This is a genomic window from Nonomuraea sp. NPDC059007 (assembly GCF_042740555.1).
Classification (GTDB): domain Bacteria; phylum Actinomycetota; class Actinomycetes; order Streptosporangiales; family Streptosporangiaceae; genus Nonomuraea.
Genome location: NZ_JBHYJD010000050.1, coordinates 1 through 57,294, shown reverse-complemented (window position 1 = coordinate 57,294; position 57,294 = coordinate 1). Strand labels below are relative to the sequence as shown.

Annotated in this window: 49 protein-coding genes (1 of these 49 only partly in view); 30 read left to right on the top strand and 19 right to left on the bottom strand. The window is 71.2% G+C overall.

All coding sequences use genetic code 11. The annotated features are described in order from the left end of the window. A protein-coding gene (locus ACFWY5_RS47365; protein WP_379638819.1) for an FAD-dependent oxidoreductase crosses the window boundary here: on the bottom strand, window positions 1-1,579 show its 5' portion. It extends 779 nt beyond the left edge of the window; 1,579 of the gene's 2,358 nt are visible here — the first part of the coding sequence; the start codon lies at window positions 1,577-1,579; its stop codon lies beyond the left edge, outside the window. A gap of 22 nt (window positions 1,580-1,601) precedes the next feature. Beyond that, a complete protein-coding gene (locus ACFWY5_RS47360; RefSeq protein WP_379618443.1) occupies window positions 1,602-2,348 on the bottom strand; it encodes a GntR family transcriptional regulator in 747 nt (248 codons plus the stop codon). Window positions 2,349-2,461: 113 nt separating this feature from the next. Here ACFWY5_RS47360 and ACFWY5_RS47355 point away from each other — a divergent pair, with 113 nt between their 5' ends. From ACFWY5_RS47355 to ACFWY5_RS47345, 3 genes are read left to right on the top strand one after another with little or no spacing between them, the layout of a single operon-like run. Continuing rightward, window positions 2,462-3,049, top strand: a complete 588-nt coding sequence (locus ACFWY5_RS47355; protein WP_379638818.1) for a hypothetical protein — start codon at window positions 2,462-2,464, stop codon at window positions 3,047-3,049. A 21-nt stretch (window positions 3,050-3,070) separates the two neighbouring features. Continuing rightward, window positions 3,071-3,418: a YybH family protein gene (locus ACFWY5_RS47350; RefSeq protein ID WP_379618439.1), complete on the top strand. Its 348-nt coding sequence runs from the start codon at window positions 3,071-3,073 to the stop codon at window positions 3,416-3,418. Window positions 3,419-3,457: 39 nt separating this feature from the next. Then, the gene (locus tag ACFWY5_RS47345; RefSeq protein WP_379618437.1) at window positions 3,458-3,670 is read left to right on the top strand and encodes a hypothetical protein; all 213 of its coding nucleotides are present in this window, start codon (window positions 3,458-3,460) and stop codon (window positions 3,668-3,670) included. A gap of 61 nt (window positions 3,671-3,731) precedes the next feature. Here the strand turns inward: ACFWY5_RS47345 and ACFWY5_RS47340 are convergent, their stop codons facing one another. After that, complete coding sequence (locus ACFWY5_RS47340; protein ID WP_379638817.1) at window positions 3,732-4,322, bottom strand: TetR/AcrR family transcriptional regulator; 591 nt, start codon at window positions 4,320-4,322, stop codon at window positions 3,732-3,734. 65 nt (window positions 4,323-4,387) lie between these two features. Here ACFWY5_RS47340 and ACFWY5_RS47335 point away from each other — a divergent pair, with 65 nt between their 5' ends. The 8 genes from ACFWY5_RS47335 (at window position 4,388) to ACFWY5_RS47300 (ending at window position 12,534) form a co-directional block, all read left to right on the top strand. After that, entirely contained in the window at window positions 4,388-5,644 is a 1,257-nt protein-coding gene (locus ACFWY5_RS47335) for an FAD-dependent oxidoreductase (RefSeq protein ID WP_379638816.1), read from the top strand. A gap of 43 nt (window positions 5,645-5,687) precedes the next feature. Continuing rightward, window positions 5,688-6,248 (top strand): RNA polymerase sigma factor, encoded by a 561-nt coding sequence (locus ACFWY5_RS47330; RefSeq protein WP_379638815.1) that lies wholly within the window; start codon window positions 5,688-5,690, stop codon window positions 6,246-6,248. After that, on the top strand, window positions 6,241-7,218 hold the full coding sequence (locus ACFWY5_RS47325; protein WP_379638813.1) for a CU044_5270 family protein: 978 nt from the start codon (window positions 6,241-6,243) through the stop codon (window positions 7,216-7,218). The genes ACFWY5_RS47330 and ACFWY5_RS47325 overlap by 8 nt, the downstream gene beginning before the upstream one ends. Window positions 7,219-7,262: 44 nt before the next feature. Beyond that, entirely contained in the window at window positions 7,263-8,393 is a 1,131-nt protein-coding gene (locus ACFWY5_RS47320) for an amidohydrolase family protein (protein WP_379638812.1), read from the top strand. Between the two features lie 174 nt (window positions 8,394-8,567). Continuing rightward, window positions 8,568-9,731: a low temperature requirement protein A gene (locus ACFWY5_RS47315; RefSeq protein ID WP_379638811.1), complete on the top strand. Its 1,164-nt coding sequence runs from the start codon at window positions 8,568-8,570 to the stop codon at window positions 9,729-9,731. A 78-nt stretch (window positions 9,732-9,809) separates the two neighbouring features. Further along, window positions 9,810-10,139, top strand: coding sequence for a YciI family protein (locus ACFWY5_RS47310; RefSeq protein ID WP_379618424.1), 330 nt, complete (start codon window positions 9,810-9,812; stop codon window positions 10,137-10,139). Further along, window positions 10,139-11,347 (top strand): RNA polymerase sigma factor, encoded by a 1,209-nt coding sequence (locus ACFWY5_RS47305; protein WP_379638810.1) that lies wholly within the window; start codon window positions 10,139-10,141, stop codon window positions 11,345-11,347. The genes ACFWY5_RS47310 and ACFWY5_RS47305 overlap by 1 nt, the downstream gene beginning before the upstream one ends. A gap of 155 nt (window positions 11,348-11,502) precedes the next feature. Beyond that, window positions 11,503-12,534: a fatty acid desaturase family protein gene (locus ACFWY5_RS47300; protein WP_379618420.1), complete on the top strand. Its 1,032-nt coding sequence runs from the start codon at window positions 11,503-11,505 to the stop codon at window positions 12,532-12,534. 355 nt (window positions 12,535-12,889) lie between these two features. Here the strand turns inward: ACFWY5_RS47300 and ACFWY5_RS47295 are convergent, their stop codons facing one another. After that, the gene (locus tag ACFWY5_RS47295; protein WP_379618418.1) at window positions 12,890-13,108 is read right to left on the bottom strand and encodes a hypothetical protein; all 219 of its coding nucleotides are present in this window, start codon (window positions 13,106-13,108) and stop codon (window positions 12,890-12,892) included. 46 nt (window positions 13,109-13,154) lie between these two features. Here ACFWY5_RS47295 and ACFWY5_RS47290 point away from each other — a divergent pair, with 46 nt between their 5' ends. The 5 genes from ACFWY5_RS47290 to ACFWY5_RS47270 all read left to right on the top strand — a co-directional run bounded on the left by ACFWY5_RS47290 (window position 13,155) and on the right by ACFWY5_RS47270 (window position 17,508). Continuing rightward, window positions 13,155-14,348, top strand: a complete 1,194-nt coding sequence (locus ACFWY5_RS47290) for a sensor histidine kinase (RefSeq protein ID WP_379638809.1) — start codon at window positions 13,155-13,157, stop codon at window positions 14,346-14,348. Beyond that, window positions 14,345-15,013 (top strand): response regulator, encoded by a 669-nt coding sequence (locus ACFWY5_RS47285; protein WP_379618414.1) that lies wholly within the window; start codon window positions 14,345-14,347, stop codon window positions 15,011-15,013. The genes ACFWY5_RS47290 and ACFWY5_RS47285 overlap by 4 nt, the downstream gene beginning before the upstream one ends. Before the next feature lie 98 nt (window positions 15,014-15,111). Further along, window positions 15,112-16,365, top strand: a complete 1,254-nt coding sequence (locus tag ACFWY5_RS47280; protein ID WP_379638808.1) for a cytochrome ubiquinol oxidase subunit I — start codon at window positions 15,112-15,114, stop codon at window positions 16,363-16,365. 12 nt (window positions 16,366-16,377) lie between these two features. After that, window positions 16,378-17,115 (top strand): cytochrome d ubiquinol oxidase subunit II, encoded by a 738-nt coding sequence (locus tag ACFWY5_RS47275; protein ID WP_379638807.1) that lies wholly within the window; start codon window positions 16,378-16,380, stop codon window positions 17,113-17,115. 3 nt (window positions 17,116-17,118) lie between these two features. Further along, window positions 17,119-17,508 (top strand): VOC family protein, encoded by a 390-nt coding sequence (locus tag ACFWY5_RS47270; RefSeq protein ID WP_379618408.1) that lies wholly within the window; start codon window positions 17,119-17,121, stop codon window positions 17,506-17,508. A 53-nt stretch (window positions 17,509-17,561) separates the two neighbouring features. On the opposite strand, the gene ACFWY5_RS47265 is transcribed toward ACFWY5_RS47270, so the two are convergent. After that, entirely contained in the window at window positions 17,562-18,065 is a 504-nt protein-coding gene (locus ACFWY5_RS47265) for a hypothetical protein (RefSeq protein ID WP_379638806.1), read from the bottom strand. A gap of 48 nt (window positions 18,066-18,113) precedes the next feature. Next, on the bottom strand, window positions 18,114-19,775 hold the full coding sequence (locus tag ACFWY5_RS47260) for an alpha-amylase family protein (RefSeq protein ID WP_379638805.1): 1,662 nt from the start codon (window positions 19,773-19,775) through the stop codon (window positions 18,114-18,116). Between the two features lie 37 nt (window positions 19,776-19,812). Between ACFWY5_RS47260 and ACFWY5_RS47255 the strand changes: the two genes are divergently transcribed. Further along, complete coding sequence (locus tag ACFWY5_RS47255; RefSeq protein WP_379618402.1) at window positions 19,813-20,154, top strand: hypothetical protein; 342 nt, start codon at window positions 19,813-19,815, stop codon at window positions 20,152-20,154. A 64-nt stretch (window positions 20,155-20,218) separates the two neighbouring features. Continuing rightward, window positions 20,219-22,468, top strand: coding sequence for a protein translocase subunit SecD (gene secD, locus ACFWY5_RS47250; protein WP_379618400.1), 2,250 nt, complete (start codon window positions 20,219-20,221; stop codon window positions 22,466-22,468). Here the strand turns inward: secD and ACFWY5_RS47245 are convergent. Together ACFWY5_RS47245 and ACFWY5_RS47240 are read right to left on the bottom strand one after the other, a co-directional pair. Continuing rightward, on the bottom strand, window positions 22,465-24,723 hold the full coding sequence (locus ACFWY5_RS47245) for a family 78 glycoside hydrolase catalytic domain (RefSeq protein WP_379638804.1): 2,259 nt from the start codon (window positions 24,721-24,723) through the stop codon (window positions 22,465-22,467). The two genes, secD and ACFWY5_RS47245, sit on opposite strands and share 4 nt — an antisense overlap. Further along, entirely contained in the window at window positions 24,704-26,044 is a 1,341-nt protein-coding gene (locus tag ACFWY5_RS47240) for an MFS transporter (protein ID WP_379638803.1), read from the bottom strand. The genes ACFWY5_RS47245 and ACFWY5_RS47240 overlap by 20 nt, the downstream gene beginning before the upstream one ends. A 60-nt stretch (window positions 26,045-26,104) precedes the next feature. Between ACFWY5_RS47240 and ACFWY5_RS47235 the strand changes: the two genes are divergently transcribed. Then, window positions 26,105-27,250 carry a PucR family transcriptional regulator gene (locus ACFWY5_RS47235; protein ID WP_379638802.1) on the top strand — a complete coding sequence of 382 codons (1,146 nt, stop codon included), beginning with the start codon at window positions 26,105-26,107 and terminating at the stop codon, window positions 27,248-27,250. A gap of 98 nt (window positions 27,251-27,348) precedes the next feature. Here ACFWY5_RS47235 and ACFWY5_RS47230 read toward each other — a convergent pair whose 3' ends face one another. Further along, entirely contained in the window at window positions 27,349-28,119 is a 771-nt protein-coding gene (locus ACFWY5_RS47230; RefSeq protein WP_379618392.1) for a tyrosine-protein phosphatase, read from the bottom strand. 358 nt (window positions 28,120-28,477) lie between these two features. On the opposite strand from ACFWY5_RS47230, the gene ACFWY5_RS47225 reads away from it, so the two are divergent. Further along, window positions 28,478-28,678: an EF-hand domain-containing protein gene (locus tag ACFWY5_RS47225; protein WP_379618390.1), complete on the top strand. Its 201-nt coding sequence runs from the start codon at window positions 28,478-28,480 to the stop codon at window positions 28,676-28,678. Between the two features lie 63 nt (window positions 28,679-28,741). Continuing rightward, entirely contained in the window at window positions 28,742-29,908 is a 1,167-nt protein-coding gene (locus ACFWY5_RS47220; RefSeq protein WP_379618388.1) for a helix-turn-helix domain-containing protein, read from the top strand. Here the strand turns inward: ACFWY5_RS47220 and ccrA are convergent. Together ccrA and ACFWY5_RS47210 are read right to left on the bottom strand one after the other, a co-directional pair. Continuing rightward, on the bottom strand, window positions 29,874-31,199 hold the full coding sequence (gene ccrA, locus ACFWY5_RS47215; protein WP_379638801.1) for a crotonyl-CoA carboxylase/reductase: 1,326 nt from the start codon (window positions 31,197-31,199) through the stop codon (window positions 29,874-29,876). The genes ACFWY5_RS47220 and ccrA overlap by 35 nt on opposite strands. Then, window positions 31,196-36,808 carry an SDR family NAD(P)-dependent oxidoreductase gene (locus ACFWY5_RS47210; protein ID WP_379638800.1) on the bottom strand — a complete coding sequence of 1,871 codons (5,613 nt, stop codon included), beginning with the start codon at window positions 36,806-36,808 and terminating at the stop codon, window positions 31,196-31,198. The genes ccrA and ACFWY5_RS47210 overlap by 4 nt, the downstream gene beginning before the upstream one ends. A gap of 188 nt (window positions 36,809-36,996) precedes the next feature. Here ACFWY5_RS47210 and ACFWY5_RS47205 point away from each other — a divergent pair, with 188 nt between their 5' ends. Beyond that, window positions 36,997-38,094, top strand: coding sequence for an alpha/beta hydrolase (locus ACFWY5_RS47205; protein ID WP_379638799.1), 1,098 nt, complete (start codon window positions 36,997-36,999; stop codon window positions 38,092-38,094). A 20-nt stretch (window positions 38,095-38,114) separates the two neighbouring features. Here ACFWY5_RS47205 and ACFWY5_RS47200 read toward each other — a convergent pair whose 3' ends face one another. From ACFWY5_RS47200 to ACFWY5_RS47175, 6 genes are all read right to left on the bottom strand, one after another. Then, window positions 38,115-38,969, bottom strand: a complete 855-nt coding sequence (locus ACFWY5_RS47200) for a hypothetical protein (protein ID WP_379618380.1) — start codon at window positions 38,967-38,969, stop codon at window positions 38,115-38,117. A gap of 146 nt (window positions 38,970-39,115) precedes the next feature. Continuing rightward, window positions 39,116-40,402, bottom strand: coding sequence for a hypothetical protein (locus tag ACFWY5_RS47195; protein WP_379618378.1), 1,287 nt, complete (start codon window positions 40,400-40,402; stop codon window positions 39,116-39,118). A gap of 51 nt (window positions 40,403-40,453) precedes the next feature. Next, a complete protein-coding gene (locus ACFWY5_RS47190; RefSeq protein WP_379638798.1) occupies window positions 40,454-41,683 on the bottom strand; it encodes a glycosyltransferase in 1,230 nt (409 codons plus the stop codon). A 22-nt stretch (window positions 41,684-41,705) separates the two neighbouring features. After that, window positions 41,706-43,184 (bottom strand): MFS transporter, encoded by a 1,479-nt coding sequence (locus ACFWY5_RS47185; protein WP_379638797.1) that lies wholly within the window; start codon window positions 43,182-43,184, stop codon window positions 41,706-41,708. Then, window positions 43,181-46,006, bottom strand: coding sequence for an MMPL family transporter (locus ACFWY5_RS47180; protein WP_379638796.1), 2,826 nt, complete (start codon window positions 46,004-46,006; stop codon window positions 43,181-43,183). The genes ACFWY5_RS47185 and ACFWY5_RS47180 overlap by 4 nt, the downstream gene beginning before the upstream one ends. Beyond that, window positions 45,999-47,621 carry a fatty acyl-AMP ligase gene (locus tag ACFWY5_RS47175; RefSeq protein WP_379618370.1) on the bottom strand — a complete coding sequence of 541 codons (1,623 nt, stop codon included), beginning with the start codon at window positions 47,619-47,621 and terminating at the stop codon, window positions 45,999-46,001. The genes ACFWY5_RS47180 and ACFWY5_RS47175 overlap by 8 nt, the downstream gene beginning before the upstream one ends. A 116-nt stretch (window positions 47,622-47,737) precedes the next feature. Here ACFWY5_RS47175 and ACFWY5_RS47170 point away from each other — a divergent pair, with 116 nt between their 5' ends. Then, on the top strand, window positions 47,738-48,976 hold the full coding sequence (locus ACFWY5_RS47170) for an MFS transporter (protein ID WP_379638795.1): 1,239 nt from the start codon (window positions 47,738-47,740) through the stop codon (window positions 48,974-48,976). A gap of 513 nt (window positions 48,977-49,489) precedes the next feature. On the opposite strand, the gene ACFWY5_RS47165 is transcribed toward ACFWY5_RS47170, so the two are convergent. Both ACFWY5_RS47165 and ACFWY5_RS47160 read right to left on the bottom strand, forming a co-directional pair. After that, window positions 49,490-50,596, bottom strand: coding sequence for an NAD(P)/FAD-dependent oxidoreductase (locus tag ACFWY5_RS47165; RefSeq protein ID WP_379618366.1), 1,107 nt, complete (start codon window positions 50,594-50,596; stop codon window positions 49,490-49,492). A gap of 41 nt (window positions 50,597-50,637) precedes the next feature. Beyond that, entirely contained in the window at window positions 50,638-51,267 is a 630-nt protein-coding gene (locus ACFWY5_RS47160; protein WP_379618364.1) for a hypothetical protein, read from the bottom strand. Window positions 51,268-51,357: 90 nt separating this feature from the next. Here ACFWY5_RS47160 and ACFWY5_RS47155 point away from each other — a divergent pair, with 90 nt between their 5' ends. The 7 genes from ACFWY5_RS47155 to ACFWY5_RS47125 form a co-directional block, all read left to right on the top strand. Next, a complete protein-coding gene (locus ACFWY5_RS47155) occupies window positions 51,358-51,987 on the top strand; it encodes an IclR family transcriptional regulator (RefSeq protein ID WP_379618362.1) in 630 nt (209 codons plus the stop codon). A gap of 77 nt (window positions 51,988-52,064) precedes the next feature. Beyond that, window positions 52,065-53,225, top strand: a complete 1,161-nt coding sequence (locus ACFWY5_RS47150) for a homogentisate 1,2-dioxygenase (RefSeq protein WP_379638794.1) — start codon at window positions 52,065-52,067, stop codon at window positions 53,223-53,225. Then, window positions 53,186-53,977, top strand: a complete 792-nt coding sequence (locus ACFWY5_RS47145) for a hypothetical protein (protein ID WP_379618358.1) — start codon at window positions 53,186-53,188, stop codon at window positions 53,975-53,977. Before ACFWY5_RS47150 ends, ACFWY5_RS47145 begins: the two co-directional genes overlap by 40 nt. Then, window positions 53,964-55,076, top strand: a complete 1,113-nt coding sequence (gene fahA, locus ACFWY5_RS47140; protein ID WP_379618356.1) for a fumarylacetoacetase — start codon at window positions 53,964-53,966, stop codon at window positions 55,074-55,076. Before ACFWY5_RS47145 ends, fahA begins: the two co-directional genes overlap by 14 nt. Window positions 55,077-55,149: 73 nt before the next feature. Further along, window positions 55,150-56,343: an Ig-like domain-containing protein gene (locus tag ACFWY5_RS47135; protein ID WP_379638793.1), complete on the top strand. Its 1,194-nt coding sequence runs from the start codon at window positions 55,150-55,152 to the stop codon at window positions 56,341-56,343. A 54-nt stretch (window positions 56,344-56,397) separates the two neighbouring features. Beyond that, the gene (locus ACFWY5_RS47130; protein WP_379618352.1) at window positions 56,398-56,829 is read left to right on the top strand and encodes an NfeD family protein; all 432 of its coding nucleotides are present in this window, start codon (window positions 56,398-56,400) and stop codon (window positions 56,827-56,829) included. 4 nt (window positions 56,830-56,833) lie between these two features. Continuing rightward, the coding region (locus ACFWY5_RS47125) for an SPFH domain-containing protein (protein WP_379638792.1) at window positions 56,834-57,294 on the top strand (461 nt) is incomplete at its 3' end.

The window sequence follows — 57,294 nt, the reverse complement described above, 5'->3', positions numbered from 1 at the left end:
AGCGGTCACCGGCGAGCCGCGTGACGGTGACGTCGGCCTCGATGCCCCCGCGGACGTTGAGCAGCTGGGTGTGGACGACCTTCCCGGCCGGGACGTCCATGTCGGCTCCGGCCAGCTTCTGGAGGAGCGGCAGCGCCCCAGGTCCGGAAATTTCGTACTTCGAGAGTGAGCTCATGTCCACGATGCCGACACCCTCGCGGACCGCCCGGTGCTCGGCCGCCACGTACGGCCACGCCTCCGTCCGCCCGAATCCCGGCGTCTCCGGCGGACCGAAGTAGCCGGGCCGCTCGTACCCGGCCGTGGCCCCATAGACGGCCCCGCGTTCGAGCAGCCTGTCGTAGAGCGGGCTACGCCGTTGACCGCGCGCCGCCCGCGCCTGGTGCCCCGGGTAGCCGACGGCGTAGTAGCGGGCGTACGCCTCGACCGCTCTTTCGCGCAGCGCGCCGTACACCGTGTGCGCCCGCCCGAACCGCCGCACGTCGAACGGCCAGAGGTCCATCCCCGGGTCGCCGTCCACGATCCAGTTGGCCATCGCGAGCCCGGCCCCTCCCGAGGCGGCGATGCCGGAGGAGAAGCCGCAGCAGTGGAAGAGGTTGTCGAGCTCGCCGGTGAGCCCCATGATCGGCTCGGCGTCCGGCGAGAACGGGATCGGCCCGTTGATCATCGACTGGACGCCGAGCTCACGCAGGCACGGCACGCGCGCCATCGCCGCCTCCCCCAGCGGCTCGAACCGCTCGAAGTCGGCCGGCAGCAGCTCCGGCCCGAAGTCGCGGGGCACGGGGAACGGCCGGGTGCCGTCCTCCCAGCCGCCGACGGCCAGCGCTGAGGCCTCGGGCTTGATGTAGTAGCGCCCGTCGGGGTCGCGGAACGTCGGCAGGCCGGCGGGGACGTGTTCGGACTTGGCGGTGACCAGGTACTGGTGCTCCAGGGCGCACACCGGCACCGCGGAACCGGCCATCGCCGCGGTCTCTGCGCCCCACATGCCGGTGGCGTTGACCACCACGTCGGCCTCGATCCGGTCCTGCTCGGTGACGACCGCGACGATCCTGCGGCCGCTGCGTTCGAGGGCGGTGACCCGGCAGTTCTGGACGAACCTCACCCCGGCCGCGCGGGCGCGCCGGGCGTAGACGTGGGTGAGCTGGCTCGGGTCCACGTATCCGTCGGAGGGGATCCAGATGGCGCCGGCGATCCCGGCCGGGTCCAGCAGCGGGAAGAGCTCGGCGGCCTCGCGCGGGGAGATCAGGTGCGCGTCGAAGCCGAAGCCCTTGCTCGCGGTGGCGGCGCGCTTGAGTTCCTGCCACCGGTCTTCGGTGGCGGCGACCCTGACGCTGCCGACGCCGTGCCATCCGGCCTCGTCGCCGAAGTCCCGGTAGAGCTCGGCGCCGTGGCGCATCAGCCGGGTGAGGTTGCCGGAGCCGCGCAACTGGCCGACGAGGCCGGCGGCGTGCCAGGTGGTGCCGTGGGTCAGGCCGAGCCGTTCGATCACGATGACGTCGGTCCTGCCGCGCAGGGCCAGGTGGTAGGCGATGCCGCAGCCGATCACGCCGCCGCCGATGATCACGATCTCGTGGTGGGTCACGGCGTCAGACGCTAATGGTTGCCTACCTTTCGGACAATCCCCACACCACCATGCGTGTTCTATCGCCGCGATAGACATCCCTGCCGAACTCCACCGGCCGGTCGGCGTCGTCGTAGGCGATCCGCTCGATGTACATCAGCGGGGCGCCCTCCTCGACGTCCAGCGCCGCCGTCTCCTCCGGGCCGGCCAGGATCGGCTCCAGGTACTCCACCGCCCGGACCGGCGTGTGCCCGTAGACCGCTCTGAGCAGCTCGTATATGGAGCCGTCGAGGGGGTGGTCGAGCAGGCCGGGGAACAGGGCCGGCGCGTAGTAGGTGTGCTCCAGGGCGACCGGGCGGTCGTCGGCCAGCCGTACGCGGACGATCTCGTGGACCGGCTCGCCCGGCTCGACGCCGAGGGCGGCGGCGATGGCCGGGCTGGCCGAGCGGCCCCGGGCCGACAGCACCCGGGCCGCGGGCTTCATGTCCTGCTCGCGCAGTTCGTCGGCGAGACCCGAGTAGCGCGACAGGTTGCGCCGCACCTTGGGCTCGGCCACGAACGTGCCCCCACCCCTTCCCACGGTACGCACCACGTGGCCGTGCCGCTGCAGTTCCCGCAGGGCCTGGCGCAGGGTGTCACGGCTGACGCCGATCTCCCTGGCCAGGTCACGTTCGGCCGGCAGCCGGTCGCCGGGGCTGAGCCGGCCCTGGGCGACGGCGGCCACCACGGCGTCGGCGATCTGCATGTAGAGGGCGCCGCCGTCCTCGTCGAGGTCTATCCGCCCGAGCATCCGACCAGGATAGCCAAAGGACCGTACCTTAAGGAGAATCCCCCGTGCGAGGGAGGGGCGAGATCGCTCGCACCGGCGATCATTTCCGGGGCGCGAAATCCCAGGATTGAGGCATGAACCTGCGCACCGCGTACCTCGCCACCCCGCTCCTCGTCCTCGCCTACGGCGTCATCCGCATCCTGGACGGCCTCGACGGCTCACGGGGCCCCGGGATCGCCTGGACGACCGGCCACCTGGCCTTCATCGCCGCCCTCGCCCTCTTTATCCCGATTTTTCTGGACATGAGGCGCAGGCTGGGCGGCGGCGTCCTGCCCACCGTCACCGTCGTCGCCGGGATCGCCGGCATCGCCTGCGCCATGGCCCAGTTCGTCATCGACGTCGTCGTCGGCTTCATGGCCGCCGACAACGCCGGGATGGGCGTGCTGTTCGACCGGGTCCAGGAGGTGCCCGGCGTCGACCTGCTGGTCTACCAGGGCGGGCCGTTCCTCTTCTACATCGCCCAGTTCGTGCTGGTCACCCACCTGGCCGTCGTCAAGCAGGTCAAGTACTGGACCCCCGTGCTGGTCATGCTCGACTTCATGCTGCCCCTGATGAACAAGGACCTCATGCCGCTCGGCGCCCTGTGCCTGCTGGTGTCGTTCATCCCCCTGGCCCGCACCGCCGCCACGCCGGTCCAGGGCCGCCACATCCTCGCGGCCTGAGGCGGTCTACCCTGGTGGGACATGAACCTCGAACAGTGGATCGCCGACTATGTCCGGGCGTGGAACACCAACGACCCGGCCGGCATAGCCGCGCTCTACACCGAGGACGCGTCCTACTACACCGAGCCCCACGCACAGCCATGGCACGGCCGCGACGCGATCGTGGCCGGCTGGCTCGCCAACCAGGACGAGCCCGGCCAGACCTCCTTCACCTGGCAACCGCTGACGGTGACCGGAGACCTGGCGATCGTGCAGGGCACGACGGTGTATCCGGACCGGACGTTCAGCAATCTCTGGGTGATCAGATTCGGCCAGGACGGCCGATGCCGGGAATTCACCGAATGGTGGATGGAACACCACCCCAGATGATGCAATGAGCCTCTGCCGCCACCATGCCGAGGAGCCCCGTTGACTGACAACCTCGACCTCGCCGCCAGTGCCCAGGAACTCGCCGACAACGCGCCCGCCGGTTCGGTGAGCCGCGCGGCGGCCTCGTCCGTGGCCATCACGCTGGCCACGACCCGCGACACGAACCACGCCAGGAACACTCTCGACGGCCTCGCCCCCGCAGAGGTACGGCAGGCCGCCCTGGACCTCTTCGAACGCCTCGTCACCAGATAGCCCCCGCCGGTCACCCCGGGAACAGGGGGCTCCCGGGGACCGACGCACCGAAGGCGGAGGATCAGGACCCGAGTCGTCCGACGATCAGTGCGACCTGCTCGGCGTAACGCTCCCCGAACTCCGCGGAGGCCGGGTCGAGCCCGGTGGCCGCCTGGACGAGTTGCGGAAAGGACACCCCCGCGGCCGCCATGGCGAAGCAGGCCACCAGCAACATCCCCGGATCCATGTCCCCGGGAAACTCCCCCTCGCCCTGCCGCCTGCCCAGCTCGGCCACGTCGCGCCGTATGTTCTCGACGAAGGCGGGATCGGCCGGGACCCCCTCGGTGAGCCCCGCCCAGACCATGAGCTTCCCCATCTCGCGATGGGCGGAGTTGGCCCTGGCATACCCGGCGACGAGCGTCGCCAGCGAAGCCGCCTGATCGGCGAACGCGCTCTCCTCCGCCTGCCACCGCCCGGCGAGTTCCTTGTAGAGCCCCTCCTTCCCCCCGAAGTAGTACGAGATCAGCTGCTTGTTGACTCCGGCGCGCGCGGCGATCTCACTCACCCTGGCCCCGGCGAACCCCTTGGCCGCGAACTCCGTCACGGCCGCGTCGAGGATGCGCGCCCTGGTGCGCTCGGGGTCGCGCTGCTTCTCCTCCGGTGCACGTCTCATGCACCGCACACTATCATCCATCCGTTTGGTTGACAGAATCATCCGTATGGATGATAGTGAGGATCATGACGACGAAGAAGCACGTGGCGATCATCGGCGGCGGCATCGGCGGGCTCTGCCTGGCCCAAGGGCTGCACAAGGCCGGAGTCCGGGTCACCGTCTACGAACGGGACCACACACCCGCCGCCCGCCTGCAGGGCTACCGGGTGCACATCGACCCGCACGGCGCCCGCGCCCTGCGCGACTGCCTGCCTCCCGAGCTGTGGCGGGCCTTCCTCGACACCACCGGCACCAGCGGCCAGGACTTCGGCTTCCTGACCGAGCGACTCGACGTGCTGGCGCTGATCGAGACGCCCAAGGCCGCCGACCCCGCCGACGACCACCACTCGGTCAGCCGCATCACGCTCCGGCAGGTCCTGCTGGCGGGCCTGGAGGACGTGGTGCGCTTCGGCAAGTCCTACCAGCGCTACGAACGGCTGCCGGACGGCCGGGTCCGCCTGCACTTCGCCGACGGCGACACCGACGTGGCCGACATCGTGGTCGCGGCCGACGGCGGCAACTCACGGGTGCGCAAGCAGTACCTCCCGCACGCCGAACGCGTCGACACCGGCATCACCACGGTCGCCGGAAAGTTCCCGCTGACCGACGAGACCCGCGGCCTGCTCGCCCGCCGGCTCACCGACGGCCCGAACAACGTCATCCCGCCCCGGGGCATCGGCCTGTTCTGCGCCCCGCACGACCTCGACGGCACCGCCCCCGCCGAGGGCATCGGCGCCACCGAGCAGGACGGCGTGCTCATGGACAACGCCGCGAGCTACATCCTGTGGGCTGTCGGCGCCGCCGAAGGCCGCTTCCCCGCCGACGTCGCCGATCTGCCGGGCACGGAGCTCCGGGCCGCGGTCAGCGACATGATCTCCGGCTGGCACCCCGACCTGCGCACCATGGTCGAACGTTCCCACCCCGACACCGTCTCCCTGCTGCCGATCCGCACCTCGATCCCGATCGAGGCCTGGCCGGCGAGCAACATCACCCTGCTCGGCGACGCCATCCACAGCATGACCCCGATGCGCGGCATCGGCGCCAACACCGCGCTGCGCGACGCCCGCCTGCTCTGCCTGGCGCTGACCGCCGACGGCGACGAGATCGCCGCCATCGCCGCCTACGAGGAGCAGATGCGCGGGTACGGCTTCGCCGCCGTCCGCGACTCCCTCAGGGCCGCCAAGCAGTTCGTGGGTGACAACCGGCTGGCCAGGACGGGATTCAAGACCTTCCTGCGCACGGTCCAGCGCTTCCCCTCGCTGAAGTCACGCGTATTCTCCTGATCCCGGAAGGGAAAGCGTTCCCGCACATCGGGTGATATCCAGCATGGCAGCCACTCACGTCGAAAAACCTCCCGAGGCGTCACTCGACGACTTCGACGCGGTCTTCGACACCTACTTCCCCGAGATACACCGCTACGTGGCCCAGCGGCTCGGCCCCGACCACGCCGACGACGTGGTCGCCGAGACCTTCCTGACCGCCTTCCGCAAGCGGGCCCGCTTCGACCCGGGCCGGGCGGCCCTGCGCTCCTGGCTGTACGGCATCGCCACCAACCTGGTCGGCAAGCACCGCCGTACCGAAGTCAGAGCCCTTCGCGCCATGAACCGTCACGGCGCCGCACCCGACTCCCCGGGCCATGAGGAGCGCGTGACCGCCTCGGTCAGCGCCCAGAGCCTGCGGCCCGCGCTCGCGGCGGCCATCGCCGCGCTCGGCAGGGGCGAGCGCGACGTGCTGCTGCTGGTCGCGCTGGCCGGGCTCACCCACCAGGAGGTCGCCGACGCGCTCGGCGTCTCCTACGGCACGGTCGGCTCGCGGCTGAGCCGTGCCCGCACCAAGCTCCGCGCCGTGCTGGGCGGCGCCAACCCGATGGAGAGCGACCATGGATGACCTGACGCGGGTGCGCGAACTGTACGGCGAGCCGCCCCGCGACCCGTTCGCCAAGGCCAGGGTGGCCGCGCGCCTGCGGGCGGGGGCCCGGCGCAGGCTTCCCTGGAAGCTCGGGCTGGCGGCGCTCGCGGTCGCCACCGGCGCGGTCGTCGTGGCACCGGGCATGCTGCCCGCCGAACCGGGCAAGGCGCCGACGGTACTGGGACAGCCGGTGCTGCTGGCCGCCGCCGCGCAGGCGGAGAAGGCGCCCGACGGCCGGTTCTGGCACGTCAAGCAGAAGTTCACGATGCGCTGGGCCAAGGAGTACGGCAAGCCGGGCAGCCGCTACCGCCTGGAGGTCACGAACATCTCCGAGACCTGGACCGACAAGAAGGGACAGAGCTGGCACGGCTCCGTCATGCTGCCCGTCCGGCCGACGAATGAGGCGGCGTGGAAGGAGAACGGCTCCCCGACCTCGTGGGGCTTCCCGAAGCCGGGCGAGCCCAGGCTGGTGAAGGGCAAGGGCCCGCGGACGTTCTACGTGGCGAGCGGCGAGGCGACCTATGCCGAGCTGGCGAAGATTCCCACCGACCCGGAGCAGCTCACCGCGTGGGTGAACAAGCGTTTCCTCGCCTACGCCGGCCGGCCACCCACGAACAGCACCCGCGTCGAGTCCGGCACCACCGCGTCCATGCTGGTGTCGCTGCTGTACGAGGTCCCGGTCTCGCCGGACGTCCGCGCCGCCGCCTACCGTGCGCTGGCCGACATGCCCGAGGTGAAGATCGTGGAAGGCGTCGATAGCCAGGGGACCGCGATCGACTTCCTCCTGCAGGAAGGCCAGCCCACCCAGGTCCGGGTGATCATCGACCCGGAGACCTCCATGGTGAAGTCGCACCAGGTCATCGGCATGCCGGGCAAGGGCGACCGGATCGAGACCGTGCTCGCCTCCGGCTGGACCGACGAGAAGCCGGCGCCGCCGACGGTTGAGTAAGGGGTACTCAGGTCAGGCGGCGTGCGCGGTGCCATGGTGGGGGCATGTTCACCATGCGGGCACGCCGCCTGTTCGACGGCCAGGACCTGTACGAAGACCGGGTGGTCACCATCCACGACGGCCGGATCGCCGCGGTCTCCAGCCCCGGGCCCGCCGACCAGGACCTCGGCACGGCCACGCTGCTGCCCGGGTTGATCGACTGCCACGTCCACCTGGCCTTCGACGCCAGCGAGGACCCCGTCGCGCACCTCGACCGGCCGGACCTGGCCGCCCGCATGCGCCAGGCCGCCCATCAGCACCTGGCCGCCGGCGTCACGACCGTGCGCGACCTCGGCGACCGCGACTACCTGGCGCTCGGCCTCGGCCTGACCACCACGGAAGGCCCGGAGATCCTGGCCTCCGGCCCGCCCATCACCACCTCGGGCGGCCACTGCTGGTGGCTCGGCGGCCAGGCCGACGGCGAGGCGGCGGTCCGCGCCGCCGTACGGGAGCGGGCCGCGCGCGGCGCTCACGTGATCAAGGTGATGGTCACCGGCGGCCAGATGACCGAGGGCTCGGCACCCCACCTCATGCAGTACGGCCCGGCCGAGCTGAAAGCCGCCGTGGACGAGGCGCACGCCGCCGGCCTGCCCGTCGCCGCCCACGCCCACAGCCCGGAGGGCATCGCCGAGGCGCTGCGGGCCGGGTTCGACACGATCGAGCACTGCGGCTTCTGGACCGAGGACGGCGTCGAGCCCGATCCGCGCATCATCGCCGCGCTGGCCGACTCGCCGGTCGTGGTCTCGCTGACCGCGGGCATCGTGCCGGTACCCGGCATGGCACCGCCGCCCGAGATCATGGCCCGCCTGCCGAAGATGATCGAGGTGCTCAGGACCCTGTACGCGGCCGGGGTGGCGTTCGTGATCGGCAGCGACGCGGGCATCGCCCCGATCAAGCCGCACGGGCTACTGCCGCACGGCGTGCAGATGCTGGTCGACGCCGGGTACGCGCCGCTGGACGTGCTGCGCGCCGTCACCTCGGTGGCGGCCGGCGTCTGCCGCGTCGGCCCCAGGAAGGGCCGGATCGCGCCCGGATTCGACGCCGACCTGCTGGTCGTGGCGGGCGACCCGCTGGCCGACGTCACCACACTCTGCCGCCCGCTGGCCGTCTACCGCATGGGGCAGAAGGTCGCCTGATCGCTGAAGTGGGCGGGTGCGGATCGCGATGCTCGGGCCGCTGCTGGTGTCCGGGGCCGATCAGTACGCTTCTCATGCCGGACACGCTCCCGCGGCCCTCTGTCATGGCCCTGTCAGCCGCTGTCACTATGGTGTCCGCATGTTGCCGCTGTTCACCGCTGTGGAAGGCCCGTGATGAGAGCCATCAGAAACCACGGCGCGGAGGGCCCCAGGGTCGCCCCCTTCGAGCTCTTCTTCGACCTCGTCTTCGTCTTCGCCGTCACCCAGCTTTCGCACCTGCTGCTGGCCCACCTGACCGTCGGCGGCGCCGCGCAGGCGCTGTTCCTGACGCTGGCCGTGTGGTGGGCGTGGATGTACACGACGTGGACCACCAACTACTGCGACCCCAACCACCCGGTCATCCGCATCATGCTCGGCGGCCTCATGCTGGCCAGCCTGATCATGGCCGCGTCGGTGCCCGAGGCGTTCGGGGACCGGGCGATGTGGTTCGCGCTGGCCTACGTGGCGATCCAGGTCGGCAGGACTGCCGTGGTCATCTGGGCCACCGCGGGCGCCGACCTGCAGAAGGTCTTCATCGGGGTCGGCTTCTGGTTCCTGATCTCCGCGGTGTTCTGGATCACCGGCGCCTGGCTGGGCGGTTCCCTCCAGGTGGTGCTGTGGATCATCGCGCTGCTGCTCGACTACGGCGCGCCGATGATCGGCTTCCCCACGCCGGTCATCGGCCGCACGTCCACCCACGACTGGCAGATCAACGGCGCGCACATGGCCGAGCGGTGCCAGCTGTTCATCATCATCGCCCTCGGCGAGTCGATCCTGGTCACCGGCGCCACGCTGGCCGGGGCCAAACCGGACGCGCTGACGCTGGCGGCGTTCACGATCTGCCTGCTGGGCAGCGTCGCCATGTGGTGGGTGTACTTCGACCTGACCGCCGACCTGGCCGCGGAACGCATCGAGTCCTCCGACGATCCGGGCAGGCTGGGCCGGTCCGCGTACACCTACGCGCACATCCCGATGGTGCTCGGGATCATCGTCTCGGCCGTCGGCGACGAACTGGTCATCGCCCATCCCGGCGGCCGGGCCGAGGTGGCGACCGTGCTGATGGCGCTGGGCGGGCCCGCCCTCTACCTCGCCGGTCACACCTGGTTCAAGTACATCGTCTTCGGGACGCCCTCGGTGCCCCGCCTGGCCGCGATCGGCGCGCTGTGCGTCTTCGCCGTGCTGGCGATCCTGGTGCCCGTCGTGCCGCCGCTGCTCCTGAGCACCGGGTCCCTGGTGATCCTGATCGTGGTCGCCATCTGGGACACCCGCCACTACCGCAGGCTCCAGATGACGGCGTGAGAAAAATCTTCAAGCCCGCTGTCCGGTACGGCCGCCGCCGCTCGTCACCATGGTGAAGTCACACCAAGGAGGCCAAAGATGAAGTACATGATGTTCGTCTGCAGCGACACCGAGCCCGACACCGACACCACCCCCGAGCCCGACATCGAGGTGTGGGTGGCGGAAAACGACGCGGCCGGACGGCGCCTGGACGGCTCCGCTTTCGCGCCTCCGGCCAGCGCGACCACCGTGCGGGTGCGCGACGGGCAGCTGATCGTCTCCGACGGGCCGTTCGCGGAGACCAAGGAGGTCATCGTCGGGTTCGACCTGCTGGAGTGCGCCGATCTGGACGAGGCGATCGAGGTCGCCCGCGCCCACCCGATGGCACGCAACGGCCGCCTTGAGCTCCGGCCGCTGATCGACCTCTGATGGACGACGCCGCCGCCCGCGCCGCTTCCGAGGCCGCCGTCGAGGCGTATCCGCGGATCGTCGCGGCGCTCATCCGGATCACCGGCGACTGGACCCTGGCCGAGGACAGTGCGCAGGAGGCGCTGGCCGTGGCGTTGGGGCGCTGGCCCAGTGAGGGCGTACCGGACAATCCCGGCGGCTGGCTGATGACGGTGGCCCGCAACCGCGCGCTCGACGTGCTGCGGCGGGCCACCCTCGAACGCCGCAAGCTGAGGGAACTGGCGGTGCTCGCCCTGACCGCCGCCACCGAGGGCGAACCTCAGGAGGAGGTCGTGGACGACCGGTTGCGGCTGATCTTCACCTGCTGTCATCCGGCGCTGGCGCTGGAGGCACGGGTGGCGCTGACGCTGCGGACGATCTGCGCGGTGCCGACGGGTGACATCGCGCGCGCCTTCCTGGTCAGCGAGTCGACGATGACCAGGCGGCTGACCAGGGCGAAGACCAAGATCTCAGAGGCGGGCATCCCCTATCGGGTGCCTGAAGGGGCGGCGCTGGGCGAGCGGCTGCCGGGGGTGCTCGCGGTGCTGTACCTGCTGTTCACGCAGGGGTACAACGCCGACGGGGAGCCGGCCTTCGCCGAGGAGGCGATCCGGCTGGCCCGGCTGCTGACCGGCCTGATGCCAGAACAGCCGGAGGCGGCGGGGCTGCTCGCGCTGTTCCTCCTGCAGCACTCGCGGCGCGAGGTCCGCCGGGACCCGGAAGGCCGCCTCGTCCCCCTCGACCGGCAGGACCGCACCCGCTGGGACCACCTCGCGATCCACGAGGCCACCGACATCCTGTCCAGGCTCGGCCACCCTGGCCCCTACACGTTGCAGGCCCGGATCGCCGCCTGCCACGCCACGGCCCCGACCCTCGAAGCGACCGACTGGCCGATGATCGCCGGCTGCTACGACGATCTGGTACGGCTGCAGCCGAGCCCGGTCATCGAGCTGAACCGGGCGGTGGCGCACGGGTACGCCTTCGGGCCGGAGGCGGGCCTGGCCCTGCTGGCCGAACTGCGGTCGGGTGGGGCGCTGGGCGACTACCCGCTGCTGGTGGCGGCCGAGGCCGACCTGACGGCCCGCGCGGGTGACCGGGAGCGCGCGGCCGTACTGTTCCGGCAGGCCGCGGAGAGCACGCACAGCGAGTCGGAACGCCTCGCCCTCCTGGCCCGCGCCGCCGACCTCTGACCCCGCCCCGTTCATGATTCAACCGGTGGATTCCACCTGACACGCCCGGGAAACGTACGGGCGCCAACGCGCGTGGATCAGTTCTCTAGCTGCGGAAAGACGGTCCGACCGGCGATGATCTTCCCTATGTGCCGCGAATAGGCCACTGTTGGGGCGTGACTACAGAGATCAGAGGAAGCGACTTCGCGCGCTTGGCTCGCAAGATCACGGAAGCCGGTCTGCTCGACCGTCGGCTCGTGTACTACGCCGTACGGGGCAGCCTGGTGGGCCTCGCCTTTTTCGGTGGGTGGGCCCTGTTCGTGTGGGTCGGCGACTCATGGTGGCAGATGGGAGTAGCCGTCCTGCTCGCGCTGGTCTTCACCCAGATCGGGTTCCTGGCCCATGACCTGGGGCACCGGCAGGTGTTCAGGACCAGGAGGCCCAGCGAGATCGCCGGACGGCTGATCGGCAACCTCGGCGTCGGCCTCGGCTGGGCGTGGTGGACCGACAAGCACAACCGGCACCACGCCAACCCCAACCACGAGGACCACGATCCCGACGTCTCGCCCGCGGTGATCGTCTGGTCGACGGAGCAGGTGGAACGCAGCCGCGGCCTGCCCCGTTTTATCGCGAAGTATCAGGCCTTCTGGTTCTTTCCGCTGCTCACGCTGGAGGCCTGGCACCTCCACATCGCCAGCTTCAAGGCGCTGACCAAGCCCGGCATGCGCAACCGCGCCCTGGAGCTGACACTGCTGCTGGCCCACTGCGCCTGGTACCTCGGCCTGATCTTCACCATCCTGCCGGTCGGCAAGGCCCTGCTGTTCCTGGTGATCCACCAGGGCGTCTTCGGCATCTACCTGGGCTGCACCTTCGCCCCCAACCACAAGGGCATGCCGATCCTGACCAGCGACGACAAGCTCGACTTCCTGCGCAAGCAGGTACTGACCTCCCGCAACGTCCACGGCGGCTGGTTCACCGACATCGCGACCGGCCAGCTCAACTACCAGATCGAGCACCACCTCTTCCCGAACATGCCGGCGGTCAACCTGCGGCGCGCCCAGCCCATCGTCGAGCGCTACTGCGCCGAGATCGGCGTCGACTACCTGACGACCGGCCTCATCGAGTCCTACGGCCAGGCCCTCAGCCACCTGCACGAGGTCGGCGCCGCCCTCCGCAAGCCCCACGCCGAGGCCACCGTCCACCCGTGACCCCGAGCCCCTGAAGTCGGCCCGCCCCAGCCTCACCACGAGCGGGCCAACCCCCCAGCCCCACCCAGTCGCACCCTCCCCTGCCCTGACCTGGCGGTAAGCCCTGAAGCCCTGCCCTTAACCTCTGCCCCGGCCCCCGCTCCCCTGACCTGGCCCCACTCCCTTTGACCTGGCCACCTGCTCCCCTGACCCGGCCCTGCCGCCAGGGCCTCCGGTCTGCCGTCTCGCCTGTGCACCAGATGCCTTCCGGTGGCCTGCGCCGCCCCCTGCCGTCGCGGCCGCGAACCGTCCCGGCCCCGGCTGCCCTGTTCCGGCCCGAGGAGGGGCTGATCACCGGACGTCGCCGGGGGGCGTTCTAGCCGGTCTCCTGCCGCAGGCGACGGGCGAGATCGTCGCGTCGTCCCTGGAGTTCCACGATCAGCCGGTCCTGGCCGTCGGCCATCTCCAGCAGCTGGGAGCGCTCGACCTGGTCGGTCGCCCCCATGTCCCCGATCTGCTCCCGCAGTTCCAGCGTCGACTGGCGCAACCTGGCCAGATCATCGTCTACCTGCTGGAGTTCATCCTTGATGGTCATTCCCCTCACTTACCCACCAGAGGGCGAAGCCGTACACAATGGGCGCATGCCCAGGTTGCAGCCGAGCACGTGGTCGTCGATCGCCGTGATCGCGGCGCTGATCGCCGGGACCGTGCTCACCGGTCGCCTGCGGCCCGAGGTGACGCCCAACGCGCTCGACTTCGCGCTGCCCGCGATCGCCTGTGGCGCGCTGCTGCTGCGGCGCCGCTTTCCCGTGGCCGCGCTGCTGGTGGCCGCGGTGTGCACGGCGCTCTACTATCCGTACGCCCGCCTCGACGGCCCGCTGCTGCTGATCTTCCTGGTCGCCCTGTACAACGCGGCCGACCAGGGGCACCTGATCGCCGCGATCGCCACCGGCGCCGCCTCCGTGCTCGGGATGGGGATCGGGGAGATGGGCGAAGCCCGGCACGTGGACGACTCGCAGTTCGTGATGATCGGCGGCTGGGTGGTGGCCGCCATCGCGTTCGGCGGGGTGACCAAGAACCGGCGGGCCTTCCAGCACGAGGCCGAGCAACGTGCCCTCGACGCCGAGCACACCAAGGAGGAAGAGGCCCGGCGCCGCGAGACCGAGGAACGCCTGCGCATCGCCCGCGAGCTCCACGACGTCCTGGGACACAACATCTCCCTGATCAACGTGCAGGCCGGGTCGGCGCTCCACGGGCTGAAGAAGCGGCCGGAGGACGCCGAGACCGCGCTGCGTACGATCAAGGACACCAGCAAGGAGACGCTCAGGCAGCTGAGAACCACGCTCGGGGTACTGCGGCAGGTGGACGAGGAAGCGCCCACCGCGCCTGCCGACAGCCTGGATCGCCTGGATGAGCTGGTGAAACGTTCCGGGCTGAAGGTGGTGGCGACGGTCGCGGGCGAGGTGTCGGGGCTGCCCGCGCAGGTGGACCTGGCCGCCACCCGCATCATCCAGGAGTCGCTGACCAACATCACCCGACATTCCGGCACAAACCAAGCAACCGTCACCATCACCCGCACATCCGGAAATATCGTGGTCAAGGTGGAGGACGACGGGCCGGGCGCGGTCTACACCGACGGCAGCGGCTTCGGCGTGCAGGGCATGCGCGAGCGGGCCACCGCACTGGGCGGCACCCTGGACGCCGGCCCCCGCCCCGGCCGCGGCTTCACAGTCGTCGCCACCCTCCCCCTCACCACCCCACCGCACCAGAACGGCCCCGCCCCCACCACCCAGGAGGGTCCGGCGGACACTCACGTACAGGATGGAAAGCGATGATTCGCGCGCTGCTCGCCGATGACCAGAACCTGGTCAGGGCCGGGTTCAGGTCGATTCTGACCGACGAGGACGACATCGAGGTGGTCGGCGAGGCCGCGAACGGCACGCAGGCCGTCGTCAAAGCCCGCGAGCTGCGCCCCGACGTCGTGCTCATGGACATCCGCATGCCCGAGCTCGACGGCCTGGAGGCCACCAGCCAGATCGTCACCGACCCCCGGCTGGACGGGGTGAAGGTGATCATCCTCACCACGTTCGACCTGGACGACTACGTCTACGGCGCGCTCAAGGCGGGCGCCAGCGGCTTCCTGGTCAAGGACACGGAACCGGCTGAGCTCATCCACGCGGTCAGGGTCGTGGCCAGGGGTGACGCGCTCATCGCGCCGTCGGTCACGCGCCGGTTGATCGCGGAGTTCGCCGGGCGGGTCAAGCGTCCCGAGCCGGGTCCCGAGCTCAACGCGCTGACCGAGCGGGAGCGCGAGGTGATGGTGCTGGTGGCCGCCGGCCTGTCCAACGACGAGATCGCCGAGAAGCTGGTGCTCAGCCCGGCCACCGCGAAGACGCACGTCAGCCGCATCATGACCAAGCTGCGCCTGCGCGACCGCGCCCAGCTCGTGGTGCTGGCGTACGAGGCGGGCATGATCACGCCGGGGTGGCTTACTCCCTGAGATGTACGCCTGGCCGTCAAGGGACCGTGAAAGTTGCGGGCCAGGTGCCCGCCGGAGCATGACGCCGGGACGGTGACCGTACCGGGATCGTCCTTGGCATGGACACCGTTGAGCTCGCCCGGTTGCAGTTCGCCCTCACGGCGGGGGCGCATTTCCTGTTCGTCGCCCTGACGCTGGGCCTGGCCACGCTGGTGGCGGTGATCCAGACCAGGGCGACCCTGACGCGCAGCCCGGTCCACCTGCGGATGACGCGGTTCTGGGGCCAGCTCTACATCATCAACTACGCGATGGGCATCGTCACCGGCATCGTGATGGAGTTCCAGTTCGGGCTGTCGTGGAGCGGGCTGACGGAGTTCGCCGGCAACGTGTTCGGCGCCTCGCTGGCGATCGAGACGCTGGTGGCGTTCTTCATCGAGTCGACGTTCCTGGGGCTGTGGATCTTCGGCTGGAACCGGCTGAACCGCTGGGCGCACCTGGCGCTGATCTGGGTGGTGACGCTGACGGCGTACGCGTCGGCGTTCTGGATCCTGATCTCCAACGGCTTCCTGCAGAACCCGGTCGGCTACCGGATGACCGGCGGCGTGATGGAGCTGGTCGACTTCGGCGCGCTGGCGTCGAACCCGGCGGCCCTGGTGGCGTTCGGGCACGTGCTGGGCGGCGCGATGGTCGTGGGCGGGTTCTTCATGGCCGGGGTGAGCGCCTACCACCTGCGGCGGCGTACCACCGAGCAGGACTTCTTCCGCAAGTCGCTGCGGATCGGCGTCGCGGTGGCGCTGCCCGCGACGCTTGTCACCGCGATCTTCGGCGGGATGGGCTTCGAGACGCTGCAGCCGGCGAAGGCGGCCGTCTGGTCGGGGGTGGCCGAGGACATGGCCCGCGCCCAGGCCGACATGGTCGCGCGGTTCGGGCCCGGCGACTACCTGCCGCCGATCGGGTGGGTGCAGGGGGCGGGCACGACGATGATGATCCTGTTCGCGGTGATGTTGTTCTTCTCGGCGGCGAGCTTCCTGTTCATGCTGATCCGGCCGGTGGTGCGCGGGTTCCGGCTCTGGCACTGGATGCTGACGCTGATGATCCCGGTGCCGTTCGTCACGATGATCGCCGGGTGGATCTTCCGCGAGATGGGACGCCAGCCGTGGGCCGTCTACGGGCTGCTGAAGACCTCGGACGCGGTCTCGCCGGTGAGCGCGGGGCAGATGCTGACCTCGCTGATCGTGTTCACGAGCCTGTTCGGGGTGCTGATCCTGCTCAACTACTGGCTGCTGGCCCGCCAGGCCCGCCGGGGCCCGGACGCCACCGCGCTCGGGGCCGTCGAGCAGGCTCCCGTGGGCCGGCCCGCCCTGACCTTCTGAGAGGACGCGATCATGGAGATCTTCATTCTGGGCTTCTTCGCCGTCGGGTACCTGGTTCTGGCCGGGGCCGACATCGGGGTCGGGATGCTGCTGCCGTACCTCGGAAGGGACCTTGACGAGCGGCGTGAGGTGATCGCCGCGATCGCGCCCTTCTTCCTCGGCAACGAGGTGTGGCTGGTGGCGACGGGCGGCGTGCTGGCGGGGCTGTTCCCGCACGTGGAGGGCGAGCTGATGGGCGGGCCCGGCTTCCTGGCGGTGGTGGGACTGCTGGCCGCGTGGATCGTCCGCGACATGGGCCTGTGGCTGCGCGGACGGGTGCCGGGGGCCCGGTGGCGGGCGTTCTGGGACGGCGCGATCGTGGCGGGGAGCTGGGGGCTGGCGCTGGCCTGGGGCACGCTGCTGAGCGGGCTGCTGCTGGACGTCTCCTGGCCGGCCGCGGTCCTGCCGGCGCTGGCGGTGGCGGCGCTGTTCGGCACGCACGGGCTGGCCTTCGCCTCGCTGCGGCTGACGGGGGCGCTGCGGGAGCGGGCCAGGGTGCTCTCCCCCGGTGACGGCGAGCTGCGCACGTACGCGCTGACCGCGGGCGCGCTGGCGGCGGTCGGTCTCCTGGCCGGTTCCGGCCTGCACCTGGAGGCGGCGAACGGCTGGCTGACGCCGGTGATCCTGGTCCTGATCCCGTTCCTGGTGGCTTCGCAGGCGTGGGTGTGGTGGACCTTCCGCCACCGGGTGACCGGCCCGTCTTACCTTTGACCCATGAAGGTACGTGAACTGCGACTTGTCGTGACCGCCGAGGACTACGAGGAAGCGGTCCGTTTCTACCGCGACGCGCTCGGCCTGCCCGAGCGCGCCGCCTACTCCTCACCGGACGGCCGCGTGACCATCCTGGAGGCCGGCCGGGCCACCCTGGAGATCGCCGACCCCGCCCAGGCGGACTTCATCGACGCCGTCGAGGTGGGCAGGCGTGTGGCCGGGCACATCAGGGTCGCCTTCGAGGTGGACGACTCGACGGCCGTCACGCGCGAGCTGACCGACGCCGGCGCCACCCTGGTCGCCGAGCCGACCAGAACCCCCTGGGACTCCCTGAACTCCCGCCTGGAGGGCCCCGCCGGACTCCAGCTGACCCTTTTCGAAGAACTCTCCTAGCCGGTACGGCCGGGCGGCCCCCTCCTCCGCCGCCCGGTCGTACCGCGGGCCGGTCAGATCACCACGTGCACGCAGACGTCGATGTGCGACGTGCCGAAGGCGGCCATCTCCTGGGCCATCGCCGACACCTGGTCGGCGAGCTCGGGAGCCTCACCCGCCAGGTCGTCGCTGACCGCCTGGTACACGATGGCGGCCTCCACGTAGTCGGCCGGCTCCAGCCGCATCTTCCGTATCTCGACGAGCGTCGGCTGGGACAGCGAGGGCAGGCCGGAGATCGGCCACGGGATCGGCGGGAACTTGATCCTCGGCGGGGTGCCGCACCAGTCGTCGATGATCTCCGTCAGGTAGCCGGACACCTCGGCCATGGCCTCTTTGCGGTCCTCGGCGAACATGACCCGGTTGAGGATGTAGGCCGCGTTGGCCTCGGTGACCATCTTCGCCAGGGTGGGGCTCGGGTCGGGGCCATAGGCCTCGGCGAACATCTTTCGTGCGGGCGCGTACTCCTCGCGCCGGCGCAGAAGGCGCAGGAATTCCTTGCTCACGGACATCTTTGCCATGGCAGGAGCTTGCGCCCAGAACGGGAACCCCGCATGAGTAGCCCCTACTCATCGCGCCTTGACCGAGGCGTCCTCCGGCGGCACCTCCCGCGGCGCCGCGCGCAACCACCGGCACCCGTGCGGGTCCATGGGAACCTCCGCCAGCCCCTCGCCGGAGACCTTCAGCGTTCCGTCCGTCAGCAGGTCGGTGAGCAGGTAGTTCGCCAGCCCGTCGAGCTGGAGCCGGATGTCGGTGGCGCTGTCGCTGAGGTTGTGCGCCACCACGACCGTGGCGTCGTCGGCGTCGCAGCGGTGCGCGAAGACGGACGGGTGCCCGGAGTCCAGCACCGTGCACTCGCCCCAGGCCAGTTCCGGGCATTCCCGGTAACGCTCGATGAGCCGCTGGATCCAGCGCAGCAGCGACCCGGTGTCGCGCTTCTGGTCCGCGACGTTGACGCGCTCCGGCCGGAAGGCGCCCTCGGGGATCTCGCGTACCGGCTCGGCCGGCGAGAAGCCGCCCTCGGCCGACCACTGCATCGGGCTGCGCACCGCCATCCTGCCCTCGGCCGCGAGGTCCTCCCCCATGCCGATCTCCTCGCCGTAGAAGAGCACCGGCGTGCCGGGCAGGGAGAACATCAGGCTGTAGGCCATCTTGATCCGGCGCGGGTCGCCGCCGAGCATGGACGGCAGCCGCCGCCGCAGGCCGCGGCCGAAGATCTGCATGTCCTCCTCGGGGCCGAACGCCGCGAAGACCTCCTGCCGCTCGTCCTCGGTCAGCTTGTCGAGGGTCAGCTCGTCGTGGTTGCGCAGGAACACCGCCCACTGGCAGTCCTTGGGCGGCCGGGGACGCTCGCGCAACGCCTCGGCGATCGGCGCGGCCTCGGATCTGGCCAGCGCCAGCCAGGTCCGCTGCATGCCGACGAAGTCGAAGCACATCGTGAGCTGGTCGCCCAGGCCCGACCCGAAGTAGGGCAGGAGCTCGGGGTAGGGCACGTTGACCTCGCCCAGCAGGATCGAGCTGCCCTCCCTGCGGCTCATGAAGGCCCGCAGATCGGCCAGGAAGTCGTGCGGGTCGGCCAGCTCGGGTGAGATGTTCTCGATGACGAACGGCACCGCGTCCACCCGGAACCCCGACAGCCCGAGCTCCATCCAGAAGCCGAGCACCCGCACGATCTCGTCGCGCACCTCCGGGTTGGCCACGTTCAGGTCCGGCTGGTGGCGGTAGAAGCTGTGCAGGTAGTACTGCCCGGAACCCTCGTCCCACTCCCAGAGGCTGTCCTCCTTGTCCGGGAAGACGATCTGCTCCGGGTCGTCGGGCTCGGGCTCGTCCGACCAGACGTACCAGTCGCGCAGGCGCGCGTCCCGGCCCGAGCGCGAGTCGGCGAACCACGGATGCTCGTCCGAGGTGTGGTTGATCACGAGGTCGGCGATGACCCGCAGGCCGCGGTCCTTGGCCGTGCGCATGAACTCCACGAAGTCGCCGAGCGTCCCCAGCCGGGGATCCACGGTGTAGAAGTCGGTCACGTCGTAGCCGTCGTCCCGGTTCGGCGTCGGGAAGAACGGCATCAGCCACAGGCACGTCACCCCGAGCCCGGCCAGGTAGTCGATCTGCTGGGTGAGCCCGCGGAAATCGCCCACGCCGTCGTCGTTGCCGTCCTTGAACGTCTCCACGTCCAGGCAGTAGATGACGGCGTTCTTCCACCAGAGGTCGCTCGTGTAGGTCAGTCTCACGGGCTCCCCGCTACCCGGTCCGGGGTACGGTGAACGCATGAGGAGCCGGTTGTCCGCCGCCGTGCTCCTTGTGCTGTCCACGCTCTTCCTGGGTGGCGGCCTGCCCGCGCAGCACGCGATGGCGATCTCCGCCCAGGCCACCGCCGCCCCCGCCGACCAGAGCGGCCACCGGCAGGCGGCGCCGCAGCCGGGCAAGCCGAAGGCCGCCGCCGACACCGGTTCGCATCATGGGTTCGGCGGGCTGGCCGTACCTCCGCCGAGAGCGCATGAGGTACGGCTCGCGCGCGGCCTCGCCCGCACCGGCGGCGACCACCACGTGCCCGCGGCCGAGCGCCCGCGCGCCCATCCCGCCCGCGCCCCGCCACTCCACAGCGCCTGACCTTTCCTTTTCCCGGCCGAGGGGCCCGTAGGGCCGCCTCGGCGTCAAGCCTGTGGAGGCTCCCATGTCACGTGCGCCCTTGTGGCGCGCGGTGGCGGCGCTGGCCGTCATCGCGACCTCTTTGTTCCTGGCGTTCACCATGTCGCCGCGGCTCGGGCTCGACCTGCGCGGCGGCACTCAGCTCGTGTTCGAGGCGAGGGACTCGCCGACCGTCAAGGCGGACGCCGCCGCCACCGACCGGGCGTTGCAGGTGTTGCAACGCCGTGCCGACGCGCTCGGCGTGGTCGATCCCACGCTGGTCCGCTCGGGTGAGAAGCGGATCATCGTCGAACTGCCCGGCGTGCTCGACCCGCGCAAGGCCGCCGACGTGATCGGGCGGACCGCGCAGTTGTCCTTCCACGCGGTGCAGGGTCTCGACTCCACCGGCAAAGGACTGCCGGACGAGTCGGGGCAGAAGCTCACGCTCGGGCCCGCGGTCATCACCGGTGAGGGGGTGACGGACGCCGGTGCCCGTACCGATCCGCAGCAGGGGCCCGGCTGGTTCGTCACCGTCGACTTCCGCGAGCCGGGGCCCTGGCAGAAGCTCACCGGGGCCGCCGCCTGCGAGCCCATGGGCGACCCCAAGCGCCGGGTCGCGATCGTGCTCGACAACAAGATCATTTCTTCGCCGGAGGTGGTCCAGGAGACGCCGTGCCGGGCCGGCATGCCCGGCGGGCGTACCTCGATCACCGGCAACTTCGCCGCCCAGGAGGCCACCGACCTGTCCGTGCTGATCAAGGGCGGCTCGCTGCCGGTGCCGCTGGAGATCGTCGAGCAGCGGACGGTCGGCCCCACGCTGGGCGCCGACGCCATCGCGGCCAGCGCCAAGGCGGGCGTGGTCGGCGTGGCGCTCACCGCGCTGTTCATCATCGTGATCTACCGCGTGGTCGGCCTGCTGGCGGCGCTCGCCCTGGCCGCCTACGCGCTGATCTCCTACGCGGCCCTCGTCGCGCTCGGCGCGACCCTCACGCTGCCCGGCCTCGCCGGGTTCGTGCTGGCGATCGGCATGGCCGTCGACGCCAACGTGCTGGTCTTCGAAAGAGCCAGGGAGGAGTACGGCGCCGCCGGCGCGACCCGCGTCAAGGGCCCCAAGGCCCGCGGTATGGGCCAGGCGCTCAACCGGGGCTTCAAGAACGCCTGGAGCGCCATCGCCGACTCCAACGTCACCACCCTGCTCGCCGCCGGCCTGCTGTTCTGGCTGGCCTCGGGCCCGGTGAAGGGGTTCGGCGTGACGCTGTCGATCGGCGTGCTGGCCTCGCTGATCTCCGCCCTGCTGATCACCCGCGTGCTCGCCCACTGGATCATCGACCGGGTGCCGCCCAAGGTCTCCGGGCTCGGCTCGGTCGGCCGGATCCGGCTGTGGCTCACCGCGCGCAACCCCGACCTGATGGGCCGGCGCAAGCTCTGGATCGCGGTCGCGGGCGGGCTGCTGGTGCTGGCGTTCGCCGGGCTGGCGGTACGCGGGCTGAACTTCGGCGTGGAGTTCACCGGCGGGCGGATCATGGAGTTCGCCACGAGCAAGCCGGTCGGCGCGGACGCCGCCAGGAAGCTCGTCTCCGACGCGGGCTTCCCCAACGCGGTCGTACAGTCCTCGAACGACGCCATCTCCGTGCGTACCGGACAGATCTCCGCCGACGAGGTGGTGAAGATCCAGGGGGCGCTGGGCGAGGTCACCAAGCAGCGTGACGAGCTGATCGGGCCCTCGCTCGGCGAGGAGTTGCGGCGCAACGCGCTGATCGCGCTCGGCGTGGCGCTGGCCGCGCAGCTCGTCTACCTGGCGGTGCGCTTCCGCTGGACGTTCGGGGCGGCGGCGGTGAGCGCGCTGTTCGTGGACGCCGTCGTGGTGCTGGGCGCCTTCGCCTGGATGGGCAAGCCGATCGACGGGGTGTTCCTGGCGGCGATGCTCACGATCGTCGGCTACTCGGTCAACGACAAGGTGGTGGTCTTCGACCGGGTCAGGGAGATGTGGACCGCCCAGCCGAAGACCTCCTTCGCCACCGTGGTGAACGGCGCGATCCTGCAGACCGTGCCACGCACCGTGAACACCGGGCTCGGGGCCCTGTTCATCCTCGCGGCCCTGGCCGTGTTCGGCGGCGACTCGCTGCGCGACTTCGCGATCGCGCTGCTCATCGGCATCGTGGCGGGCACGCTGTCGTCGTCGTTCGTGGCCGGGCCGACGGCCATCGCGCTGGAGCGCCGTAGCAAGCAGCCGCCACCGCAGCCGCCGAAGCCCCGCTCCCGCCGTACCCGCGAGGGTTCGGGAGCGGTGGTCTAAGGCCGCACGATCTCCACCGGCACGGGGGCGTCCACCTTGATCTCCGTGCCGTGGACCTCGACCTCGATCAGACCGTGCGGCGAGGGTACGGCCCCGCGCGCCCAGGCCAGCTCGCCCAGCCTGGGCGCCACCCGCACCCTGGTGTAGCCGGGTTCGGCCGGCGTGATCCCCAGGGTGTGGACGAGCAGGTCGCGCGCGGGCGTGGCGGACCAGCCGTGGCAGTAGGAGCCGCCGTCCCAGCACTCCCGGAACGTCCCCGCCTCGGTCAACGCGGTCCAGTCCCGGCAGAGCCCGGCGATCCGGTCGGCCGCGCCCAGCAGGGCCAGCGCGTCGTGCACGACGTAGCGGAAGAACGGCTGCGCCCCCACGACCCGCCTGTCCACGTCCCAGTCGGGGGCGGGGCGCAGGCTGACCGGGTCGGTGGAGATCGGGCCGTCGCGGTCGGCGCCGCGTGCGCCCATCGGGCTGCGGGTGAACATGGCCCGCCGGTCCAGGAGCAGCTCGCGGACCGCCGGGTGCCGGGAGGCGGGCACGAGCCCGGCGCAGACCGCCGCGGCGGCCGTGTGCTCGCTGACCGACCCGCTCAGCAGGTGGTCGCGGTAGGCGGCGCGCCGTACGTCCCAGAAGACCTCGAAGCCGCGGGCCAGCGCGGCGTGCAGGTCGCGCGCCCACCACGCGCGGCCGAGATCGCCGAGCCACTCGGCCATCTCCGCGAAGTCGGCCAGCGCCCGGCCCCACAGGGCGTTCAGCGCGGCACTGGTCCCGCGCACCTGGACGGGCGACCAGTCGATCAGCACCCAGCCGGTGACGTCGTGCAGCAGGCCGTCGTCACCGAGGAAGGGCAGGAACCAGCGCAGCACGCCTTCCGCGCTCGCCAGCAGTCCGGCGACGAGCTCACGGTCGCCGGTGTAGCGGTACAGGTTGTGCACGGACCTGATCCAGTGCAGCGACCAGTCGGGGATCGTCGGCAGGTCCTGGGCCGCGAAGTCGCCGGCGACCACCATCGGCAGCATCCCGTCGGGGCGAGGCTGCGCGGCCAGTGCCGGGTGGTGGCGGGCGAGGCTCCAGTCGGGGTTGGCGACCAGGTCCACGGACTGGTGCACGACCGAGTCGCCGGTCCAGGCCCGCTGCTCGCGGGTGGGGCAGTCGATGTAGGCGTCGTGGGCGGTCAGGTCCACGGTGCGCAGCGCCGTCCGGAACACGGCGTCGAGTTCGGGGTCGGAGCAGGTGAAGTACGGCCCCGCCGGGCGCGGGCGCAGCCGCTCGACCACCTCGACCGAGGCGACCTCGGCGCCGCCGGTGACCTCCAGCACCGCGTACCGGCCGCCTACCGGGTCGGTCATCTCGAAGACGTCGTCGTGGCCGCGCAGCGTGTAGGCGAACCGGTTGGCGATCTCCAGCCCGGCCGGGGTCACGACCTCGGCGACCGCGCCGCTGACCGTCGCCCCCGCCTTCCCGCGTACGGCCAGCCGCAGCGTCCCGCTGACCACCTGCCCGAAGTCGGCCACCAGGCCGGGGCCGAGTTCGGCCTGCCGTACCGAGGAGGTGAGCGGCGGGATCGGCCGGGGGCGCAGCGCGCCGAACGGGTCGGAGGGCGGATGGGAGTCCGGGTTGCCGCCCACGACCGCACGCGCCTCGATGACCCGGGCAGGCAGCCAGGAGCCGCCGTGCGAAGGGCCGTCGTGGCAGGAGCCTTCGTCGTGGCCGGGTAGCGTCCAGCCCGGGTCGAGTTCTCTGGCGTCGAAGATCTCGGGCAATTGGGAGAGCAGGTGGTGTCTGGGTTCGGCGGAGGTCCAGGCGGCCGGTTCGTGGCACGACCAGGTCTCGTCGGTGACCAGCCACTCCTCGCCCAGCCGCAGCTCGGCGACCAGGCAGCCGCCGCCCAGCGTGAAGGTCGGCGGCGACGGTTCCCACCAGGGGGTGGCGTGGCCGTAGAAGCGGGCCAGGACGGCGACGGCGTTGCGGCCCTCGCGCAGCGCGGGCGCGGCGTCACCGGTGTCGTAGTACAGCGTGCGCGGGCCGTGCCGGACCGGTCCGCGGGCCAGTTCCGTCCCGTTGACGTAGAGCACGTACCGGGAGTCGGCCGTGACCCGGAAGGGCGCGGTATCCGGGACTTCGTCCAGCGTGAACACGCGCCGGAACAGCACCCGCCGGTCGTACGCCTCCGGCAGCAGCGAACCGCGCGCGGCGGGGCGGATCGTGGGGCGGGGCGACCAGATCCACTGGCCGCGCCACCTACCGGGCGGAAACCGCATCGGACTCCCTCCGCTGGGCCAGCTCACCGGCCACGCGCGTGGCCAGTTGCCGGGAGATGGGGTAGAGCGCGAACAGCACGGCGGCCAGCAGCGCCAGGCCGCCGGGCAGCAGCGACTGGGCCAGCACGATGCCGCGCAGCCCCTCGGCGGTCTGCTCCTGCCCGGCCAGGTAGCCGGTCATCGCGAGCGTGTAGCCGGTCAGTGCCGCGCCGATGCCGCCACCTGCCTTGGCGGCGAACGAGCCGAGCGAGGCCATCGCGCCCTCGACGCGGTAGCCGTGCCGCCATTCGACGTAGTCCACGAGCTCGGCGACGATCACGTAGATCATGGTGAGCGCGCCGCCGCCGCCGAACGCGGTCACGCCGAGGGCGACCAGGGCCAGCGGCCAGCCCGTGGCGGGCACGACCAGCAGGGCGCCGATCGCGATCGCCTCCAGCACCAGGGCGCCGACGAAGGTGGCCTTGTAGCCGGAGAAGCGCGCCAGCCAGGGGAAGACGATCGTGCCGAGGGCCGTCGGGACGACCGTGGCCAGCGCGGCCACGGCGATCAGGCCGCGGTCGCCGACGAAGTACGTGAAGTAGTAGGCCATCCCGGCGCTGCGTGCCCCGCCGGCCGCGGTCAGGGCGATGACCGTGCCGAGCAGGATGATCACCGCCTTGTCGGCCAGGAGCATTCTGGCCAGGTCGCGCCAGCCGTACCTGTCCTGGCGGACCGGTGTGACCCGCTCGCGCACCCTGGTCGCGGCGAGCGAGGTGAGCAGGAGCGAGACCACGGCCAGGCCGATCACGAACGCCGGCCAGCCGATCCGGTCGGCCAGCGGCAGCGCCGCCGCGGTCACCACCGCGCCGCCGAACAGGTAGGAGAACGCCTTGATGCCGGAGAGCTGGCGGCGGTCACCGGGATGCGTGGCCATGGCCGGGATCAGCGAGTTGAGCGGGATGTCCATGAGGTCGAAGGCGAACCCCCACAGCAGGTACGCCACCCAGACCGCCACCAGCGGCGCCGGCGACAGCGCCGGAGCCAGGAACAACGCGACGAAGCTGAAGGCGCCGATGGCCCCACCGACCAGAAGGTAGGTGCGGAACCTGCCCCACCGGGTGACCGGCAGATGGTCGACCACGTAACCCATCACCGGGTCGCTGACGCCGTCGACGATGCGCGCGACGAGAAACAGCGTGCCGACCGCGGCGGCGGCCAGCCCGATCTCGTCGGTCAGGTAGATCAGCAGGAACGAGTTGATCGTCGTGCTGAACACGATGTTGCCCACGTTGCCGGCGAAGAAGCCGGCCTTCTCCGCGAGGCCTACCCTGGGCGTTGTCATGCGTTACATAGTTGAATGGGCAGACCGCGGAATCTATTGGAGCGATTCGCAGAGTTCATTGTGACCGATGACAAAGAGCTGACGATCGGCGGCGTGAGCGTGCACCGCCGGCTGGCGCACGAGCGGGCCCGGCTGGCCCGCGTGCTCGTGGCGCGGATGCTGGCCGACGTCGAGCACTACCGCGACCTGCCCGCTGGGGAAGTGGCCCACGACATCGTCACGCTGGTCGAGGAGAACCTCCTGGCGCTGTCGGGGGCGCTGCGCGAGCGTACGGTGCCCGCCGAGCCGGGCGGCCGGGTCGCCGAGACCGCGATCAGGGGCGCCGAGCAGGGCATGCCGCCCGGCGCGCTCATCGAGGCCTACCACCTGGCCTTCGCCGAGACCTGGCGGACTCTGACCGCGCGGGCGGAACCCGGCGACCTGGCCGACGTACTGGCCTGTACCGAGCTGATCCTCGCCTACACGCGGCGGGTCACCGAGGTGGTCACCTCCGCCTACTTCGACGAGCGCAGCCGCCTGTCGGCCGAGGAGCGCGACGAACGGCACCGCCTCCTGTCGGCCCTGCTCAACGGCGAGCACGTGGACGGCCTCGCCCCCGCCTACACGGTCCTGTCGTTGTCGGCCGGGGAGGGCGGCGCGGTCGCCACGCGGCGCAAGCTGCACCGGATCGAGCGCGAACTGGAGGCGTTCGCGCCCGGCACGCTCTTCGACCGGCCCACGGGCGCCGCGCTGCTGCCCTGGTCGGGGCCGTGGGAGCGGCTGGAACTCCTGGTGGGACGGCTGGCGGAGGCGGGCCGCGGGCCGGTGACCGCCGCGGCGGCCCACGCCACTCCCACGGAGGTGCCCGAGCAGATGCGGCAGACCCGGGAGGTGCTGGACGTCGTGGGCTGGTTCGGCCGCGGGCCCGGCCTCTACCGGCTGACGGACGTGCTGCTGGAGTACCAGCTCACCCGGCCGACCGCCGCCTCCCGCGAACTGGCCGCATTGCTCGATCCGCTGGACGCGTACCCGGAGTTGCTGCGCACGCTGGAGGTCCACCTGCGCCACGGGCGGTCCCGCCGGGCCACGGCCGAGGCGCTGCACCTGCACCCCAACACCGTGGACTACCGGCTGCGCCGGGTGGCGGCGCTGACCGGGCTGGATCCGGCCGGGGACGCGCATGTGCAGCGGGTGGGGGCGGCGCTGGCGGCCAGGATGAGCCGTTAGTGGAGCAGGCGTGCGTGGAGCAGGCGTGCGTGGAGCAGGCGTGGTTGGAGGAGGCGTGGTTGGAGGAGGGGTGGTTGGAGGAGGCTTAGGTGGCGGCGTTAGTGGAGGTAGAGGTCGCGGAGGGCTTGGAGGTCGATGTCGGTCAGGCCAAGGCCTTGCCGTACATAGCCCGAAATATCGCCGTATGTGGTTGTGATCTGGTCGAAAGCGGCGTTGAGGTAGTCCTCGCGGACCTCCAGCAGCGGGCGGACCAGCTCGCGGTCGATGCCGTGCTGGGCCGCCAGCGCGTAGACGCCCACGGCCAGGGCTTCCAGGTGGGCGTTGCTGGCCAGGTAGTCGGCCATGACGGTCTCGCGGTCCACGCCCAGCAGGGTGAGGAGCAGGGCGGCGGCCCAGCCGGTGCGGTCCTTGCCGGCGGTGCAGTGGAAGAGGGTGCCGGGCTTGGCGAGGGCGCGCAGGAGGTCGGCGTAGGCCTCGTGGGCCTCCTGGGTGGTGATGAAGGAGCGGTAGACCTCGACGATGAAGTTCTCCGCGTCCCGCGGTGAGCGCAGCGCCTCCGCCTGTTCGGGAGAGGTGAACAGCGAGGCGATGTCGGCCCCGTGGCCGCCACCGCGCTGCACGTCCAGCACGAGGTAGGTGATGCCGTCGGCCAGGCGGTCGGGCTGCTCGGCGCGTTCGGTGGAGGTACGCAGGTCGCACACCAGCCGCACACCGGCGTCGTACAGGCGGCGCTGGTCCTGCTCGTCGAGCCGGTCGAGGGCCCCGGCCCGGAAGGCCAAGCCGGTGCGGACCTTCCTGCCGTCCCGGGTGGCCTGACCGCCGATGTCGCGCAGGTTGGGCGCGGACTGGATGACGAGATTTTCCCCCATGAGACCTGACCCTAGCCGGATATTTCCGACTTGCGGCCCAACGCCAGACCCTCCTCAAGGTGCGCCGAGCGCAGAGCTGTGCTGCGGATCGGGGGAAGGGATGGTTGTCGCGTCGAACCGCTCCGGGTTCTGTCGGAGGTCGCGTTCCCGGGCTTGGTGGGCACCCGCCGAGAGTTCCGCGACGGCGCGGTGTCCATCGAGATCGGGGGCTCGGGATGGACGCATGCCCCGAGCGGGTTCGAAGGGGGGATCGGTGGGGTAGGCGTGGTCCCTCGACAAACGCCTGCAAGTCGTGGCATTTATCGACTCGCCCCGCCGATTCGCCACTAAGGTCTGACCCGACACAGGAGGAACATCAATGAACGACTACGAGGCGACCTTCAAGCTGATCGACGCCGACAACGACGGGCTCATCTCGCCCGAGGAGTTCGTGCGGCTGATGGAGATCATGGGCCAGCCGGTCACACTTGAGCGCGCCGAAGAGGCAGTCAAGCAGCTGGACCTCGACGGCGACGGGCTGATCAACGTGCGGGAGCTCGGCACTTTCCTCGAACGGTGACAAAAACAAGCACTTGCTACCCACTCTTCTGGCGCATCAGTCACAATGGCGTCGGGAGGGACCATGGCCATCAGGAGCGACACCCGGACGCCCGCGGACGTCGTGACGACACTCCGGCAAGGCATCGGCCGGGTCTCCACCGAGGTGATCGAGGAGATCCAGGCCCGCATCCCCGAGTACGCCCGCCCCTCGGACGAGGTGTACATCAAGGTCATCCGGATGGCCGTGGAGCAGGCCATCTACGGCTTCCTCGACCGCATCGAGAATCCTGACGCCGCCTGGGACCCCGAGCCGTTCCGCATGATCGGCCGGGGCGAGGCCGCCGAGGGCCGCAACCTCGAACCCCTGCAGACCGCGCTGCGTCTCGGCGCCCGGGTGGGCTGGCGGCGGCTCACCGAGATCGCCGGGCCGCTCGGCCTGTCCCCCCAGTCGCTCTACGACCTGGGCGAGGCCATCTTCGTCTACCTCGACCAGCTCGCCGACGCCGCCGCGGAAGGCTTCGACGAGGCGAAGGCGCACGCCGCCGGAGAGATCGAACGCCGCCGCACCCGCCTGCTCGACCTGCTGCTCAGCCAGCCACCCGCCGGCCAGGAGGCGATCGCCGATCTGGCCAAGGCGGCGGGCTGGCGGCTGCCCAAGACCGTGGCCTGCGTGGCGCTGGGCGACCAGCACGGCGCCTACCGCCGGCCCGCGCTGCCGCCCGACGTGCTCACCGGTCTCGAGCGTGCCCATCCGTGCCTGCTCGTGCCCGATCCACGCGGACAGGGCCAGGCGATGGACGTCGCGCTGCGGGGGTTGAAGGCGGCGATCGGGCCCGCCGTACCCCTTGCTTCGGCTTCGACGTCGCTACGGTGGGCCAGCGAGGCGCTGGAGCTGTCCGCGCGCGGCGTGCTGCCGCGCGGGCTTCTGAGGTGCGCCGACCACATGGCGACGCTGGTCGTGTTCAAGGACGAGGAGCTGGTCGACGCGCTGGCCGAGACGCGGCTCGCGCCGCTGGCGCACCTGCGGCCCACCCAGCAGGACCGGCTCGCGGAGACGTTGCTGGCCTGGCTGCGCCACGGCAGGGGCGCCGGCGAGGTGGCCGCGCGGCTGCACGTACACCCGCAGACCGTCCGCTACCGGCTGCGGCAGCTTGAGGAACTCTACGGCGACCAGCTCGCCGACCCCGACATCCGCTTCGAACTGGAGATCGTGCTCAGGGCGCGGCAGGCGCTCGGCGGAACAACCTGAGCCGTTCCTCCCCGATCCGCTCCCGCAGCGCGTGGTCCTCGACCCCGAGGTCCTCCCCGGGCGCGAGCGCGAGCACCCCGACCTTCCCGACATGCCGGTTCGTCTGTACGGCCCGCGCCGCCTCTCCCGCCCGCTCCAGCGCATAGACCCGCGACAGCGTCGGATGCACCATCCCCAGCGAGATCAGCCGGTTGACCTCGTGGCACTCCTGGTAGTTCGCCCCGTGGGAGCCGATGATCCGCTTGAGCTTCATCCACAGGTGCCGGTTGTCGTAGGCGTGGTCGTAGCCGCTGGACGACCCGCACGTCACCACCGCGCCGCCGCGCCTGGCCACGTAGACCGAGGCCCCGAACGTCTCCCGGCCCGTGTGCTCGAACACGATCCCCGGATCCTCACCCACCAGCCTGCGCACCTCGGCCCCGAGCCGCCGCCAGTCCTTCTCGTCGGCCAGATCATCGAACCCCGACCGGTCGATCACATGCTCACACCCCATGGCGCGCAGCAACTCGCCCTTCTCCGGCGAACTCACCACCCCGACCGGAATGCCGCCCCCGTTCTTCACGAGCTGCACGCCGTACCCGCCGAGCCCGCCCGTCGCCCCCCACAACAGCACGACGTCGCCCTGCCGCATCCGCGCGCCGCGCTCCCCCACCAGCATCCGGTACGCGGTCGCGGCGCACAGCAGATTGCAGGCCGCCTCTTCCCAGCTCAGATGCCGCGGCTTGGCCAGCAACTGGGTCGCCTTGACCACCGCGAAGTCCGCCAGCCCGCCGAAATTGGTCTCGAACCCCCAGGCACGCAGGTCCGCGGCCAGCATCCCGTCGTGCTGGGCGATCGGGTCCTCGCCGTCCACGTACGCGGGCCCGGCCACCACCCGGTCGCCGACCTTCCACCGGCGTACGGCCGAGCCCGTGCGCACGACCACTCCCGCGGCGTCGGAGCCCAGGACGTGCGTGGACAGGTCGTGGCGCGGGTCGGTACGGCCCAGCCGTTCCAGGAAGGCGAAGGTCGGGATCGGCTCGAACATCGCCGACCACACCGTGTTGTAGTTGATCGCGCTGGCCATGACCGCGACCAGCACCTCGTCCGGGGCCAGTTCCGGCATGGGCACCTGGCCCACGTGCAGCGAAAGCCGTACGTCCTTGTCGGTGTCGGTGTTGGTGTGAGGGGCCACCTTGAACATGCCGACCTCGTCGCGGTGGATGTAGGCGGCGCGGTAGGTGGGGGGCACGTCCAGGCGGGCCAGTTCCTCGGGCGGCGCTCCGGCGGCCACGGCCTGTGCCAGGTTCATAGCAGGTCCTCCAGATGGGCGGCGACGAACTCGACGTGGGGCGGGTCCAGAAGGTTGAGGTGGTGCGAGCCCGGCACCTCGACGATCTCCAGGGCGGGGCTGAACGGGGCGAAGCCTCTGGCCGGGTCGTCGTGGTGCAGGTAGCGAGCGTCCTCCACGGCCCAGGGCGTGGGCTCCGTGCTGCGGTACAGGACCACGCGGCCGGTGTGGACTCCCGGGCGGTAGCGCTCGATGGCGCGGGTGTCCTCGTGGGAGGTGATCTGGTGGCGGAGGATGGCCGGGCTGAGCATGCTCAGGACGCCCGACTCGGCGATGCGCGCCTCCGCCAGGTCCAGTTGCCCCTGCTCGTCCAGCGAGGCCAGCTCGTCCCTCTCCAGCCGCACCCGCACCCCATACGTTCTCCCGAGATATCCCGCGAAATCCGCATATCTCCCGGCATGAAGCAGCCGCCTGTCCTCCTCCGGCACCACCTCGGGCAGCCCGGAGTCGATCATCACCACGACCTCGCAGTCGGCGCCCAGCAACCGCCCCGTCTCAAAAGCCAGAATCCCCCCGAACGACCACCCACCCAGCCGGTACGGCCCCGGCCCCGTGCGCCGGATCTGCTCGGCATACCGGGCCGCACGCTCAGGAATCCCCAGCTCAGGATCGTCAATCCGCTCCAGCCCGAAAACCGGCAGAGCCAGCCGGGAAGCCAGCAACGTGTAGACCCCGGTCGTCCCCCCGGCCGGATGCCCCAGGAACAACGCCCCCCGAACCACCAACTCGGGGTGCGTTCGGGCGTGGCGGTTGAGAGGGCGGAGGAGTCCGCGTTCCGCCTCCACCTCGTCCACCGCCCTGATGGCGTCGGCCAGGTCGCAGATCCGCGCCTCGGGTGTCCCGGCGGTGACGACCCGGCTGCCCACCTCACGCCCCAGCACGTCCAGCGCCACCGGCACCACCTCGGGCGGCACGGTGTCGGTGACCGAAGGCTCGTACCCCATCAACCCGGCCAGCACCCGCACCACCTGCCGCTCAGCCGCGTCCCGGGGCCTGATCACCCGGGCGGGCGCCCCGGTCACCGCCGCGACCAGTTCCCCGAGCGTCCCGCCGTTGAGCAGCGGCGCCACCGGAACCACCACCCCGAAGTCGTACTCGATCAGCCCCCGCAGCCGCGTGGCCGCCAGCGAGTCCAGCCCCAGCTCGGTGAGTACGCTCCCGTCATCGAGCCGCCCGGCGTCAATCCCCAGCACGGCCGCCACCCGCCCCCGGACCCGCGCGGACACGTCCCCGCCCGCGTCCGCCTCCCCTTCCACCACCTCAGAGAAGTACGGCATGCGCCCAACCCCGGGAAACGCCGCCACCGCCGCCCCGGCATCCAGCTTGACCACCCCGGCCGAACACTCCCGCAGCAGAAGCGCCTCCAGCGCCTCGATCCCCTCGTCCACGGTGAGCGCCTCAACAGCAGGCACAGCAGAAGCGCAGGCCCCTGCCCAAGTCCCCCAGTCGACGGAGACAGCCGCCGCTCCCTCCGCCCGGCGCACCTGGCAGAGCGCGTCCAGCCAGGCGTTGGCGGCGGCGTAGGCGCCCTGACCAGGCGAGCCCAGCAACGCGGCCGCCGAGGAGAACGCCACCCACCAGTCCGCCCCCCGAGTGGCCTCGTGCAGCCGGAGCCCACCGGTCACCTTCCCGTTCCACACCCTGTGGAGACTGTCGGCGTCGAGGTCGGCTATCAGCCGGTCGTCGAGCACCCCGGCCGCGTGCACCACCCCACGCAGCCGCACGCCGCCCTCGGTAGCGGCCTCGGCGAGCCGCTCCGCCGTACCGTCCTCGGCCAGATCCCCCACGACCACCACCGCACCGGCCGGCAGCCCGGTGAGATCCCCGGGAGTGGAGCGGCCGTTCAACACGATCCGCGTGGCCCCCCGGCCGGCCAGCCACCGCGCGACCGCCAGCCCGAGCCGCCCGAACCCACCCGTCACCACGTACGCCCCCGGCCCCACCACCGGATCCCCACGCCCAAGCCGGGCGGGCGGCAGGTCCACGCGCCTGAGCCGGGCGGCGTAGCGGGTGCCGTCCCGCCAGGCCACCTCGTCCTCGGCGTCGTCGCAGGCCCGTTCCCTGTCCAGAACGGCGAGGTCGTCCACGTCCACCAGCACGGCCCGCAACTCCGGACGTTCCAGGGCCAGCACCCTGACCAGCCCCCGCAACGACGCGGGCCCGGGATCGGGCTTCTCCCCGTCGAGTACGGCCTGCGCCCGCCGGGTCACGATCGTCAGCCGTTCGCCCGGGGAGGCCTCGCGGGCGATGCGCAGGATCAGCTCCCGCGTACCCGCCGGGTCCAGCCCGCGCGGCACCACGAACACCGACCGAGGCCCCGATCCCTCCTCGCCAGGAGGCGCTTCGACCCAGACCCGCTCCACCAGCTTGTCCTCCAGCCGCGCCGGAACCTCGTGCGGCGGAACATCCCGGAGTTCCACGCCCTCCAACGTCCCGTCCGCGCATACCCGCCGGACCCTCTCCAAGCCGTCCGCCGCCGGGCCGGGCGTGAGCGCGGCGGTGCCGTACACCTTCCAGATTCCGGCGGCGTCCTTGGCGCTGACCCGGACGACCTCGCCGGACAGCGTCACCGTGACGCGCGCGGGCAGCGGCAGGAGAGCGTGCAGCACGACGTCGTGCAACGGCACCGCGCCGTGGACCTCGCGGGCGGCGGCGTGGGCGAGGCGGGCGACCACGGTGACCGGCAGTACCGGGCGGCCGTGGCGGTGCCAGGTGGCGGGGCCGAGGCGCCATGGGGCGTCGGACAGGTCGTCCAGGGTGGTACTCCACGCGTGGCCGTCCGGGGTCTCGACGTGCGCGCCCAGCAGGCGGTGAACGCCATCGGCCGGTGTCGCGGCGCGGCGGTGCGGCGGGACCCAGTGACGCTCGTGCCGCCAGGGCGCGTGCGGGACGTCCACGATCCGCCCGGTCGTCCTCGGCGGGACGGCGGCGGCCACCGTCGCCACCTGAGCGTAGAACTCCGCATCGTCCTCGCGGCGGAGCGAGTGGGTGACGAGCGCCCCGCCGGAGTCGGTGAGCGTGTCGTGGAGGGCGGAGGTGAGAAGGGGATGGGGGCTGATTTCGGTGAAGACGGTGAATCCGTCTTCGGCGGCGGCGCGTACCGCCTGGGCCAGGCGCACCGGCCGGCGCACTCCGGCCGCCCAGTACGCGGCCTCGAAGACCGGCACCTCCCGCGGGTCGTCCAAGACCGTCGAGTAGTACGGCAGCGCCGGCTTACCCGGATCGATCCCGGCCAGCTCCTCCCTGATCAGCGGCAACAACGGCTTGACCTGCGGCGAATGCCCGGCGCCTTCGGCGGTCAGCGTCCTGGCCAGCCGGCCCGAGGCGGCGATCTTCCCGGCGAACTCGGCCACCAGGCCCGGGTCACCGGTGATCACGGTCTGGCGGGGTGAGGTGTGGACGGCGATGTGAAGGGTGTCCGGGATCTCGTCCGCCGCCGCCTCGACGATCGCCATCGCGCCGCCGCCGCCGAGTGTGCCCAGGAGCCGGGCGCGGCGGCAGATCACCCGGACCGCGTCATGCGGGCTCAGCCCACCGGCCACCACCGCGGCGGCCACCTCGCCCATCGAGTGGCCGATCACGGCGGCGGGGCGGATGCCGTACGCCTGCCAGAGCCTGGCGAGGGCGATCTGGGTGGCGAAGATCAGGGGCTGGGCCTGGGCGACGCCCTCGGGGGTCGTCCAGAGGTCGATGCCCGCTTCGGCTCTCAGGAGCGGGGCCAGGTCGTCGAGGGCGGCCCGGTAGGCGGGTTCCGTCTCGTAGAGGTGGCGGCCCATGGCGGGCCGCTGCCCGCCGTACCCGCTGAAGACCCATACGGGACCCGCGCAGACGGGCGGGAGGGTGAACGGGCGGGCGGTGCGCAGGCCTTCGGCGAGTTCGGCGGAGGTGGCGGCCACGACGGCGGCGGCGGTCCTTCCCCGTCCGGCCCGCCTGGCCAGCGTGTGCGCCACGTCCGCCAATGCCTGGTCCCGGCCGGTGACCCACTCCGCCAGCAGGTCGGCGTGGGACCGCACCCGGTCGGCGCCGACGTCGCTGATCGTGAACACGTGCTTCGCGGTGCCGGGCGCGAGGACGGTGGCGGGAGGGGCGGCGGTGAGGGCTATGTGGGCGTTGGTGCCGCCGAAGCCGAACGAGGACACGCCCGCCCGAGGCCGTGGCCAGGGGGTGGGTTCGGTGACGACGGACAGGCGATCCCACGGGATGTGCGGGTTGGGGGTCGTGAAGTGGATGCTGGGCGGGATGACGCCATGGTGCAGCGCCAGGACGGTCTTGATGAGGCCGGTCACGCCCGCCGCCGCCTCCAGGTGGCCGAGGTTCGACTTGGCCGAGCCCAGCAGCACCCGCCCGCCGGGAAACGCGGCGGCCACGGCCGCGGCCTCGATCGGATCGCCCAGGTACGTGCCGGTTCCGTGGGCCTCGATGTAGGCGGGCTCGGGGAGGCCGGCGTGTACCTGTCTCAGCAGCGACTCCTGCGCCTCCGGGTTGGGGGCGACCAGGCCGTTGGAGCGGCCGTCCTGGTTGACGCCGGTGCCGGTGATCACGGCCAGCACGCGGTCGCCGTCGCGCAGCGCGTCGGGGAGCCGTTTGAGCACCACGACGCCGCAGCCTTCCGCGCGTACCATGCCGTCGGCCGAGGCGTCGAACGCGCGGCATCGGCCGGTGGGCGAGGTGCCGCCGCCCTGGTCGAAGGCCATGGTGATGATCGGTGACAGCAGCAGGTTGACGCCGGCCGCCACCGCCAGGTCGCTCTCTCCGGCGCGCAGGCTGCGGACCGCCAGGTGGGTCGCCACCAGTGAGGACGAGCAGGCGGTGTCGACGGCCAGGGAGGGTCCGCGCAGGTCGAGCAGGTAGGACAGGCGGTTCGCGGCGATGCTCAACGCCGCCCCGGTCGCCGTCCAGGCATCGACCTTGGCGGGGTCGGCGGTGGTCAGATAGGCATACTCATTCCCGGAAATACCAACAAATGTCCCGGTACGGCTCCCGCGCAACCCCCGAGGCGCGATACCGGCGTGCTCCAGCGCCTCCCAAGCGGTCTCCAGCAGCAACCGGTGCTGCGGATCCATGACAGCCGCCTCACCGGGCGCGATACCGAAGAACTCGGCGTCGAACCCGGCCATGTCCGCCAGGAACCCGCCGTGCCGGGTCGTCCTGGCCAGCGCCTCCCCGGCCGAGGCGGAGCCGTCGTCGAACGGCGCCCAGCGGGAGCCGGGCACGGTCCCGACCGCGTCCCGGCCGTCCAGGAGCAGCCGCCAGAACTCCTCCGGCCCGTGCGCGCCCGGCACCCGGCACCCGACTCCGACCACCGCGATCGGTTCGTCCTCCGCGCGCGCGTGCTGCCGGCGTGAGATCGCGGGAGGCTCGGACAGGGCGCGGACCAGCTGGTTCACGGTCGGGCTGGCCCAGACGAGGGTGGGGCTCAGATCCCGGCCGAGCAGTTCCGACAGCTCTCCCGCCACCGCCACGGCGTCCCTGGACGACAGTCCGTACTCCTCCAGCGGCCGGTCCGGATCGACCTCCTCGCCGGCCAGCCGGGCCGCGAGCCGTTCAAGGAGAAAGCCACGGACGTCCACGTGCGCTCCCATACTGCCGGGGTGATCGGCCAACCTACCCACGTGGCCGGGGCCGGGGGCAGGCCCGTGCCGAACATTCCTCCGGAGCGATTTGTCACGCGGGTGACAACTGGCGGGCCGATTCGTTGCCGCGGGTTCATAGCCCGCCTCCGCGCGGAGCCCTAGCCTCACCGGCGGAGGAACCCACCATGCGATCGCGCGCCCTGACGGCCCTGGCCGTCACGTTCATCCTCGCCGCCGGCGCCACGCCCGCGGTGGCCGATCCCGACTGGTCGATCGTGCCGGAGGGCGGGCCGACGAAGGCGCCGGCCGTACCGGAAAACAGCCGGCGAAGCGCGCCCTGGCAGAAGGCGCTGCCCGGCAGCGCCCGGGTGGTGCGCGAGCGGTGGCTCGGGCCGCGCACGCTGGACATCCTCATCTCCTCGCCGTCGATCGGGCGGATGATGCCGGTACGCCTGCTGCTGCCCAAAGGCTGGTCGAAGTCGGCGAAGCGGACCTGGCCGGTGCTGTACCTGCTGCACGGCGGCGCCGACGACTACACCTCCTGGACCCGGATGACCGACGTCGCGGCGTTCACCGAGAACGTGGACGCGATCGTCGTCATGCCGGAGGCGGGACGGGCGGGAAACTACTCGGACTGGTACAACGGCGGCCGCGGCGGCACCCCGAAATGGGCCACCTTCCACACCTACGAGGTACGCCGCCTGGTGGAGATCGGCTACCGGGGCGGCACGCGGCGCGCCATCGCGGGCCTGTCCATGGGCGCCTACGGCGCGATGAAGTACGCGGCCCGCTACCCCGGAATGTTCCGCTTCGCCGGCTCCTACAGCGGCATCGTGGCCACCGGGCTCCCCGGCATCCCCGAGGTCATCATGAACGCGCAGGCCAGCGAGAAGCAGAACCCGAAGGCCCTGTGGGGCGACCCGGTCAAGGACAAGAAGGTCTGGGCGATGAACGACCCGATGGCGCTGGCGCCGGGCCTGAAGGGCACGAGCCTGTACATCTCCAGCGGCACCACGAGCTTCCTCGGCCCGCTGGACCCGCCCGGCTCGCCCTGGCATCCGGCCCACCTGGGCGAGCCGATCTCGGCGTACACGGCGAAGGCGCTGTCGCGGCGGCTGAACGGGCTCGGCATCCGGCACACGCTCAACCTGTACGCCAACGGGACGCACACGTGGCCGTACTGGACGAGGGAGTTCAAGGCGTCGTTCCCGATGATCCAGGCCGCGCTGGGAATCGGGAGGGGCGGGGCCAAGGACGGCTGGCAGCTCTCCAGCGGCCGTTGACCCCGCCCGACCTTCGGAGATCACCCGGGCGGGACCATGCCGTTCTTGGCCACCGGCACGGCGAGCTGGGAGCGGCCGGTGAGCGTCGCCGTCTCACCGGGAAGCTGCCCGAGTACGGGGTTGAGGTGGCGCAGGTTCAGCGTCACCGGCGCGGTGGTGGCGGCGTTGACGTCGTACTTCTCCAGGTCAAGCCAGCGCACGATGTTCAGCGTCGCGGCGGGGATGTTGTCGCCGCGTTTCTGCACGGGCACGCAGAGCTGGCGGGCGGCGAGGACCTGCACGTTCGCCGGTGGGATGTTGCTCAGCACCGGGTTGAGCTGCCTGAGGTTCAGCGTCTTGTTCATGACCGGGTTGGGGGTGAAGCCGTAGCACTCGAGGTCGATGTGGCGGATCACCGAAAGGACCTCGGCGGACGGGAGCACGCCGTTCTTGGCCACGGGTACGCAGAGCTGTTGCGGCTGGTTCAGCACGACCTGCTTGCGCGGCTGGTCCTGCAGGACCGGGTTGAGGTGGTGGAGAACGATGGTCCTGTTGATAGACGGGCCGGTGATCCGGTAGCAGGACAGGTCGACGAATCTGACGAAGTCGAGGACGCCGGGCGGCGGAATCACATTGTTCTTCGCGACCGGGACACATAATTGTTCGCGGGCGCCGAGCGTGACCGTCTGAATGGGCAGGTCACCTAGTTGCGGATTGAGGTGCCTGAGCGTAATGGAGGTTGCGGGCGGCTGATACGGGTTTGTTTTGAAGCAGTCCAGATCCAGGTTGGAGACGAAGGCCCGCGGGGTGGGCAGCACCAGCGCCGTGGCGGGCGGCGCCACGAGAATCGCCGTCGCGCAGATCGCGAAGACGACGGATAACCAGCGTCGGACCATTGGGGTACCTCCTCGGTCGCGGGCCGTGCATTTGACGCCCTGACTTTCTGTCAGGAAATCGAGGAAGGCAAGGCCATTGTCCGCTCTTTGCCACGCAAAAGAAAAAGAAAAAGCCCGCGCCAGGCGCGGGCTCATTCTGATGCGGTTCAGGCGGCGCGTACGTACACCGTGGAGAAGACCTCGGAGAGCTTCTTCAGGTCGGTGGCCTGGTCGACCTCGGGCGTCGCCGGGTCGTAGATCGTGGCCAGCCTCGCCTTGACCGCGTCGAGCTTCTTGAGCTGCTCCCACGCGGCGTTGTCGGCGAGCTTGTCGCCCAGGACCCGGTTGACCGAGCCCTTGGCGTCCTGCCAGCGGGTCCAGAGGATGACGGTCTCGGCGGCGTCGGCCTGCAGCGGGGTGGCGACGCGGTCGGTGATGGTCTTCGTGGCCTGCTCGGCGGTCAGCTGGGAGGCGCCGGGACCGGTGAAGACGGCGTCCTCGGCGGCGATCTGCGCCCAGGAGTCCCAGGCGCGGGCCCGGACCTGGATCCACTGGTTGCGCTGGGCCTCGGCGGCGTCGATCCGCCAGGTGGCGTACTCGGTGGACAGGTGGCCGTTGTCCAGGGCGAGCTGGTCGACCAGGCCCGCCTTCAGCCAGGCGCCGACCTTGTCGGGGTCGAGCAGCGGGTACTTCTTGCCGATCTCCGTCTTGCAGGCCTCGTTCGCGCCGCAGCCCAGGGCCGGGACGACGGTGTGGATGGCCAGCTTCTTGCCGGGCACGGCCTGGCGCAGCGCGTGGGCGGCCTCGGTGATGAACTTGTCGAGTTCCTCGGCGGTCTGCAGCGTCTTGTTGTAGCCGACCTGCGAGCTGAACCGCACGCCCACCACGCCCGGCTGGGCGGCCAGCGCGGCGACCTTCTTGGCGGCCTCGGCCAGCTTTCCGGCCTTCCAGTCGTCGGCGAGCTCGGCGTCGATCCACACCCGCATGCCGTCGGTGCGCGCGGTCTTGGCGCTCTGCCCGGCCGCGGTCTTCTCGGCGGCGGCGGCCTCGGTCGCGGAGACCTCGTCGGGGTCGATGTGGCACTTGCCGCCGTCGGGGCAGGCGTCGGGCGTACCGCCGTCCTCTGAGCCCTCCACGTCGGGCGAGCCGACGTCGTGCATCTCGCCGTCGCCTTCGAGGTTGGGGTCGCAGGCGTTCTCCGCCTCGCTGCAGTCGACGCCGACCTCGCTGTTGGGCCCGGCGTTCTTCATGTTCTCGCCGTCGTTGTCCAGCCAGAACCTCGCGATGTCGGCGGCCTCCTCGGGCGTGGCCAGCCACGTGCACATGACGTAGGCGGGCGTGTCGCTCGACATGAGGTCGTTGCAGCTGCGGGGGTCGTCCGCCGACCAGGCGGGAATCCCGATGCCCAGCATCGACAGTGCGAGTCCGGTGACGATGAGCGGACGAAGTCGCATGGCACCTACTCTGGGAGGATCAAGGGGGCATGAAGCACACTACTGGGACGATCAGCTCTCTTCAATGAGATCCACAGCGTTCTTCACTCCGTTTTCAGCGCGCAGTAACCGCCCGATGTTCTGCGATTTTTCCTCATATTGCGGTACGGCCCGCAGCCGCGCAGCCAGTTCCCCCGCCACCAACCGCGAGATCGGCAACGGCGGCGGCCCCGCCCCCAGCGCCGCCACCCGCAGCCCCCAGAACGGCTGATCGGAGAAGAACGGGCACACCACGCCCGGCACCCCCGCCCGCAGCGCCGCACCCGTGGTCCCCGCCCCGCCGTGGTGCACCACGGCCCGGACCCGCGCGAACAACGCCTCGTGCGCCACCTCCCCCACCGGCAGCACCGACTCCGACCGCTCCACCGGCAGCCCCTGGACCACGGCCCGCACCCCGGCCAGCCGGAGCGCCACCCGTACCTGCTCGGCCGTCCACGCGGGATCACCCGGCACCATGCTCCCGAACCCCACGTAGACCGGCCGCGGCCCCGCCTCCAGGAACGCCGTCAGCTCGTCCCCCAGCTTCTTTGTGTCCGAGGTCCAGTAGCCGGTCTGCCGCACATGATCCGGCCAGTCCGCCGGCCGCGGCACCACATGCCCACTGAACCCACACAAAACCGGCACCCGATCCCGCCGATCGGCCGCGAACGGACTCCCCCGCAACCTGCCCAGCCCGAGCGTCCGCGCCCGCAGCCGGTTCACCATCCGGCCGAGCACCAGCCAGCCGAGCCGCTCGACCAGGGCGTAGCTGGCCCGGTTCCCGAGGCGGCCCAGGGTCCGCGCGGGGACGAGCGGGTTCGGGAAGGCGGTCGTGGGGTGGCCGGGCTGGAAATGCAGGATGCGGTACGGCATGCCGTACCGGTCGTGCAGATGCCTGCCGAAGGCGCCGAGAGCGGGCGCGAGCACCAGATCGGCCTTCCGGCAGGCCGCGTCCACCTCGCTCACGAGCGTCTCGGCGAGCGGCTCGACCACGGCCCTGAACCCCCGCACGAACCCCAGCGGCCCACTCTCCAGCCAGGCCCGCCCCTCGGCACTCCCGGCCACCGCCACCGGATCCACACTGAGTCCCGCAAACCCCATCCCTGCCCCGACTCCGACCCCGACTCCGACCCCGACCAGCGGCGCATATCGCCGCGCCGCCACGACCACCACGTCATGCCCGCGCCCGGCCAGCCCGTGGGCCAGCGCCACACAGGGCTGCACATCCCCCCGCGACCCGAGACCCAGCACAGCCACCCTCACGCCCCGCCCCTTTCCTGAACCCTCACGGCAGGCTCAGCAAGCTGACCAGCGCCCCGCCCAGCACGAGCGCGGCGGCGGCGAGCAGCCCGACGGTGTACCCGGCGGCGAACGTCCCCACGGCGTGCACCACCCCGCCGACCCCCGCGATCCCGAACAGCCCGGAGATCTCCCGGCTCACGCTGAACACCCCGCCCGCCACCCCGGCCCGCTCCTCCGGCACCGCACCGAGCACCGCCGAACCCAGCGGCATCGTCAACGCCGACCCCACCCCGATCGCGCAGACAGCGGGCAGCAGATCGCCCCACCCGTCCCCCGGCCGCAGAAAGGCCGCCACCACCATCCCACCCGCCACCAGGACGAGACCCGCCGCGACGGTACGCCCCGCTCCCGCCCACCGCTCCACCCACGGCACCAGCGGCGCGACCGCCACCACCAGCAGGGCCAGCGGCACGAACGCCAGCCCAGAGGCCGACGGCGTGAACCCGAGCACGTCCTGCAGAAAGATCGCGGTGTAGAAGAACACGCCGTTCACCCCGAGCCCCCAGAGCACCTGCGCCACCACGCCGCCGCTGAAGCTACGGACCCGGAACAGCCCCAGATCCACCATCGGCCACGCCGCCCGCCGCTCCACCACCACGAACGCCACCCCCGCCACCAGGCTCACCACCACCCCCGCGACAATGTCCGGCCGCGCCCAGCCGTACTCAGCCCCGTGGATCAACACAAAGGTCCCCGCCCCCAGAAACACCCCCGAACACACCACCCCCGGCCCATCCATCCCCACCCAAACCCGCCCCCAGACCCGGAACCCGGATCCGAGCCCACCATCGGTCCTGGAGCGGTACCCCGAGCGAGAACCGGAGCGGGACCCACAACCGACCCCAGCGTCGGTCCTTGAGCGGTAACCGAAGCCGAAGCTGGGTTGAGGGTCTGGGGGCAGGGCCACGAGCGCCAGCCCGATCACCGCCGCCCCCAGCGGCACATTGATCAGGAACACCCATCCCCAGTGCGCGTGCTCGCTCAGATACCCGCCAACCACCGGCCCGAGCGCCAGCGCCGCAGCACCGGAGGCCATCCACACCGCGATCCCCGCCGACCGCCGCCGTTCCCCGGCACCCGCCAGCACGGCCAACGTGGCAGGCAAGACCATCGCCGCCCCCACCCCCTGCACCACCCGAGCCGCCACCAGCACCTCAACGGTCCCGGCCAATCCAGCGACCACCGAAGCGACGCTGAACACCGCCATCCCCGCCACCAGCACCCGCCGCCGCCCCCAGAGATCCGCCAACCGCCCCCCGGCGAGCATCAACCCGGCAAACGTGATCACATACCCCGTGCCCACCCACTCCATGGCCGCCAGCCGCGCCCCCAGTTCCCGCCCCATCGTGGGCACCGCGACCGTCACCACCGTGTTGTCCAGCGTCGTCACGAACCCCGCCAGCCCCACCACCCCGAACAACCCAGCCCAAGCCCCCTCCACCCGGGTGGCGGCGACCGTCACGACTCAACCTCCACCCAAACCCACCCACCCGGCACAGCCCTGACCACCCTGGTACGGCCGGCCGTAACCTTGACCCACCCAACCTCCACATCCTTGACCGGCGCCGAAACCTCCCTCCGCGAGTAGGGCAACTTCCGCAAGGGCCCCCCTTCCTCCCCCCGAGCCCTCCCCACCAACGGCTCGCGCCCAGTCCCCCCGGACCCCAACCCGCGCCCGGCCACCGGCTCCACCTCACGCCCGGCTACCCCAGGCCCCCGCGCGCTCCCGGCCAGCGGCTCCACCTCGGGCCCTGTTACCCCGGACCCCCGGGCGCACCCGTCCGGCAGCTCCGGCTCGTGCTCCGCCGCCACGGGTTCAGGGTCGGTATCGGCCCCGAACACCACCCGCCCACTCACCCCGCCCTCGGAACCCCGGCCACCCAGTGCCGGGCTACCAGCGGCGCGCTCGTGTCCTTGGGCCCGCCCATCCACCGCAGGCTCGTCCGCGTTCTCCCAGTACCACCCGGGCCCGTCGGGGTTCGGCCGGATGACCCGAGCCGGTGCCGCGTCGCCCGCGTCGCCCGCCGTACCAGAGCGCCGGACTCCACCGCCGTCCCGACCCGCCGACCCGGCGCCAAGAGCGCGGGCCGATACTCCACCGGCTGACCCGTCCCCATGGGGGTTGGGGAGGTGGAGGGATTGGAGCCGGCGGGGCGTCCACCAGTTGGCCCCGCCCATGAGGCGCATGGTGGCGGGCACCAGCAACGCCCGTACCAAGGTGGCGTCCACCACGATGGCCACGAACATCCCCACGCCCAGCAGCTTCACGATCGTGATGCCCGCCGTGGAGAACGCCCCGATCACCACAAGAAGCAGCAGGGCCGCACTGGTGATGATCCCGCCGGTCTTCTCCAGCCCGAGGGCCACAGCGGCAGCGTTGTCCCCGGTGCGCAGCCACTCGGTACGCACGCGGGACAACAAGAACACCTCGTAATCCATCGACAGCCCGAACACCACCGCCAGGATCAGCACGGTCACGGTCGCCTCGATGGTCCCGGTCGGGGTGAAGCCGAGCGTGGAGGCCAGGTGACCGTCCTGGAAGGCCCAGACGATGACGCCGAAGGAGGCGCCGATGGACAGGACGTTCATGAGCAGGGCCTTCAGCGGCAGCACCACAGAGCCGAACGCCAGGAACAACAGCACGAACGTCACCCCGCCCACGACCAGCGCCATCCACGGCAGGACGGCGGTGAGGCTGGCCATCAGGTCCATCTGGGCCGCGGTGGGTCCGCCCACGATGACGGCGCGCGTGTTGGGCTCGGGCGCCATGGACCTGATCAGGGTGACGATCCGCTGGGCGCGGGCGGACATGGGGTCGGCGTCGTAGCGGACGGACAGGCGGACGGCGCCGTTGGCCTGGGAGACTCCGGCCAGGTCGACGCCGGTGACGCCGTCGAGGGCGTCGATGCGGTCGGCGAACGGCTTCGCGTCCAGCGGGCTGACCGGGGTGACGGCGGAGACGGGCGTGTAGCCCTGGCCCACGGGTCCGGGGGCTGCGGGCTTCGCCGAGAAGTGGCGTTCGATGAGGACGTGCACGTCGATGGCGGCCATGGAGTTGCGCGCGAAGTCGCGGTCGACGGCCTCGGCGACCTGGCGGGACTCGGCGGCGGCGGGCAGGACGCGGTGGTCGACGTTGCCGAACTTCACGTGGGCGAACGGCAGCGCCAGCGCCACCAGCACCCCCATCACCCCAACGAGGTAAACAACGGGCTTTTTCATGACGCTGGCGGCTATACCACGCCAGAAGGTGCCGTTTCCCGTGAAGACCGGGACCACCCGCACCGCGTCCACCCGCCGCCCCAGCACTCCCAGCACCGCGGGCAGCACCACGAGCGCCGACAGCATGGCCACGAGCACCACCGCCGCCGCCCCGAGCCCGATCGAGCGCAGGAACATCTGCGGGAACAGCAGCAGCCCCAGCAGAGCCGTGGCCACGGTGAGCCCGGAGAACGCCACGGTCCGCCCGGCCGTGGCCATCGTGCGTACGACGGCCTGCTCGTTGGTGGCGCCCCGCCGTACCTCCTCCCTGAAGGCGCTCAGCACGAACAGCGAGTAGTCGATCGCCAGCCCCAGCCCGAGCATGGTGACGACGTTGAGGGAGAAGACGGAGACCTCGGTCACCTCGGTCAGCAGCCGCAGCAGGACCAGCGCGCCGAGCACGGACAGCAGCCCGACCAGCAGCGGCAGCCCCGCGGCGACCAGGCTGCCGAAGACGATCACCAGCAGCACGAGCAGCACCGGCATCGAGATGGCCTCGGCCCTGGCCAGGTCGCGGCCGGTCTGGTCGTTGAGCTCCTTGACCAGGGGCACCGAGCCGCCCACCTTGACCTGGAGGTTCTCGACGGCGAGGCGGTCCTTGACCTCGGCGTAGGCACGCTGCTTGGTCTGCGGGCCGCCGCGCAGGGTGATCAGCGCGTAGGTGGAGTGCTCGTCCTCGGAGACCATCCGGGGGGAGGCGGTGGTCCAGTAGGTGGCGAGCCTGCGCACGTGGGCGGCGGGCAGGCGGCGCAGCGAGTCGTGCACCGCCTTCTTGAACCTCGGGTCGGCGACCTTGACCTTCGGGTGCCGGTAGAGGACGACCACGTCGGGCGAGTTGCCGCTGTACCAGGCGTCGTTCCAGCGGGCGGCCGTGGTCGAGTCGGCCTTGGGGTCGTCGAACCCGCCGTCCACCATCCGCCCGAACAACTCCATGCCGAACGGCGCGGCCAGCACCGCCAGGGCGAGGCTCAGCACCAGCAGCGTCCACCTGCCGCGATAGACGATCCGCCCGGCCGACTCAAACAAAGGCGTCCTCCAGGTAGGCCTGAAGGCAGGCCCGCCGCGCGATCTTCCCGCTGGATGTCCTCGGTACGGCTCCCGCCGCCGCCAGCACCACGTCGTGCACGGCCAGATCGTGCTTCCTGGCCACGGCGGCCCGCACGAGCCTGGCCACCTCGGACAGATCAGCCTCCAGCCCGCGCCGGGAACGTTCGGCCACCACGACCACCCGCTCCCCCAGCTCACCCGGCACCGCGAAGGCCGCCACGTGATCGCGCCGCACCGCCTCGCACGCCTCCTGAACGGTGGCCTCGATGTCCTGCGGGTAGTGGTTGCGCCCGTCGACGATGATCAGGTCCTTGATCCGCCCGGTCACGTAGAGCTCGCCCTCGTGGATGACCCCGAGGTCGCCGGTGCGCAGCCAGCCGGACCCGAACACCTCGGCGCTGCGCTCGGGGTCGCGCCAGTAGGCGCGGGCGACGTTCGGCCCCTGGACGCGGATCTCGCCGACGTGCCCGTCCGGCGCGTCGACGCGGACCCGCTGCCCGGTCGGCCGCCCGCAGGAGACGAGCGTGCTCTTGGCGCCCGACGTGTACGCCACCGCCCGCCCCTCCCCGAGCGCCTCCCGGTCGAACTCGGTGACCTTGGCGACCTCGTCACAGCCGACGGCCGAGACGAACACGGTGGCCTCGGCCAGGCCGTACGCGGGAGTGTGGGCCTGCGGCCGCAGCCCACAGCGCGCGAACGCGGCGTGGAAGGCGGCGCCGGTGCCGGGCCTGACGGGTTCGGCGCCGTTGAGCATGACCCGCACGCCGGACAGGTCCAGCCCGTCCTTGTCGGCCTCGCTCACCCGCGCGGCGGTGTACTCGTAGGCGAAGTTGGGCCCGCCGGTATAGACGTCGTCGAACTCGCTGAGCAACCGCAGCCAGCGCACCGGGTGCATGACGAACGCGACCGGGTCCATGAACGCCACCTGGTTGCCCCCGACGATGGGCAGCGCGATGGTGGCGATCAGCCCCATGTCGTGGAAGAGCGGCAGCCAGAGCGCGGCGACGGAGGAGCGCGGCTTGGCGTCGAAGGCCTCCCAGAGCTGCAGGGCGTTGGCCTCCACGTTGCCGTGGGTGATCTCGACGCCGGTGGGCTGCCGGGTGGAGCCGGAGGTGTACTGCAGGTAGGCGAGGTCGTCAGGCCCGAGCGCCACCTCGTCCCATTCGTCGGCGAGCAGGTCGGAGACGGTGTCCACGGCGAGTACGGCCCCGCCGTCCACGAAGGCCCGCACACCGGGCAGCGCCGGCGTGGTCGTGAGCACGAGGGCGGGCTCGGCGTCGGTGTAGGCGCGGGCCAGCCGCTCGGCGTGGCCGGGCAGGTCGGGCGCGAACAGCGGCACCGCGACGACCCCGGCGTACAGGGTTGCGATCATGGCCACGACGTAGTCGAGTCCCTGAGGCGCGAGGATGGCCACCCGGTCACCGGGCCCGGCCAGTTCCCGCACGCGCACGGCCAGCGCGCGGGCCCTGCGGTCCACCTGCCGCCAGGTGAGCGTGTGCCACGCCCCGTCGCCCAGATGGTCCACGAAGGTGTAGGCGGGCGCGTCGGGAATCTCCCTGGCCCATCGGGCGACTCGCCGTATCAGCACGCTCACGATCCAGCAAATTACGGCAGATAGCACCGCGTTTCTTGCCAATCGCCTGCACATTCCAAAGCCGGTCTTGTTACCCGCCGACAGAAATGTCGCAGGCAGGCGGGACAATGGCGCGAGTGCAGAGCTTTCGCCAGGATCTCGTGCTCCTCCGGGACCACCGTTTCGCCCTCCTGCTGTCGGCCAGGACCATCTCGGTCCTCGGCAGCGCCTTCGCGCCGGTGGCGCTGGCGTTCGGCGTGCTCGGGCTGCCAGGGGCGAACGCCTCCACCCTGTCGGTGGTGCTGACCGCCCAGTCGCTGCCGATGGTGCTGTTCATGCTGGTCGGCGGGGTGATCGCGGACCGCTTCCCCCGGCAGCTCGTCATGATGACCGGCGAGTGGGTCAACTGCGCCGCCTACTCCGCGCTGGCCGCGATGCTGTTCACCGGCTGGACGCCGCTGCCCGCGCTGACCACCGCCGCCGCCCTCGCCGGCATCGCGATGGCCGTGCTCTTCCCCGCCCTCACCGGCATCATCCCCGAGGTCGTGCCCGCCGACCGGCTGCAGACCGGCAACGCGCTGCTCGGCCTGGGCGCCAACACCTCCCGCGTGGCCGGGGCGGTGCTCAGCGGCATCACCGTGACACTGGTCGGCGGCGCCTGGGCGCTGGCGGTGAGCGGGCTGATGTTCGGCGTCTCGGGGCTGCTGATCCAGTTCCTCCGCCTGCCGGCGCACGTGCGGACCGGCGACGCGCGGCATTCGGTGCTGCGCGACCTGAAGGACGGGTGGAAGGAGTTCAGCTCCCGGCAGTGGCTGTGGGTGGTGGTGGCCCAGTTCTCCGTCATGATCATGGCCCTGCAGGCGGCCCACGGCGTGCTGGGGCCGCTGCTGGCCAAGGAACATCTCGGCGGCGCGGGCGCCTGGTCGGCCGTGCTCGCGGGGGAGGCCGTGGGCACGCTGGTCGGTGTGGTGGTGGCGTTGCGGCTGCGGCCCAAGCGGCCCATCCTGATCGCCACGTTGCTGTGTTTCCCGTCGGCGCTGCCGTACTTCCTGCTGGGGGTGGACGCGCCGCTGTGGGTGGTGGTGGCGGGGGCCTTCTTGCTCGGGATCTGCTTCGACGTGTTCGGCGTGCTGTGGCAGACCACGTTGCAGCGCGAGGTGCCGCCCGAGGCGCTGTCGCGGGTGAGCGCCTACGACGCGCTGGGGTCGTTGATGTTCGGGCCGCTCGGCTTGTTGCTGGCGGGCCGCCTGGCGGTCATGGTCGACGCGAGGTCGGCCATGCTGGTCTGCACGGCCGTGGTCGTGGTGTCGACGGCCGCGGCCCTTCTCTCACCGGGTGTACGCAACCTGCGGGCGCCGGAGTTCCCCGCGAAGTAGTCGTTGGCGCTCGGCTGGAACATCAGTGCCACCGCCCCCAGCACCGCGGTCAGGTGGAGCACCCGGCTCGCGCCCATGGCGAGGTCGGCCGCGCCGGCCGAGGACAGGGCCTCCGCGAGGCCGCCGCCGGCCATGAAGTACCGGATCGGCTCGATGACCAGCGAGATCGTGCCGAACACGCCCAGGGTCGCGGTCAGCGTGAGCCTGGCCCAGTTCTTGCCCCTTCGCAGCGCGAGGGCGAGGTAGACGGCGGCGGCGTAGATCGCCAGGCGCAGGCCGAGACCTCCGGCGAGCTCGCCCACGCTCGCCTCGCCGCTGATCAGCAGGCCGCTGACGGCGATCGCGGTCTCGGCGGCGCCGAGCGCGACCGCGGTGAGCCACAGGCCCGCGGAGGTGCGGACGGAGTGCGGAGCAGACATCTTCGTTCCTTCCCGAGTTTCCTTCCCGAAGTGTCCGCCGCGATCACCGTCCTGATCTGCCCCGCACTCCCCCGAAGTGCGGGTAGGGCTGGCCTTACCTGGAGTCTCCGCTGGTCCGCAGGCCTCTGGTCGGCACCCGCCGGCCCAGCCCGAAGCGGGCGTCCGGGGCGTGCTCGCCGTCCAGGACCCCGGCCACGTACGCGGCCAGCGAGGGCGCGTGCTTGAACCCGTGCCCGGAGTCCCCGCCCAGCAGCCAGACGCCCGGCGCGGTCTCGGCGATGATCCACTCCGCGTCGGGCGTGAGCGCGTACTGGCAGACCTGGCTGAACAGCACCGGCGCGCCGGCCAGCGAAGGGAACCTGCGCGCCAGATACGTCCTGGCCCGCTCCACGCCGGCGGCGTCCACGGTGCGCGGGCCGTGCTCCGGCTCGTACGGCTCGCCCTCCACGTCGGAGGTGGCCTTCATCCCCACCCCGTCCACGTCGCCGTGCCCGTAGAACGAGGCGCTGTGATCCACGAAGGCGGGCATGCCCGGCACGGTCCACGCGGCCGGCACCGCGAAGTGCAGCGTGTCCTGCTTGGTGACGGTCAGCGGCGCGTCGAACAGTTCCGGCATCCACGCCCCCGTCGCCCAGACCACCCGGTCCGCGGTGAGCGTCCGCCCGTCGACCACCACCCCGCCGTCCGCGGGCAGCGCCCGCGCCCTGACGAGCTCCGCCCCAGCCCGTACGGCCAGCGCCGCCGTCACCTGCGTGGCCCGCCGCGCCCTGATCACCCCGGCCTTGGGCTCCCAGAGCAGGAAGCTGAGCCCGTCGGGCCGGAACTCGGGGAAGAACCTGCTCCCGTCCGACGGCTCCAGCACCTCGCAGGGGATGTCCAGGTTCTTCAGCACCCGGGCGCTGGCCTGCTCCCACCCGTCGGGATCCTGGGCCAGCCACATCATCCCGGCCTCGTGGTAGAGCTGCTCACCGGCCCGTTCCTCCAGGCGGCGCCATCCGTCGAGCGCCTGCCAGAAGGACCGGGCGTACCACTCATCGTCTCCGTGCGCGGCGCGCAGCAGCCGGGTCTCGCCCGCGCTGGCCTGCCGTACGTGCCCGGGTTTGTGCTGTTCGATCAGCGTTACCTGCCAGCCTGTTTCGGCCAGCCGCAATGCCAGCGACGCACCCCAAATACCCGCTCCGACCACGATGACCGATTTCATGCCACCACCGTGGCCGCTCGACGCCACCCGCCGCAAGGGCCTCAGACCACGATCATCTTCACCACGACGCCCGCGCAGTTGCCCGCCACGCAGATGCGCACGGGGATCTCGAAGTGCCCGCTCATGGCCGGGACCCCGCCGACATGGCCGTCCGGGCCGATGCTCACGCCCTCCGGCAGCTTGTCGTAGTCGGTCACGGTGAACGTGGGCAGGACGCCGGTCGGGCCCCCGTTGATCGAGATCTCCCCGTTCATCGGCTCCCCGACCTTGCCGGGGAAGGTGAGGTTGCCCGGCTCCCATGGAACGTTCCGGTAGACGATGAGCGTGATCATGTCTTCGGCGCAGGTGCGCCCGCGGCAGAGCTCGATCGGCGAGGCGAAGGTGCCGGGTCTCAGCGGCTTGCCCTGCAGGCTGCCGCTCTCGTCCACCCTTACGCCCGGCGCCACCTCTTTGGGCCGGATCTGGGCCTGCTCGTCGAAGGGCAGGATCCGCTCGCCGACCTCGATGCCCTGGGTGGCGTAGAACGTGGTCTCGACCAGCAGGCCGGGCTTGGATGTCCGGGGCGGGCTCATTCCGTTGCTGCGGATCAGGGAGGACGCCCGCTCCCCGACCGAAGGCAGAGCGGGGATCAACGCACAGATAGCCAGCCCGCCGATCAGGACAAGCCACATTTGCCGCATATTTACCCCCCGGTCCGACTAACCGGGTACTTACCCGCTTCAGTGCGGAGCGTCACACCAGCACCACGCATAATCAACAGCATGGCCGCAGAATCCGCCCAGACCCTGGAGCGCGGGCTCCGCCTGCTCCGGCTGCTCGCCGACGGGCACGGGGGCCGCACACCCACCGAACTGGCCGCCTCGCTGGAGCTGAGCAGGCCGGTGGTGTACCGGCTGGTCACGACGCTGATGAACGAGGGTTTCGCGCGCAGGGACGCCGAGGGGCGGGTGCATCTCGGGTTCGGGGTGCTGGTGCTGGCGCAGGCCGTACAACCGCTCCTGCGGGCGGCGGCGCTGCCGACGCTGCGGCGCCTGGCCGAGGAGGTGGGCGCCACCGCGCACCTGACCGTGGCCGAGGGCGACGACGGGCTCGCGGTCGCGGTCGTCGAGCCGTCCTGGACCGACCTGCACGTGGCCTACCGCGAGGGCTCGCGGCACCCGCTGGCCAAGGGCGCGGCGGGCCAGGCCATCCTCGCGATGCGCGGCGGCAACACCGGGTATCAGGTGACGGAGGGCCAGCTCCAGGAGGGTGCCCGCGGGATCGCCGCACCGGTCACGGGACTGCCGTGGCTGGAGGCGTCCGTGGGGGTGGTGAGCTTCGGCGGACTCGCCGAGGGCACCGGTCCCCGCGTCGTGGTGGCCGCCGGCGAACTCGCCGCCGCGCTTGGTTGACAGTACGGCCCGCCATGAAGGACGGTAGTTACACATAGAGGACATAAGTGTCCGATAACCGGACGGAGTTGAGAGAGATGCCGTACTACCGGCTCGTAGGCGAGGTACCCAGGAAGCGCCACGTGCAGTTCCGGCGCCCGGACGGCGGCCTGTACGCCGAGGAGCTCATGGGCGAAGAGGGCTTCTCATCCGACTCCTCCCTGCTCTACCACCGCCACCTCCCCACCGCGATCGTCAAGGCCGAGGCGGTCGAACCGCTCCTGCCCGCCACGACCAGCGCGAACCTGCCGCTCTCCCCGCGCCACTTCCGCACCCAGGACCTCGCCTCCGCCGGAGACCTGGTGACCGGCCGGATGCTGCTGTCCGCCAACGGCGACGTCCGATTGTCGTACGCCACCAGCGACCGCCCCAGCGAGCTGTACCGCAACTCCATGGGCGACGAGTGCGTCTACATCCAGCGCGGCAACGTACGCTTCGAGTCCACCTACGGCGTCATCGAGGCGGGAGAGGGCGACTACATCGTCGTCCCCACCGGCACCATCCACCGGTGGGTGCCGTCCGGCACCGTGAACGTGCTGGCCATCGAGGCCTCCGGGCACATCAGGCCGCCCAAGCGCTACCTGTCGCAGTACGGCCAGTTCCTGGAGCACGCCCCCTACTGCGAGCGCGACCTGCGCACCCCGCAGGAGCCCTTCACCGCCGAGGGCGAGGAGGTTCCGGTCCTCGTCCGCACCCGCGGCGGGCTGACCAGGCTCGTCTACCGCAACCACCCGTTCGACGTGGTCGGCTGGGACGGCTACCTCTACCCCTACGCCTTCAACATCAACGACTTCGAGCCGATCGTGAAGAAGACGCACGCGCCGCCGCCCGTGCACCAGACGTTCGAGGGCCCCGGCTTCGTGGTCTGCTCGTTCATGCCGAGGCCGCTGGACTTCCACCCCGACGCCGTGCCGATCCCCTACAACCACCACAACGTGGACTCCGACGAGTTCATGTTCTACGTCGGCGGCGACTACTCCGCCCGCGCGGGCTCCGGCATCGACGTCGGCTCGATCTCCTTGCATCCGGCCGGCTTCACCCACGGCCCGCAGCCGGGAGCGGTCGAAGCGGTCATCGAGGCCGGCGCCACCCACACCAGCGAGATGGCCGTCATGGTCGACACCTTCCGCCCGCTCGACCTCGGCCAGGGCGCGCTGTCGTGCGAGGACCCCGGCTACGCCTGGACCTGGGCACGATGAACACCCTGTTCACCGCCCTCGTCGACGACGCCGGCCTGTTCCCGCCGACCTCGCTGCACATGAACGAGGCCCTCGCCCGCCACCGGCGCGACCTCGAAGCGGCCAGCCCCCTGCTCACCCACCGCTTCCTGTGCCCCGCCTCCCGCCTCGACACGCTGCGCCGCGCCGAGCCCCGTCCCACCCGCATGGGCCTGATCCTCGACACCGGCGAACTGCCCGCCTTCGCCGACCTCCCCATCGACTTCGTGGAGGTACGGCTGCCGCCCGAGGAGGCCGGCCGCCTGGACCTGCCCGACGGCGTCCGCCTGTTCATCGAGGTCCCGGCCCGATCCCAGGTCACCGGCCTGCCCGAGGGCGCCGGGCTCAAGGTGCGCTGCGGCGGGACGACCGCCGACGCCTTCCCGCCCGCCGAACACCTGGGCGCCTTCATCGCCCACTGCGTGAACAACGACATCCCGTTCAAGGCCACGGCCGGGCTGCACCACGCCGTACGCCACTTCGACCCCGCGCTCGGCGTCGACCGGCACGGCTTCCTCAACCTCGTGCTCGCCGTCTGCGAGGCCGTGGAGCACCGCGATCCGGTGCCCGTCCTGCGCACGACCGACGTCGGCCATCTGGTACGGCTGGCGCTGGCCGTACCGGAGGAGAGCGCGAAGCGCGCCCGTGAACTGCTGGTCAGCTACGGATCGTGCAGCACAAGCACGCCCATCGACGACCTCAAGACACTAGGAGTGATCAGTGACGGAGCGTAGGTGGGGCGTCGAGAACCTGCCCTATGGGGTGTTCTCCCGCCGGGGCGAGGCCCCGCGCGTGGGCGTGCGCTTCGAGGACCGCGTCCTGGACCTGTCCGCGTTTCTGCACGACGAGGTGTTCGCCACCGGCAGCCTCAACGCCTTCATGGCCCGCGGGCGGCACGCCTGGCACGACACCCGCGCGCTCATCCAGACCAAGCTGACCGACGACCTCTCGCTGGCAGAACCGCACCTGATCCCGCTCGACCAGGTCACGCTCCACCTGCCCGTCGAGGTCGCCGACTACGTCGACTTCTACGCCTCGGTCGACCACGCCACCAACATGGGCAAGATGTTCCGGCCGAACGCGGAGGCGCTGCTGCCCAACTGGCGCCACCTGCCCGTCGGCTACCACGGTCGCTCGGGGACCGTGGTGGTCTCGGGCACGCCGGTCACGCGGCCCAGCGGGCAGTTGCGCGCCGGGGTGTTCGGTCCGTGCGCCAAGCTCGACATCGAGGCCGAACTGGGCTTCGTGGTCGGCACGCCGTCCGCGATCGGGGCTCCCGCCGGGGCGTTCGAGGACCACGTGTTCGGGGTGACGCTGCTCAACGACTGGAGCGCCCGCGACATCCAGGGCTGGGAGGCGCAGCCGCTCGGGCCCTTCCTGGGCAAGTCGTTCGCGACCTCGATCTCGCCGTGGGTGACGCCGCTGGAGGCGCTGCCGCGGGTGCCGGGGCGTGCGCAGGATCCGGCGCCGCTGGACTATCTGCGCAGGCAGGGTGACTGGGGGCTGGACATCGAGCTCGAAGTGCTGCTCAACGGGGTCGTGGTGTCGCGGCCGCCGTACCGGAGCATGTACTGGACGCCGGATCAGATGCTCGCCCACATGACCGTGAACGGCGCGGCGCTGCGGACCGGCGACCTCTACGGCAGCGGCACGATCTCCGGGCCCGAGCCCGGACAGCGCGGCTCGCTCATGGAACTGAGCTGGAACGGCACCGAGCCGATCAAGCTGCCCGACGGGTCAGTGCGCACGTTCCTGGAGGACGGCGACACGGTGACCATCACCGCCACCGCCGGCGGGCTCGGCCTGGGGGAGGTTTCCGGAACTGTCCGATAGGTGACTCGATGTGCTCAAGCCGTGACTCACCGCTACCCTAGGAGCTCCCCGCCCCCAGGAATCCAGGAGTGAGATGCGGCGTGCCGCGGCTTTCTGTCTCGTCGTCCTGCTCACGGTCGTGGGGTGCTCCTCGGTCACGGCCGAGACCCCCGCGGCCGCGCCCCCGGTCATCACCACCTTTCCGGCCTTCGACTCCGACCGCGCCCGGCCGGACCGCGGCCTCGTGGTCAAGGCCGGCGGCGGCACGTTGCGCCAGGTCCTCGCGTACGCCGCGGGCCGCCCGGTGCCCGGCTCCCTCGACCCGGGGGGCACCACCTGGCGTTCCAGCTGGGCGCTGGAGCCCGACACCGAGTACGCGGTGACCGCGACCGCCGCCACCACCGGCGGTCCTACGTCCATCGCCATGGGCCGCTTCCGCACCCGCGCCGCCGGCCGCGCCTTCAACGTCGCCTCCGTCTCGCCGCTGCCCGGCGAGGAGGTCGGCGTCGGCATGCCGATCATCGTCACCTTCGACGGCCCCGTCCGCGACAAGGCCGCCGTGGAGCGCGCGCTCGAGGTCACCGCGGCCAAGCCGATCGAGGGCGCCTGGCGCTGGACCGGCGACACCCAGGTCGTCTATCGCACCAGCCGCTTCTGGCCGGCCCGGCAGAAGGTCACCTTCACCGCCCACCTGACCGGCGTACGCCCGTCCCCCGGCGTCCTCGGCACCGCCGACCACACGCTCTCCTTCACCGTGGGCCGCAAGCAGACCAGCACCGTCGACACCCGCACCCACCAGATGGTGGTCAGGCGCGACGGCCAGGTCGTCCAGAACATGGCCATCAGCGCGGGCATGGCCACCACCCGCGAATACACCACCACCAGCGGAGTCCATCTCACGATGGACAAGGGAAACCCGGTGCGCATGGTGTCCCCGGGACGAAAAAAAGGCGACCCCGGTTTTTACGACCTGATGATCGACCACGCCGTGCGCATCTCGAATTCCGGCGAATACGTGCACGCGAAGAACAACGTCTGGGCCCAGGGCCGGGCCAATGTCAGCCACGGCTGCATCAATTCCCGCCCTGACCAGGCAGCTTGGTTCTACGCCAACTCCCTGCGCGGCGACCCCGTCAGCATCACCGGCACCGACCGGCCACTCGAATGGAACAACGGCTGGGGCTACTGGCAGCTTTCCTGGGAGAAATGGCGGCTGGGCAGCGCACTTCACGATCCGGCATCCGGCGGCGGATGGGTGCAACAAGCGCCCGCTCCAGGTTTAACGTAGGAGGGGGAACATCAAGCAGACCTAGGCCCGTTCACCTGTCAGGAGGGCCAACGCATGGAAGATTGGGTCATCTGGATAATCCTCGCCGTCGTGCTCGGTGTGGCGGAGATCTTCACCCTCACGGCCGCTCTGGGCATCCTTGGCGTCGCATCTCTCTTGACCGCCGCCACCGCGGCACTAGGCCTGCCCATTCCGCTTCAACTGCTCGTCTTCACACTGTCGTCGGCGGCCGGGCTGTTCACTGTCCGGCCCATCGCCCTGCGGCACATCCGCCAGCCCCAGCTCAAGCGCTTCGGCGTGGAGGCGCTGGTCGGCAAGCCCGCGTACGTGACCTCCGAGGTCACCGGCCGCGACGGCAGAGTGCGCATCGGTGGCGAGGAATGGTCCGCACGCGCCTATGACGAAACGCTGGTCATCCCCACCGGGGCGACCGTCGACGTCATCGAGATCGAGGGCGCCACCGCCCTCGTCTATCCCCGGGAGTGATCATATGGAGCTGCTGATCGTCGGCTTGGTCATCGCCCTCTTCGCGGTGATCACGGTACTCAAAGCGGTGCGCATCGTGCCGCAGGCGAGGGCCCGCAACGTCGAGCGGCTCGGCCGGTACCACCGCACCCTCAAACCCGGACTCAACTTCGTCATCCCCTACGTCGACCGCGTCTACACGATGATCGACCTGCGCGAACAGGTCGTCTCCTTCCGGCCCCAGCCGGTCATCACCGAGGACAACCTCGTCGTCGAGATCGACACCGTCCTCTACTTCCAGGTCACCGACCCCCGCGCGGCCGCCTACGAGATCGCCAACTACATCCAGGCCGTCGAACAACTCACCGTCACCACCCTGCGCAACGTCGTCGGCTCCATGGACCTGGAGAAGACCCTCACCTCCCGCGACACCATCAACAGCCAGCTACGCGGCGTCCTCGACGAGGCCACCGGCAAATGGGGCCT

Coding starts and splice junctions, on each gene's coding strand:
- ACFWY5_RS47360 (WP_379618443.1), bottom strand. CDS start 2,348: ATGCTCGGGCGGATAGACCTCGACGAGGACGGCGGCGCCCTCTACATG.
- ACFWY5_RS47355 (WP_379638818.1), top strand. CDS start 2,462: ATGAACCTGCGCACCGCGTACCTCGCCACCCCGCTCCTCGTCCTCGCC.
- ACFWY5_RS47350 (WP_379618439.1), top strand. CDS start 3,071: ATGAACCTCGAACAGTGGATCGCCGACTATGTCCGGGCGTGGAACACC.
- ACFWY5_RS47340 (WP_379638817.1), bottom strand. CDS start 4,322: ATGAGACGTGCACCGGAGGAGAAGCAGCGCGACCCCGAGCGCACCAGG.
- ACFWY5_RS47335 (WP_379638816.1), top strand. CDS start 4,388: ATGACGACGAAGAAGCACGTGGCGATCATCGGCGGCGGCATCGGCGGG.
- ACFWY5_RS47330 (WP_379638815.1), top strand. CDS start 5,688: ATGGCAGCCACTCACGTCGAAAAACCTCCCGAGGCGTCACTCGACGAC.
- ACFWY5_RS47325 (WP_379638813.1), top strand. CDS start 6,241: ATGGATGACCTGACGCGGGTGCGCGAACTGTACGGCGAGCCGCCCCGC.
- ACFWY5_RS47320 (WP_379638812.1), top strand. CDS start 7,263: ATGTTCACCATGCGGGCACGCCGCCTGTTCGACGGCCAGGACCTGTAC.
- ACFWY5_RS47315 (WP_379638811.1), top strand. CDS start 8,568: ATGAGAGCCATCAGAAACCACGGCGCGGAGGGCCCCAGGGTCGCCCCC.
- ACFWY5_RS47310 (WP_379618424.1), top strand. CDS start 9,810: ATGAAGTACATGATGTTCGTCTGCAGCGACACCGAGCCCGACACCGAC.
- ACFWY5_RS47305 (WP_379638810.1), top strand. CDS start 10,139: ATGGACGACGCCGCCGCCCGCGCCGCTTCCGAGGCCGCCGTCGAGGCG.
- ACFWY5_RS47295 (WP_379618418.1), bottom strand. CDS start 13,108: ATGACCATCAAGGATGAACTCCAGCAGGTAGACGATGATCTGGCCAGG.
- ACFWY5_RS47290 (WP_379638809.1), top strand. CDS start 13,155: ATGCCCAGGTTGCAGCCGAGCACGTGGTCGTCGATCGCCGTGATCGCG.
- ACFWY5_RS47285 (WP_379618414.1), top strand. CDS start 14,345: ATGATTCGCGCGCTGCTCGCCGATGACCAGAACCTGGTCAGGGCCGGG.
- ACFWY5_RS47280 (WP_379638808.1), top strand. CDS start 15,112: ATGGACACCGTTGAGCTCGCCCGGTTGCAGTTCGCCCTCACGGCGGGG.
- ACFWY5_RS47275 (WP_379638807.1), top strand. CDS start 16,378: ATGGAGATCTTCATTCTGGGCTTCTTCGCCGTCGGGTACCTGGTTCTG.
- ACFWY5_RS47270 (WP_379618408.1), top strand. CDS start 17,119: ATGAAGGTACGTGAACTGCGACTTGTCGTGACCGCCGAGGACTACGAG.
- ACFWY5_RS47265 (WP_379638806.1), bottom strand. CDS start 18,065: ATGGCAAAGATGTCCGTGAGCAAGGAATTCCTGCGCCTTCTGCGCCGG.
- ACFWY5_RS47255 (WP_379618402.1), top strand. CDS start 19,813: ATGAGGAGCCGGTTGTCCGCCGCCGTGCTCCTTGTGCTGTCCACGCTC.
- secD (WP_379618400.1), top strand. CDS start 20,219: ATGTCACGTGCGCCCTTGTGGCGCGCGGTGGCGGCGCTGGCCGTCATC.
- ACFWY5_RS47245 (WP_379638804.1), bottom strand. CDS start 24,723: ATGCGGTTTCCGCCCGGTAGGTGGCGCGGCCAGTGGATCTGGTCGCCC.
- ACFWY5_RS47240 (WP_379638803.1), bottom strand. CDS start 26,044: ATGACAACGCCCAGGGTAGGCCTCGCGGAGAAGGCCGGCTTCTTCGCC.
- ACFWY5_RS47230 (WP_379618392.1), bottom strand. CDS start 28,119: ATGGGGGAAAATCTCGTCATCCAGTCCGCGCCCAACCTGCGCGACATC.
- ACFWY5_RS47225 (WP_379618390.1), top strand. CDS start 28,478: ATGAACGACTACGAGGCGACCTTCAAGCTGATCGACGCCGACAACGAC.
- ACFWY5_RS47220 (WP_379618388.1), top strand. CDS start 28,742: ATGGCCATCAGGAGCGACACCCGGACGCCCGCGGACGTCGTGACGACA.
- ccrA (WP_379638801.1), bottom strand. CDS start 31,199: ATGAACCTGGCACAGGCCGTGGCCGCCGGAGCGCCGCCCGAGGAACTG.
- ACFWY5_RS47205 (WP_379638799.1), top strand. CDS start 36,997: ATGCGATCGCGCGCCCTGACGGCCCTGGCCGTCACGTTCATCCTCGCC.
- ACFWY5_RS47200 (WP_379618380.1), bottom strand. CDS start 38,969: ATGGTCCGACGCTGGTTATCCGTCGTCTTCGCGATCTGCGCGACGGCG.
- ACFWY5_RS47195 (WP_379618378.1), bottom strand. CDS start 40,402: ATGCGACTTCGTCCGCTCATCGTCACCGGACTCGCACTGTCGATGCTG.
- ACFWY5_RS47165 (WP_379618366.1), bottom strand. CDS start 50,596: ATGAAATCGGTCATCGTGGTCGGAGCGGGTATTTGGGGTGCGTCGCTG.
- ACFWY5_RS47160 (WP_379618364.1), bottom strand. CDS start 51,267: ATGTGGCTTGTCCTGATCGGCGGGCTGGCTATCTGTGCGTTGATCCCC.
- ACFWY5_RS47155 (WP_379618362.1), top strand. CDS start 51,358: ATGGCCGCAGAATCCGCCCAGACCCTGGAGCGCGGGCTCCGCCTGCTC.
- ACFWY5_RS47150 (WP_379638794.1), top strand. CDS start 52,065: ATGCCGTACTACCGGCTCGTAGGCGAGGTACCCAGGAAGCGCCACGTG.
- ACFWY5_RS47135 (WP_379638793.1), top strand. CDS start 55,150: ATGCGGCGTGCCGCGGCTTTCTGTCTCGTCGTCCTGCTCACGGTCGTG.
- ACFWY5_RS47130 (WP_379618352.1), top strand. CDS start 56,398: ATGGAAGATTGGGTCATCTGGATAATCCTCGCCGTCGTGCTCGGTGTG.